The 57,671-nt window shown below is 38.6% G+C and carries 51 protein-coding genes (2 of these 51 cut by a window edge); 39 read left to right on the top strand and 12 right to left on the bottom strand.

Translation table 11 applies throughout. The features are described from left to right. Nucleotides 1–614, top strand: the 3' end of a protein-coding gene (locus AC1M9M_RS06580) for a M16 family metallopeptidase (RefSeq protein ID WP_481595929.1). The gene continues 2,176 nt to the left of window position 1, outside the view; only the last 614 of its 2,790 coding nucleotides appear in the window; the start codon falls outside the window, past its left edge; the stop codon is at nucleotides 612–614. Between the two features lie 55 nt (nucleotides 615–669). Here AC1M9M_RS06580 and AC1M9M_RS06585 read toward each other — a convergent pair whose 3' ends face one another. Further along, nucleotides 670–1,734, bottom strand: a complete 1,065-nt coding sequence (locus AC1M9M_RS06585) for an amidohydrolase family protein (protein ID WP_481588990.1) — start codon at nucleotides 1,732–1,734, stop codon at nucleotides 670–672. 143 nt (nucleotides 1,735–1,877) lie between these two features. After that, nucleotides 1,878–2,267 carry a DUF3144 domain-containing protein gene (locus AC1M9M_RS06590; protein ID WP_092767127.1) on the bottom strand — a complete coding sequence of 130 codons (390 nt, stop codon included), beginning with the start codon at nucleotides 2,265–2,267 and terminating at the stop codon, nucleotides 1,878–1,880. A gap of 115 nt (nucleotides 2,268–2,382) precedes the next feature. On the opposite strand from AC1M9M_RS06590, the gene AC1M9M_RS06595 reads away from it, so the two are divergent. Beyond that, nucleotides 2,383–3,015, top strand: a complete 633-nt coding sequence (locus tag AC1M9M_RS06595; protein ID WP_481595930.1) for a hypothetical protein — start codon at nucleotides 2,383–2,385, stop codon at nucleotides 3,013–3,015. Between the two features lie 178 nt (nucleotides 3,016–3,193). Next, on the top strand, nucleotides 3,194–4,867 hold the full coding sequence (locus tag AC1M9M_RS06600) for an ATP-binding cassette domain-containing protein (RefSeq protein ID WP_481595931.1): 1,674 nt from the start codon (nucleotides 3,194–3,196) through the stop codon (nucleotides 4,865–4,867). Nucleotides 4,868–5,037: 170 nt separating this feature from the next. Here the strand turns inward: AC1M9M_RS06600 and AC1M9M_RS06605 are convergent, their stop codons facing one another. Then, nucleotides 5,038–5,727 (bottom strand): aspartate/glutamate racemase family protein, encoded by a 690-nt coding sequence (locus tag AC1M9M_RS06605; protein WP_481586407.1) that lies wholly within the window; start codon nucleotides 5,725–5,727, stop codon nucleotides 5,038–5,040. A gap of 300 nt (nucleotides 5,728–6,027) precedes the next feature. After that, nucleotides 6,028–7,266, bottom strand: coding sequence for an MFS transporter (locus tag AC1M9M_RS06610; protein WP_481595932.1), 1,239 nt, complete (start codon nucleotides 7,264–7,266; stop codon nucleotides 6,028–6,030). A 117-nt stretch (nucleotides 7,267–7,383) separates the two neighbouring features. On the opposite strand from AC1M9M_RS06610, the gene AC1M9M_RS06615 reads away from it, so the two are divergent. After that, nucleotides 7,384–8,031, top strand: coding sequence for a TetR/AcrR family transcriptional regulator (locus tag AC1M9M_RS06615; RefSeq protein WP_481595933.1), 648 nt, complete (start codon nucleotides 7,384–7,386; stop codon nucleotides 8,029–8,031). A 39-nt stretch (nucleotides 8,032–8,070) separates the two neighbouring features. Here the strand turns inward: AC1M9M_RS06615 and AC1M9M_RS06620 are convergent, their stop codons facing one another. Beyond that, complete coding sequence (locus tag AC1M9M_RS06620; protein WP_481595934.1) at nucleotides 8,071–9,537, bottom strand: CYTH domain-containing protein; 1,467 nt, start codon at nucleotides 9,535–9,537, stop codon at nucleotides 8,071–8,073. 215 nt (nucleotides 9,538–9,752) lie between these two features. Here AC1M9M_RS06620 and AC1M9M_RS06625 point away from each other — a divergent pair, with 215 nt between their 5' ends. The 8 genes from AC1M9M_RS06625 (at nucleotide 9,753) to rapA (ending at nucleotide 18,845) form a co-directional block, all read left to right on the top strand. Continuing rightward, on the top strand, nucleotides 9,753–10,133 hold the full coding sequence (locus tag AC1M9M_RS06625; protein ID WP_481595935.1) for an Mpo1-like protein: 381 nt from the start codon (nucleotides 9,753–9,755) through the stop codon (nucleotides 10,131–10,133). A gap of 296 nt (nucleotides 10,134–10,429) precedes the next feature. Further along, complete coding sequence (locus tag AC1M9M_RS06630; RefSeq protein ID WP_481595936.1) at nucleotides 10,430–11,101, top strand: HAD family hydrolase; 672 nt, start codon at nucleotides 10,430–10,432, stop codon at nucleotides 11,099–11,101. A 724-nt stretch (nucleotides 11,102–11,825) separates the two neighbouring features. Beyond that, nucleotides 11,826–12,446, top strand: a complete 621-nt coding sequence (gene thiE, locus AC1M9M_RS06635; protein ID WP_481586403.1) for a thiamine phosphate synthase — start codon at nucleotides 11,826–11,828, stop codon at nucleotides 12,444–12,446. Between the two features lie 31 nt (nucleotides 12,447–12,477). Continuing rightward, the gene (gene hemL / locus AC1M9M_RS06640) at nucleotides 12,478–13,776 is read left to right on the top strand and encodes a glutamate-1-semialdehyde 2,1-aminomutase (protein ID WP_481586402.1); all 1,299 of its coding nucleotides are present in this window, start codon (nucleotides 12,478–12,480) and stop codon (nucleotides 13,774–13,776) included. An 89-nt stretch (nucleotides 13,777–13,865) separates the two neighbouring features. Further along, nucleotides 13,866–14,282 carry a GlcG/HbpS family heme-binding protein gene (locus AC1M9M_RS06645; RefSeq protein WP_035267160.1) on the top strand — a complete coding sequence of 139 codons (417 nt, stop codon included), beginning with the start codon at nucleotides 13,866–13,868 and terminating at the stop codon, nucleotides 14,280–14,282. 7 nt (nucleotides 14,283–14,289) lie between these two features. Continuing rightward, nucleotides 14,290–15,000, top strand: a complete 711-nt coding sequence (locus tag AC1M9M_RS06650) for a phosphopantetheine-binding protein (RefSeq protein WP_481595992.1) — start codon at nucleotides 14,290–14,292, stop codon at nucleotides 14,998–15,000. Nucleotides 15,001–15,160: 160 nt separating this feature from the next. After that, nucleotides 15,161–15,805: an RluA family pseudouridine synthase gene (locus AC1M9M_RS06655; RefSeq protein ID WP_481595937.1), complete on the top strand. Its 645-nt coding sequence runs from the start codon at nucleotides 15,161–15,163 to the stop codon at nucleotides 15,803–15,805. 202 nt (nucleotides 15,806–16,007) lie between these two features. Beyond that, nucleotides 16,008–18,845, top strand: a complete 2,838-nt coding sequence (rapA, locus tag AC1M9M_RS06660; RefSeq protein ID WP_481595938.1) for an RNA polymerase-associated protein RapA — start codon at nucleotides 16,008–16,010, stop codon at nucleotides 18,843–18,845. Between the two features lie 29 nt (nucleotides 18,846–18,874). Here the strand turns inward: rapA and AC1M9M_RS06665 are convergent, their stop codons facing one another. Continuing rightward, nucleotides 18,875–19,678, bottom strand: coding sequence for an enoyl-CoA hydratase-related protein (locus AC1M9M_RS06665; protein WP_481595939.1), 804 nt, complete (start codon nucleotides 19,676–19,678; stop codon nucleotides 18,875–18,877). Between the two features lie 79 nt (nucleotides 19,679–19,757). Continuing rightward, nucleotides 19,758–20,960, bottom strand: a complete 1,203-nt coding sequence (locus AC1M9M_RS06670) for an iron-containing alcohol dehydrogenase (protein ID WP_481595940.1) — start codon at nucleotides 20,958–20,960, stop codon at nucleotides 19,758–19,760. A 318-nt stretch (nucleotides 20,961–21,278) separates the two neighbouring features. Here AC1M9M_RS06670 and AC1M9M_RS06675 point away from each other — a divergent pair, with 318 nt between their 5' ends. Further along, a complete protein-coding gene (locus AC1M9M_RS06675; protein ID WP_481595941.1) occupies nucleotides 21,279–22,985 on the top strand; it encodes an AMP-binding protein in 1,707 nt (568 codons plus the stop codon). Nucleotides 22,986–23,027: 42 nt separating this feature from the next. On the opposite strand, the gene fabR is transcribed toward AC1M9M_RS06675, so the two are convergent. Then, entirely contained in the window at nucleotides 23,028–23,708 is a 681-nt protein-coding gene (gene fabR / locus AC1M9M_RS06680; protein WP_481595942.1) for an HTH-type transcriptional repressor FabR, read from the bottom strand. 139 nt (nucleotides 23,709–23,847) lie between these two features. On the opposite strand from fabR, the gene AC1M9M_RS06685 reads away from it, so the two are divergent. Continuing rightward, entirely contained in the window at nucleotides 23,848–24,918 is a 1,071-nt protein-coding gene (locus AC1M9M_RS06685) for a flavin reductase family protein (protein ID WP_481595943.1), read from the top strand. Between the two features lie 12 nt (nucleotides 24,919–24,930). Next, a complete protein-coding gene (locus AC1M9M_RS06690) occupies nucleotides 24,931–26,025 on the top strand; it encodes a fatty acid desaturase family protein (protein ID WP_481595944.1) in 1,095 nt (364 codons plus the stop codon). A gap of 50 nt (nucleotides 26,026–26,075) precedes the next feature. Here the strand turns inward: AC1M9M_RS06690 and AC1M9M_RS06695 are convergent, their stop codons facing one another. Continuing rightward, a complete protein-coding gene (locus AC1M9M_RS06695; RefSeq protein ID WP_180028835.1) occupies nucleotides 26,076–26,777 on the bottom strand; it encodes an SIMPL domain-containing protein in 702 nt (233 codons plus the stop codon). A gap of 543 nt (nucleotides 26,778–27,320) precedes the next feature. On the opposite strand from AC1M9M_RS06695, the gene AC1M9M_RS06700 reads away from it, so the two are divergent. From AC1M9M_RS06700 to AC1M9M_RS06720, 5 genes are all read left to right on the top strand, one after another. Continuing rightward, nucleotides 27,321–28,118: a 2-keto-4-pentenoate hydratase gene (locus AC1M9M_RS06700; RefSeq protein ID WP_180028836.1), complete on the top strand. Its 798-nt coding sequence runs from the start codon at nucleotides 27,321–27,323 to the stop codon at nucleotides 28,116–28,118. A 25-nt stretch (nucleotides 28,119–28,143) separates the two neighbouring features. Then, a complete protein-coding gene (locus AC1M9M_RS06705; protein ID WP_035267137.1) occupies nucleotides 28,144–29,040 on the top strand; it encodes an acetaldehyde dehydrogenase (acetylating) in 897 nt (298 codons plus the stop codon). A gap of 11 nt (nucleotides 29,041–29,051) precedes the next feature. Next, nucleotides 29,052–30,071 carry a 4-hydroxy-2-oxovalerate aldolase gene (dmpG, locus tag AC1M9M_RS06710; protein WP_092767099.1) on the top strand — a complete coding sequence of 340 codons (1,020 nt, stop codon included), beginning with the start codon at nucleotides 29,052–29,054 and terminating at the stop codon, nucleotides 30,069–30,071. A 397-nt stretch (nucleotides 30,072–30,468) separates the two neighbouring features. Further along, nucleotides 30,469–31,761 (top strand): OprD family outer membrane porin, encoded by a 1,293-nt coding sequence (locus tag AC1M9M_RS06715; protein ID WP_481593471.1) that lies wholly within the window; start codon nucleotides 30,469–30,471, stop codon nucleotides 31,759–31,761. Nucleotides 31,762–32,023: 262 nt separating this feature from the next. After that, nucleotides 32,024–32,884: an alpha/beta fold hydrolase gene (locus tag AC1M9M_RS06720; RefSeq protein WP_035267132.1), complete on the top strand. Its 861-nt coding sequence runs from the start codon at nucleotides 32,024–32,026 to the stop codon at nucleotides 32,882–32,884. A 334-nt stretch (nucleotides 32,885–33,218) separates the two neighbouring features. Here AC1M9M_RS06720 and hcaR read toward each other — a convergent pair whose 3' ends face one another. After that, a complete protein-coding gene (gene hcaR / locus AC1M9M_RS06725; RefSeq protein ID WP_481595945.1) occupies nucleotides 33,219–34,118 on the bottom strand; it encodes a DNA-binding transcriptional regulator HcaR in 900 nt (299 codons plus the stop codon). A gap of 282 nt (nucleotides 34,119–34,400) precedes the next feature. Between hcaR and hcaE the strand changes: the two genes are divergently transcribed. From hcaE to AC1M9M_RS06815, 18 genes are all read left to right on the top strand, one after another. Further along, nucleotides 34,401–35,768 (top strand): 3-phenylpropionate/cinnamic acid dioxygenase subunit alpha, encoded by a 1,368-nt coding sequence (hcaE, locus tag AC1M9M_RS06730; protein ID WP_092767097.1) that lies wholly within the window; start codon nucleotides 34,401–34,403, stop codon nucleotides 35,766–35,768. Further along, nucleotides 35,765–36,283, top strand: coding sequence for a 3-phenylpropionate/cinnamic acid dioxygenase subunit beta (gene hcaF / locus AC1M9M_RS06735; RefSeq protein ID WP_035267127.1), 519 nt, complete (start codon nucleotides 35,765–35,767; stop codon nucleotides 36,281–36,283). Before hcaE ends, hcaF begins: the two co-directional genes overlap by 4 nt. Further along, a complete protein-coding gene (gene hcaC, locus AC1M9M_RS06740; RefSeq protein ID WP_005181999.1) occupies nucleotides 36,283–36,609 on the top strand; it encodes a 3-phenylpropionate/cinnamic acid dioxygenase ferredoxin subunit in 327 nt (108 codons plus the stop codon). The genes hcaF and hcaC overlap by 1 nt, the downstream gene beginning before the upstream one ends. A gap of 2 nt (nucleotides 36,610–36,611) precedes the next feature. Then, nucleotides 36,612–37,427 carry a 3-phenylpropionate-dihydrodiol/cinnamic acid-dihydrodiol dehydrogenase gene (gene hcaB / locus AC1M9M_RS06745; RefSeq protein ID WP_035267124.1) on the top strand — a complete coding sequence of 272 codons (816 nt, stop codon included), beginning with the start codon at nucleotides 36,612–36,614 and terminating at the stop codon, nucleotides 37,425–37,427. Nucleotides 37,428–37,495: 68 nt separating this feature from the next. Further along, nucleotides 37,496–38,461, top strand: a complete 966-nt coding sequence (locus AC1M9M_RS06750) for a 3-carboxyethylcatechol 2,3-dioxygenase (RefSeq protein ID WP_481595946.1) — start codon at nucleotides 37,496–37,498, stop codon at nucleotides 38,459–38,461. Nucleotides 38,462–38,465: 4 nt separating this feature from the next. Next, nucleotides 38,466–39,695 (top strand): 3-phenylpropionate/cinnamic acid dioxygenase ferredoxin--NAD(+) reductase subunit, encoded by a 1,230-nt coding sequence (hcaD, locus tag AC1M9M_RS06755; RefSeq protein WP_481595947.1) that lies wholly within the window; start codon nucleotides 38,466–38,468, stop codon nucleotides 39,693–39,695. Nucleotides 39,696–39,783: 88 nt separating this feature from the next. After that, nucleotides 39,784–40,689: a DMT family transporter gene (locus AC1M9M_RS06760; protein WP_481595948.1), complete on the top strand. Its 906-nt coding sequence runs from the start codon at nucleotides 39,784–39,786 to the stop codon at nucleotides 40,687–40,689. Between the two features lie 432 nt (nucleotides 40,690–41,121). After that, complete coding sequence (locus tag AC1M9M_RS06765) at nucleotides 41,122–42,495, top strand: diaminobutyrate--2-oxoglutarate transaminase (protein WP_481591392.1); 1,374 nt, start codon at nucleotides 41,122–41,124, stop codon at nucleotides 42,493–42,495. 3 nt (nucleotides 42,496–42,498) lie between these two features. Next, nucleotides 42,499–44,031, top strand: coding sequence for a pyridoxal phosphate-dependent decarboxylase family protein (locus tag AC1M9M_RS06770; RefSeq protein ID WP_481595949.1), 1,533 nt, complete (start codon nucleotides 42,499–42,501; stop codon nucleotides 44,029–44,031). A 354-nt stretch (nucleotides 44,032–44,385) separates the two neighbouring features. After that, entirely contained in the window at nucleotides 44,386–45,411 is a 1,026-nt protein-coding gene (locus AC1M9M_RS06775) for a substrate-binding domain-containing protein (protein WP_179997953.1), read from the top strand. Nucleotides 45,412–45,510: 99 nt separating this feature from the next. Then, a complete protein-coding gene (pstC, locus tag AC1M9M_RS06780) occupies nucleotides 45,511–46,890 on the top strand; it encodes a phosphate ABC transporter permease subunit PstC (protein WP_481595950.1) in 1,380 nt (459 codons plus the stop codon). Beyond that, complete coding sequence (pstA, locus tag AC1M9M_RS06785; protein ID WP_481591394.1) at nucleotides 46,890–48,278, top strand: phosphate ABC transporter permease PstA; 1,389 nt, start codon at nucleotides 46,890–46,892, stop codon at nucleotides 48,276–48,278. Before pstC ends, pstA begins: the two co-directional genes overlap by 1 nt. A gap of 12 nt (nucleotides 48,279–48,290) precedes the next feature. Then, complete coding sequence (gene pstB, locus AC1M9M_RS06790; RefSeq protein ID WP_035267112.1) at nucleotides 48,291–49,214, top strand: phosphate ABC transporter ATP-binding protein PstB; 924 nt, start codon at nucleotides 48,291–48,293, stop codon at nucleotides 49,212–49,214. A gap of 116 nt (nucleotides 49,215–49,330) precedes the next feature. After that, nucleotides 49,331–50,377: a M20/M25/M40 family metallo-hydrolase gene (locus AC1M9M_RS06795; protein WP_481595951.1), complete on the top strand. Its 1,047-nt coding sequence runs from the start codon at nucleotides 49,331–49,333 to the stop codon at nucleotides 50,375–50,377. Nucleotides 50,378–50,607: 230 nt separating this feature from the next. Next, nucleotides 50,608–54,441, top strand: coding sequence for a phosphoribosylformylglycinamidine synthase (gene purL, locus AC1M9M_RS06800; protein ID WP_481595952.1), 3,834 nt, complete (start codon nucleotides 50,608–50,610; stop codon nucleotides 54,439–54,441). Nucleotides 54,442–54,719: 278 nt separating this feature from the next. After that, nucleotides 54,720–55,001, top strand: a complete 282-nt coding sequence (locus AC1M9M_RS06805) for a hypothetical protein (RefSeq protein ID WP_481595953.1) — start codon at nucleotides 54,720–54,722, stop codon at nucleotides 54,999–55,001. A gap of 24 nt (nucleotides 55,002–55,025) precedes the next feature. Continuing rightward, nucleotides 55,026–55,292, top strand: a complete 267-nt coding sequence (locus AC1M9M_RS06810) for an abortive infection family protein (protein WP_481595993.1) — start codon at nucleotides 55,026–55,028, stop codon at nucleotides 55,290–55,292. Between the two features lie 285 nt (nucleotides 55,293–55,577). Next, nucleotides 55,578–55,685: a KGW motif small protein gene (locus AC1M9M_RS06815; RefSeq protein ID WP_481595994.1), complete on the top strand. Its 108-nt coding sequence runs from the start codon at nucleotides 55,578–55,580 to the stop codon at nucleotides 55,683–55,685. Nucleotides 55,686–55,773: 88 nt separating this feature from the next. On the opposite strand, the gene AC1M9M_RS06820 is transcribed toward AC1M9M_RS06815, so the two are convergent. Next, nucleotides 55,774–56,250: a hypothetical protein gene (locus AC1M9M_RS06820; protein WP_481595954.1), complete on the bottom strand. Its 477-nt coding sequence runs from the start codon at nucleotides 56,248–56,250 to the stop codon at nucleotides 55,774–55,776. A gap of 699 nt (nucleotides 56,251–56,949) precedes the next feature. On the opposite strand from AC1M9M_RS06820, the gene AC1M9M_RS06825 reads away from it, so the two are divergent. After that, nucleotides 56,950–57,171, top strand: coding sequence for a hypothetical protein (locus AC1M9M_RS06825; protein WP_481587768.1), 222 nt, complete (start codon nucleotides 56,950–56,952; stop codon nucleotides 57,169–57,171). A gap of 122 nt (nucleotides 57,172–57,293) precedes the next feature. Here AC1M9M_RS06825 and AC1M9M_RS06830 read toward each other — a convergent pair whose 3' ends face one another. Further along, nucleotides 57,294–57,671, bottom strand: the final stretch of a protein-coding gene (locus AC1M9M_RS06830; protein WP_481595955.1) for an FAD-dependent oxidoreductase. Its footprint extends 1,365 nt past the window's final position; only the last 378 of its 1,743 coding nucleotides appear in the window; the start codon falls outside the window, past its right edge; it ends in the stop codon at nucleotides 57,294–57,296.

Raw genomic sequence — 57,671 nt, forward strand, 5'->3', positions numbered from 1 at the left:
ATTATCCTGCTCAAAAAGTTCATGCGCTGGCTGAACAGCGTCAATTTGGTAATTATCAAGCGGTTATTGCCATTCCATTGGGTAATAATCATCCTGATGCAGAAGCATTATATGTGTTGAGCCATATTCTAGGCGAGTCACAATTATCATCACGCCTTGCCATGGAGTTACGTGAAAAAAATGCGTTGGTTTACAGCTTTGGAAGTAGTTTGAGTTTGGATAATTTTATCAATGCTGGTGCTCTAGGTGTAAGTGCTAATTATGCAGCAGGAAAATCAGCTCAAGTTTCTCAAGGTGTGCATAAAGTATTCACTGACTTATTAAAGAATGGTGTGACGGAGCAAGAGCTTGAAGCGGCTAAAGCCAATATTATGAAACAGCGTGTCACGAATTTAGAGGATGAGCGCCGTATTCATCGTGGATTGAACAGTCAGCTTGAGCAAAATAAAACACAGCTTTCAAGACTAGAGCGAGATCAGGCATTTGCAAAACTGACGAAGCAAGATATAGATGCAGTGATCAAAAAATATATTAAGCCTGAGTTTTTGGTTGAAGTTATGGCAGATCAGTATGGTAAACCACAACCTGAAATGATTTTAAAGCCTAAAACTTAGAGCCACAATGTACGATTCAAAAAGGCTCATTCGATCGTGAATGAGCCTTTTTTTTTTAAAGCTTATAAAATTGCTGCGCATTTTTACAAAATATCTGTTCAACAACATCTGAATTATAGGTAGCGACAATGTCGCTAAAGGCATCAATGATATTTGTGAGTGATGTGCTCACTTTATCCATCGGGAAGTTGGATGCAAACATGACACGATAAGGCCCAAAACATTGTAAAGCATGAATAATCATAGGAGAGACCAATTCAATGATTTGTTGTTTAGATGCTAGTGTTCGTCGTGTATGAAATTGATGACCTAAAACAGGCATGAAGAGTCCAGACATTTTTGTATATACATTCGGACATTGAGCTAATTCTGCAAGATCTTCTTTCCAGTGGAAATAGATATTGTCTCGCGCAGTTTGGGTGATTCCTGTGTGTTTACCTACTGGGCCGAATAAACCTGCTGGTGTGCCCAAATGGTCTAAGACAATCGAAGTCTCAGGAAAACGTTTTGCCAAAGCAATAACATCTTTAAGCTGGCTAGAATAAACCCAAGCATCAAAGCTTAAATTGTACTGGGCTAAGGCTTCAAAACCTTTTAAAAATTTTCGATCAGTGTAGAGGTGGGGATCATCGTTCCATGCATGAATTCCAGGATCTTCATGATGAGCAGCCATTTTTCGAATACCACGAAAATGCGGAGATGCCTTTTTATGCATTTTAAGAATTTTTTTGAAATTACTTTCACGAGGATCAGCTGTTGCAACGATTCCAGCCAATTTGATGTTTTCTTGAGAAAAAGGAAGCTGCTGAATAAATTGCGTTTCTTCTACAACGCCAGTCCCTTTTTGATGATGCCAGCTGGCTTCGACATGTACAACACGGCTCACAGTATAGTGTCCAATGTCTTTGTGGTAATCCGCTGGTAAATAGGGTGCTGTGATGTAATCTGTAAGTCCTACTGTATCAATTAAATCTTTAGGTTTTACGAGACGAACGACTTTATCCAATATTTTTGGATGTTTTCCAAAAAGCTTAACAGCTAAAGCGGCAGCATGCGGTGTGTGATAAGGATCCCATTGATGGATATGAGCATCGACGATGGGAAAGTTGAGTTGATTCATCGCTATCCTTAGTTGAGTCATCAATAAGAATAACATACGAGAAATTGATCAATTTTTGAATTGCATTTTCGTTTGAATATTAGATTTTAAGCATTAAAAAAAGCCCCCCTAAAGGAGGCTCAATGCACACAATGCAAATCTATTTAATGTTCGTGGTCATGTTTATTTGCATGAAACTCTTCATTACGACGGAAGCGAAGATAGTTTTCAAACTGTTCGCAGTATTCGTCATAATTATCTTCAAGCATCATATGAAACTGTTGCATGATATAAGACATTACTTGTTCTTTAGCATCACGCATTTCATTGCCATCTTTAAAGTTATTGGCAGCAACCCATGTGTTAAAACGAGCAGTACCAAATAGCATCGCAGCACTGACTTGACCACGAGCATCGGCTGGTTTAACAGTAGAACCTTTTTCAACACGGCAAAATTCATTGGCTTGCTTAATAAATTCATCAGCACGTTCGAAGAAAATCGCATTCAATGCTTCTTCTTCAGTGACATCAGTCGCTTGAATCTTTTGAACCATGAATTGTTCCTAATAAATAACTTAATTCAAGCACTATTATAGGCAAAGGCTTGCATAAACTAAACCTTTCACTTAATCTAAAAATAGCCTAAGTAATTTTTTAATGAGCTTTTCTATGCAAGATGCTATCGCAGTTCAAAGTTTAAAAAGTGATATTGCGTTACTGAGACAGAATATTTGGCCACCTGTTGATCTTGCGAATGTCGAAGGTCTTCCCATTTATTATGGAAGCAAAGAGCAAGTAGCTGCTTATTACCAGCAGTGGACAGGTCTAATAGAAAGGGCACAAGATTTATTTCAACCTTTTATGGAAGATGAGGTTTTAGATGCCATTCATTTACCGAGTCATCTAAATTTACCGCTGTTTTATTTTCATGTAGACCGAATTCGCATTAACAAAACACGTGCAAAGGAATCAAAGACTTTTCGTGGTATTGCCAGTGTGTTAGAGAAGTGTGGGCAGTTTGAGCCTGAACAAGTTTTAGCAATGAGTCGCTGGTTGGATCATGATGACACTGCTGCATTAGTTGCGCATCGCGAATTTATAGATTTAAGAACTTATGTATTTCAGCATGGGCAAAGTGAATATACGAGAACACGTTTTTATGTAAATGGTATTGTCTTAAGTGTTGAGTCTCATTTCGAGTTGGTTGATGCTCGCGATAAACCACGTAAGCAACGAAATGACTCATATAGCGATCCATTGGCGGATAACAACACGTGGCGTATTTATGGAAAATATCGTTAGTTGGGCTGATTGAACTTAGTTTAGACATTAGAATCAATGATTAGCTACTTTATAAGTACAAAGCTTCTACGATCAATATCCAAACCTATTGATAAGTATTGTTTAAAATAGTCATCACAAAAAATAACTAATTTAAAGAATGATGACTGAAAAGATTAAACAATTTAAAAAGGCGTGGATGTTATTTCGTCAATATGATGAAAATGGATTAGGTGTATTCTTCGTTTTAGCCATACTTCAAATTTTAATTATTGGTACAAGTGTTGGTTTACCGTATTTGTTTAAGCTGCTGATTGACCAGACCAGTGAGCCTGATCATTACTATTCGATGCAAGACTTTTTTCAAATTCATCTACTCTATTTATTCGCCGTTGCTTATGCACTCGCTTGGTTTATCAATGAAGGGATGAAGAATGTAAATAATTTTGCCATGTCTATGATGATCAGAAATGTTGATGCATCCATGCTTAAAGCTGGTGTATTTAATTTTCTAGATTTGAAATTAAAAGATCAACGTCAACAAGATATCGGTGTATTTAATGCAAATCTAATTCGTGGCAGCGAAGCACTTGGTACAATTATTTTTACTATATTTTTTGTTATTGTACCTACGGTATTTAAAATCTTAGGTATGGTGTATGTGCTCGGAAATACGATCAATCTTGAATTTGGTGTGTATTTTTTCGTATTCTCAGCTTGTACAGTTGCTTTATCGCTCATCATTACCTTTAAGACACAAGATATCTTTACGATTATGTATGGTGCTCGAAATCAACTGAATCAATTTGTGATTGAAAAACTACAACAAAGTTATGATATCAAACTCAGTCATTCGAAATATTACGAATTTGAAGAGTTTAGCCGCAGAATCGATGACTATAAAATAAAGACTCAGGATACCTATAAAAAACTTCAGTATCTCATGATATATCAACTGTTATTTGTGTCATTTTTTCTTTTGGTATTCATGGTTTTATCAGTCTATATGTTTGAATATCAAAGTTTTAGTTCAGGTGATTTTGTTTTAGTCAGTACCTATATTATAGGTTTAACCATTCCTTTAATGATGATGTCTCAAAATATCATTCATTTGAAAGGTCATATTGTGGCTATTGATCAGTACCTAGAATATTTTGAATTGGAACATGAGTCATTCAGTACGAATGATCTAACAGCTGAGGAACAGAAAGAAAGTGAGGTGGCGTATTCATTTCAAAATGTGACATTTGATCTAGGTCAGCAGACGATTGAAAATTTTAATTTAGACATCGTGTGTGGAAAAATATATTTAATTCAAGGTCGAACAGGTATTGGAAAATCAAGTTTCCTCAATTATTTGGTGGGAATAGAAAAGATCAAATCTGGACGACTATTCTTTAGAAATTTAGAGATCACTTCAGTATTTTCAGAAAAGATATTTGATCAGATTGCTGTGGTCAGCCAAACTCCGATCGTTTATTCAACCTCATTAAGACAAAATTTGATTCAAAATACTGAGATCAAATATTCTGATGAGGAGCTTAAACATTGGCTAAAAGAGTTTGATTTACTCCATTTGCTGGAAAAAAATCAAATTGAGTTAGACGATGATATACAAGAAATTTATAAAAATTTTTCTGGTGGTGAAAAACAACGATTGAACATCATTCGTGCATTACTAAAACAACCAAAGTTCCTGATCTTAGATGAACCTACAGCAGCCTTAGATGAGAAAACAAGTTCGAAAATTTTAAAATTTATTCAAGAGCGAGTTGAAACAGTCATTATGATTTCTCATGAATGTATGGCGACAGAAATTGCTGATGAAATTATTGATTTCAACATCATTTTAAATTCTAAGAATGAGGATTAAATGATGATTGTTCTGGCATGAATATCATTCAAAAAAAAGCGATTTTTAAAAATATGTATTTATTTGATTAAATTTAGTCATGAGCAACGATTCAAGTACTTGATGATAGATTTTGATGTCAGTTAAATATTTTTTAGCGTGAGCTGAAAGATGTTTATGCTATGAAATATTTATGATAATACAAAATCTACAGCTGCTTGCGCATGAATAGAAGTTGTATCAAATAGTGGGACTGAGAATTTTAGATCTCCTATAAGCATACAAATCTCAGTGCATCCTAAAATGATTCCTTCAGCGCCAGAAGATATTAATTCTTCGGCAATATGAATATATTTCTTTTGCGAAGCTTCGCTAATTATGCCTAAACATAATTCGTTGTAAATAATATCATGAACAATTTTTCTACTCGCTTTATTAGGTGTTATTACTTTAAGTCCTTTTTCCTCCAATCTGCTTTTATAAAAACCTTGTTCCATCGTAAATGCAGTACCAAGCAGCCCAATTTTTGTAATTTTCTGGCTCATGATTTCCATGGCTGTCGCATCTGCTATATGAATAAATGGTATGTTGGTTGATTCCTCAATATAAGTTGCTACTTTGTGCATTGTATTTGTACAAAGTACTATGCCATCTGCACCTGCTTTTTCTAACTGTATGGCTTGATCTCGTAAATAGATTCCTGCATCTTCCCATAATCCTTTGCGTTGTAACTCCTCAATTTCAGCGAAATCAACGCTAATAAGAATAACCTTAGCAGAGTGTAACTTGCCAAGTTTCTTTTGAACCATCTTATTGATTTGTTGATAGTACAAATCAGTCGACTCCCAACTCATTCCACCTAATAAACCAATTGTCTTCAAGTTCGCACCTTTAAAAATTAAATATTTAATTTATCAATATAATGAAAATTATCGAGTATGAAATTGCTACTTTTTAAAATAATGACTTAATCAAAGTGAGAAAAGTTCAGCTTTTGATGTGTATTTTTAGGGATGAATGTATATAAGTTTAGCAGCAGAATTTACCAATCTTATGGTTGAGAATTTAGCGCGTTAATTTCTTAAATTGATTTCACTCAACGAAATGAGTTTATATTTCATAGAATTATTTAAGAATTGAGCGTAAAAAATTACACTCAACTCAACTCAACTCAACTCAACTCAATTAATTGATGTACATTGCTGAGCTTTAGGATTATTCAATCCTCGACTATGTGTAAATACAGCAATTACAGCTAAAGAGATAAAAATCAAAACACTGTAAATTAAGGTACTGGTATTGAAGTGATCTACCATAAAACCACCAAATAAAGCGCCTGCTGCAATCATGATTTGGAACATACTGACAAAAAGAGGCATCCCTTTTTCAACCGCAAGTGGCGCATGTAAAAACATCCAGATATTGGCTGTCGTAGGAAAGGCACCAAAAGCAAAACCCCATAATGCTGTAAGAATATATGCACCAGTTAAGAATTTGGCATAAACAGGGAATGTAAGGAATACGATTGCTAAACACAATGCAACAGCAAAAAGCGTATAGCGGACATTGATATTGCTGCTATAACCGGAGAATGCATTGCCTACGAAGCCTGCTGCTCCATAAATAAGAAGTAATGAACTGATGGTTGAACCATCAAATCCTGCTTCATTTTTATAGAATGGCGCCAAGTAACTGTACGTTGAAAAATGCGCTAATCCGATAAATAAAATAATGATTAAGCCTTTACGAGCTTTCGGATCTCGAAACAATGCGGGTAAATCACTATATTGAATAGCTGAAGTCGGCGGTAATTTCGGTAGGAATTTAATTTCAAATAACAGAATAATGGCACCAATAACTGAGGTGATCATAAAAGCATTACGCCAACCGTAAATTTCACTTAGCCATGTTCCAACCGGAACACCCAGCACAGTTGCCAGAGTCACGCCAGCCATAACGATAGCTGTTGCTTTGGCGATGGGTAGGTGAGGAGGTGCAACACGACCACTTAAGGCGATTGCAGTTGCCCAGAATCCGCCTATCGCGATACCCAAGAAAAAGCGACTCAATAGAATCCAAGTGAAACTTTCTGAATAGCTCGTAATGAAATTTGCAATGACCATGACCGCTGTGAGTGCGATTAATAAATAGCGTCGATCAAGTTGCTTCACCCAGACCGAGATAAGCGGTGCTGCGAAAGCACCCATCACGCCTGGAAGGGTAATGAACAGGCCAGCAGTACCGACTGAAATGTTGAGATCTAATGCGATTGCATTGAGCACACCAATAGGGAGAAACTCACTGGTCACTAATATAAAAGCGGTGATAGAAAGTGTAATAACAGCAAACCAATTACCTTGATTTTCTGTAGGAGATGGAGAATGAACAGCGGTTTCAGTCAGATGAGATTCAGATTTCATTGACCAACGCTCCTTGAAAATAATTTCATAATGATTGTTATAAAAATAAAATATTTGAATTTAAGATCTGGGTCAATTAATTTATTAATGATCATTATAAAATTAATTGGGTTGAATATGCAGGAAAGTTCAAAGCCAATAAATCAAATGGATAGTACCAAATCAATATCTAAGGGGCGTGGACGTCCTAAGTGTTTTAATGAAGAACAAGCACTTGAAAAAGCCATGACACTATTTTGGAAATACGGTTATGAAGCCACGTCAATGAGTGACTTAACATTCGCCATGGGAATCACTGCACCTAGTCTTTATAGTACGTATGGTGATAAATCTGAGCTCTTTAATCGTTGCATTGACTATTATCTCAAGCATGAATCATGCTCGATGGAAATGATTTTTAAACAGGCACATTCCATAAAATTAGCAATGGAACTTTATTTGATTGAAAATCTAAAACGACTGGTGCAGAAAGACAAACCAAAAGGATGTATGTTGGTCGTGTCGACAATGAACTGTTCGATTCAAAATCAACAAATACAACAATCAATTTCGGAAAAAAGACAGCTATCTAAATCGAATTTACTAGAAAAATTATTAGCTGCCCAAGCCTCAGGTGTAATTAGTGCACAAACTAATATTCAGGCAATGACAGATTATTATATGACGATTTTGCAAGGACTAAGCTTTCAAGCACGTGATGGTGCAACTTTTGAACAATTGGAAAGCGTTGTACACATGGCGATCCAAACTTGGGATCATTTTTAAGTCAGAACTTCTCACTGACGAAAAGTTCTGACTTGAATTTTATGACTTGATAAATTTTCGACTGACTAGGAATTGTTCAGTCGCTTCCAAAAGTTTTTCAGCGTAAATTTCTTGCTTTGCCGTCAACCAACCTAAGGCGAACCAGTCACTGGCTTCTAATTCTGTTTGCTGTAAGTAGGATGATGAGGAGGACAATACTTGATATTGTTCAGCTGCATAATGTGCATCATTAAGCGCCTTGCCGTATTTTTGTAAATTCTTCACATCAAAAATTTGTGTTAAGACTGGGAAACTGAATTTTAATTCACTTAAATGTATTGCCAATTGGTCAAGAATATCAAAGTTAGAAGGATCAGCTTCATTCAGACATTCCTGTAAAACTTTATACTGCTGTTGAAGCGTATTTTGAGCATAGGTTTTGAGGTCTTGGGTTTGCACCTTCTTGGAATTGCCTAAACTAAAACTCAAAAGTTCAAGATAGTGTTGAACGTTTTGGGTAGATTTGACTAAGTTATTTAATTTTTCTCGGGCGTAGAGCACATCTTTGCTGAGCATTTCAGCAGTTTTAGGGTTTTGAAGAATAGCGCCTAAGGTATGTTGCATATGCTCATAATGTTTTAGGTTTTCAAAATGACTTTTAAATGCAGATAACTGATGTGCCCATTTATCTGTGCCCTCTGATGTCCAGTCTTTAAAAATAGATAGACTTAAAAACAAATAGTTCAAAGCAATATGTGCTTGTTCGATGTGTTCCTGTTCAGCCACTTCCGCAGAAATCGCAGCAATATTCGGCAGTAAATGTTGCATATGATGACCGATCATCATCCGAATTGTTTTTTCTGCGCTTTCTTTTTTTGCAACGATCCATTCTTTTTCAGTTCGCGCTGGGCTTACAACTAAATTTGAAACCAATAAATTACCAAACTCAGCCTTACTTCGAACGTCTAGCCAAAGTTGATATTTTTTGACCCACTCAAAACTAAACGCTAGTAATGTTTCAACTTTTCCTTGTTTGAGTTCAAACTCTACTTCATGAATCTCATGTTCTCGATCACCTGATCGTACAACGCCAATATCTAGACTCACTTCAATCTCAGCATCTTCAAAGCTAATCACTCGAACTGTACGTTGAATGTCTGTTTCAAACTGCAAGACTAATTGGTCAAAATCACCTTTCAATGCGTCATTTAAGACCTCATAAGCTTCGGAATCATCCGAATAAATAGATAGATCTAAATTCGGTGCAGCCTCAAGATTACCTAAATCATGATTATGTTCGAAACGGTGTAAATGACTTTTACTTTTCGTCGCTTTTAAGGTTTGAACCCAATTGGTATTTTCAAGACGTTGTCGAATGGCTATCCCATGCTGAGAGAGTAGGCGATCAGGAGTGTCATAGTACTTTGCTTGCATTTGAATGAGTTCAGACTTTTTTGGATCGATTGCTTTTAAAATCGCATTCCGTCGAGCTTCTGGGATCTGAAACTTTAATTCAATTTCAAGCATGTGATTTTCCTAATTGATCAATCATTTTCATAGAAGTAAGACATTTGATTGCCTTTTAATTTAAAGGGGATTGTAACTGATTCAGTTAGAACCACAATCTTGAAAATTCACTTACATTTAATTGAATGAATGATTAATCACAATATTTGTAAGATAAGCTTTTCAAGTGCGATTTTTTGAATTATGGTGGTCAAAAAAAGGACAGGAATACAACAATGAATGCTTATGTAGAGCCGTCTTCATCGCAAGAAGAAGCTAAACTTCAATTACCCATCAAGAATTACTCAGAATTTTATCGTTTTTATTTGACTGAACACCGCAGCATTATGAGTCGTCGTTTACATGCAGCAGGTAGCTCAATCGGTATTTATTTTTTTACTCAAGCGATTCGTCAGCGTAAAGCTAAATATCTGGTCTACGGATTAGTTTCAGGCTACGCATGCGCGTGGGTGGGGCATTTTGTTTTTGAAAAAAATAAGCCAGCAAGCTTTAAACAACCGTTGTATAGCTTTATTTCAGTCTGGAGAATGTTATCGGATATTTTGCGCGGAAACTTAAGTTTGAAAGATCGTAAATTTGATAAAATTGATAGCTAAATTTATATATTGTTAAAAAAGCTCAGCAGATTCTGGGCTTTTTTTGTCATGAAATGTTTTAAGAAAGCTACACAAAAATATGATTATATGATAGCTGGAAAGGCTTAACATCCAATGAATAAATCCAAATTATAAATATTGGGATTAAATAAAAAAATTAACGTATTCAGTTAGATGAGTTAACGGTATTATTCTGATAAAACGCATATAATGTATATTATGTTAATTTAAATAATACTGAAAAAAAAGAAGATGAACTATATATAGAACTTTTATTATGAGAGTGAGTATTTTTAATGCGAAACATACTTCTGTTTGATTTGGATCAAACTATTTTGAATAGGAATGAGTCACTTATTCGTTTTATAAGTTGGCAAGTAAATTTTTTCCAATTAGTACCACAAGAACTAAAAGATGCATTTATAAAAAAATTTATTGAATTGGATGATAATGGAAATGTTTGGAAAGATATCGTTTACAGTCAATTAATCAAAGATTTTAATATAAAAAAATTTACTGTTGATGAATTACTTAATTCTTACATTACTGATTTCAATAAATTTTCAATTGGTTTTGATGACGTCCAAAAAGTCATTTCAGATCTTTATCAAAAGGGATATAAGATTGGGTTAGTCTCCAATGGAAAAAGCCCATTTCAGGAACATAATTTTTATGCTTTAGGTCTTACCGAATATTTCTCGACTATCATAGTTTCAGAAGCGATTGGCTTGAGAAAGCCCGATAAAAAAATATTTGCTTACGCTTGTAACCAGTTAAATTGTACACCTTCTGATTGTATTTTTATTGGTGATAATCCTAAAGCAGATATAGAAGGTGCAAAAAATGTTGGTATGAAAACTATTTTTTTTCACCCAAATAAAATACTAAAAAAAGCAATTACAGATGAGAGTATTCATCATTATGATGAATTAGAGCGAGCCATCAATAGAATAAATAATGGGGGCTAATGATGAATGATAAAATTAATTTATATGAAAACGTTTTATATAGTTGAATGAGTTAAGAAAATGTATTGATAATATTGGTGCTTCACTCATTTTGATACTATCCGAGCGCTTTAAGTAAACAAATAAAAATAGGAAAATTAAAGGCTTAATCTGAGTTACCCTCAGTAGATCTCTGAAAGAGAAAACAATCAAATTGTTAATTTTAAAAAACTTTCTGACGAAGCTATTTATGTCCATTAGTTGCCGGCAAGTTTTACGATTGATTATTGATGAAGTTATCAAACATTATGAATTAAGTACTGAATCAAATAATTAAACGCATCTATTTAACATAATTGAGATTATACAAAATTATTGACTGTACTTTAATGGAAGAGGGAATCCCTTAAGCATTTGCTGTGCATGACATGCTAAAAGGTGTTTTCATACTGATTCGTTTATAACTAATGCCAGGTATAGGCTCCTTCGCAGGCAACATATCTCTTTTTTCGCAAATTTCCTTTATGTACTTAAGTATGTCTTTCGAAGAACTAGATGGAATATATTCAAGCGTATTGGAGCCAATTTTTCTTGGATTAAATTTCTCAAATTCATTTCAATCAATATCTTGAACACGCTTAGTCAACAATAGAGCCTGTTAATTTCTACATTTTATCAATGTGTTCTTCCAAGGCTTTGTCCTATAATGTTTTAAATTTTTAGTATTTGCCTAGAGTTATTCTTTATGCGCGGTTTGTATTTAATCACCAACGATGATCCTATTGAACTTCTATTAGCAAAGCTTGAAGGAGCGATGGCAACTTATGAAGTTGCAGTACTTCAGTATCGTCGTAAAAACGTTGCGAAAGAAGATCAAGCTTATGAAATTGAATACATGAAGAATATGTGTAATCAATATAAGGTTCCTTTTGTCATCAATGATGATTTAGAGGCCGCAGTCAAATATGGCGTGGGTGTGCATCTTGGTCAAGATGATGGTTCAATCCAAGAGGCTGTGGAAAGATTGCCAAAAAACGTCTTAATTGGACGTAGTTGTAATAATTCTATTGAACTAGCTGAGCAAGCGATCGCAGACGGCGCAAACTATGTAGCATTTGGCGCAATTTATGCGACACAAAGCAAACCTGAAGCAGGTAATATTGGTTTAGAAACATTAAAAGCTGCAAAAGCAAAATTAAATGTACCTATTTGCGCGATTGGAGGTTTGACGGTTGAAAATGGCGCTGAAGTGATTGCTGCCGGAGCAGATCTTTGTGCTGTCATTAGCGATGTATTGGGTCGGTCTATGTCAACTGTTGGTCAACGTGTTTACGACTGGTCAGAGCTATTTGCTAAACAAGCTTAAATTTTTTACTTTTTTGAGTTGAGTGATTTTCATGAGTTTATCTCCTAAGCAAGAACAACTATTTAAACAAGCCAGCAAACATATTCCTGGTGGTGTGAATTCACCAGTACGTGCTTTTAATGGTGTAGGCGGTACGCCGGTATTTATTGAAAAAGCTCAAGGTGCCTACCTGTATGATGTAGATGGCAAACGCTATGTAGATTATGTGGGTTCATGGGGACCAATGATTTTAGGACATGCACACCCTGCGATTATTAAAGCTGTTCAAGACGCCGCTGTTGATGGTCTAAGTTTTGGTGCACCTACAGTGCATGAAACGACATTGGCAGATATTATCTGTGAAATTATGCCGTCGATTGAATTGGTACGTATGACCAACTCAGGGACAGAAGCAACAATGACTGCGATTCGTCTTGCACGTGGGTATACAGGTCGTGACAAGATTGTTAAGTTTGAGGGCTGTTACCATGGTCACTCAGATTCACTTTTAGTGAAAGCAGGTTCTGGTCTACTCACAAGTGGTGAAGGCGAGGCGACATCTGCGGGTGTTCCTGCTGATTTTGCAAAACATACATTAACGCTTCCATACAATGATATTGCGACTTTAAAAGAATGTTTTGCTAAGTTTGGTTCCGAAATTGCGGGTGTTATTGTTGAACCTGTTGCAGGTAACATGAACTTGGTCAAACCAATTGATGGATTCTTGCAAGCCATTCGAGATGTGTGTGATGAGCATGGTTCAGTATTCATTATTGATGAAGTGATGACTGGATTCCGTGTGGGATTAGGTGGAGCTCAAGCACACTACGGCGTTACACCTGATTTAACTACGCTAGGTAAAATTATTGGTGCAGGTCTTCCTGTAGGCGCATTTGGTGGTAAGCGCGAAGTGATGGAATGTATTGCACCTCTAGGTAAAGTTTATCAAGCGGGAACTTTGTCAGGTAATCCGCTGGCAATGAGAGCTGGGATTGAGATGTTTAAACATCTTCGTCAACCAGGTTTCTATGAAAATCTAACCGCACAGCTCGAAAAGTTATTGACTGGTTTACAGACTGCCGCTGATGAAGCAGGTATACCATTTAAGACTCAACAGGTTGGAGGTATGTTTGGATTGTATTTCACTGATCAAGAAGACATCACAAGCTTTGATTCAATGTTGAAATGCGATGTTGAAATGTTCCGTAAATTCTTCCATGGCATGTTGGATGAAGGTGTAAATTTAGCGCCTTCTGCTTTTGAAGCCGGCTTTATCTCAAGTGCGCATTCCGATGAAGATATTGCGTTCACTATTCAAGCAGCTAAGAATGTATTTGCGCGTTTAAAATAGAATTTTTTTGAAAATCTATTAACATAAGCCTACAGTGTAAATACTGTAGGCTTTTTTGCACGTATAAAATTCACGGACTTAAAATAGAAATGAAATTAAAACATTATTTAACTTTAGAAGACGCGGAGTTCTTACTGACGCGTGCGCAACAATATGCGATTGATAAAAAGTTGAATGTCAGTATTTCTGTTGTAGATGAAACTGGAAGTTTACTTGCAATGAAACGCATGGATGGTGCATCTCCGATGACTGCGAATTTGTCAGCTGAAAAAGCAAAATGTTCAGCTTTGAGCCGCCACCCATCTCAAATTTTTGAAGAGCTGATCAAAGATGGGCAATTGGGTTTTCTGACTGTTCACTCATTGTCGGGAATGTTAGAAGGTGCGGAACCCATTATTTATCAAGGGCAATTAGTGGGAGCCGTGGGAGTTTCAGGTGCTAAATCTTTTGAAGATGCTGAAATTGCGCTGCATGCCATAGAAGTTTTCTTGGCTTTAGCTGATTAAAGTGGCAATGTCATATTTTTATACACCACCCAAAAAAATTGAACTCAGCGCGAGTTTGGCAAAGTGGTCCATTCAAGCTGAACAATGCGTCTTGGTGGTTTTTGGATTTCAACGTTTAGCTGAATATAGCAATGACCAACATCAAGAATTATTAATTCATTTAAATCGCTTAATTAAAAAAGCTCAGGCTTTAGATATTGAAGTGATTGAAATTGAAGAGCAGCAATCATTTTCTAAAGTAGCGCAGTTGGGTGAATTGCTCGCAGAAAAGAAACAACTCATTGTCTCTGGCATGATCAATTCACCTATAAAGCAACTTTTACAGCATATCATTTCGATTACTCCTCAAATTTGTGTGGTGAACGATGCTGTTCATGTAGAAACGAAGAGCCAACATTTACAGTGGATAGAGAACTGTGTAGAACAAGGTATTCATCATATGAATACCTCTGCCATGATTCGAATGTTGGAATTAAGTGCGCCGACTTCATTTATTCTTTCTGAAAAGGGCATATTACTGTCTATTGCTGAATACCTCGAATTCGATATTTTAGAAATTGATCCATTTCAAGATTTACGGAACTATGGCTTAGATTCAGTCGCAATGGTGAGTTTGATTGGCTTGTGGAGAGCCAATGGCGCACATATAGATTTTGAATCATTTGTGCAAAATTGTACACTTTCTCAATTGCTTCCTATCCTGAGAAAAGACTGCTAGATGTCACAAACAAAACTTAATTCATTTGAATCGTTAGATTGATTTAATTTCTATCAGATATCGGAAAAATCATCACTGTTTGTCCATTTCAAGATTGTAATTTATCGCTAAGCTTTCTATTATTGCCGCCTTGTTTTCACGATCTGCTAGGAATAGAAATTTGAGTCATTTTCTTCAGGAACATCTCATTCATCGTGATCAAGATTTTATGGTGATTCACAAACCAGCTGGATTACTTTCTGTTCCGGGCAAAACGCCTGACCTTCAAGATTGCGTTATCAATCGTCTTCTTCAAGAAGAACCGCGTACGCTTTTGATTCATCGTTTAGATCGTGATACATCAGGCTTATTGGTGTTTGGACTCAGCAAAGCAGGTCAAAAATCGATCTCGCGCCAATTTCAAGAACGTGAAACGGATAAAACTTATCAAGCACTAGTCGCGGGATGTGTAAAAGGTCAAGGAACTGTAGACATCCCCGTGATTTACGACCCATCGCGTCCGCCATTGCATATCGTAGATGCGCATCACAATAAAGCAGCGTTAACGCATTGGGAAGCAGTTGAACAATTTCAAATTCAAGATCAGTGGGTTACACGCGTAAAATTAACGCCAATCACAGGTCGAGCACATCAACTTCGCGTTCATATGCAGCATTTAGGGCATCCCATCGTAGGGGATACTTTGTATGCAACACCAGCGCAACAAGCTTTGAAAGATCGACTCTGTTTGCATGCAGAGCAGTTAAGTTTCAATCATCCTGTTACCGGTGAACGATTGAACTTTCATTGTCCAGTGCCGTTCTAAATACACATTTTTAAATCAGCATACGAATATTTTATGATCTGATCATGATGAAATCTTGGATATGATCAATTAAATAGATCGGTGCTAAATATTGCTCACTTTTTGGTGGGCTTTATGTCAAAATATATTGCTTATAGACGTTAAATTTTGCTCAAATCATCTCCTGTTTGAGCATAAGTTTTCAGTCCTAACTTGAGATAAGGTGGAAAAATTGCAGCAGTTTGCTATTGGTCAACGTTGGTTATCAGACACAGAGACAGAGTTAGGTTTAGGGGTTTTGATTGATGTAAATGAACGATCAATTAGTATCCTCTTTCCTAAAAGTGACGAAACCCGTGTCTATGCACGTAGTAACGCACCTTTATCTCGAATTGTGTTCAATGTGAATGATGAGCTTCAAGACCAAGAGGGCATCGTCTGGAAAGTCGAATCATTAGAAGAGCGTGGTGGCGTTATTCGTTACAACGTCATTCGTCAGTTACAAGATGGTACTGATGAACGTAAATCATTAAATGAAACTCGTGTTGGTGCGACGATTCAATTGTCTAAACCACTTGATCGTTTACTGGCAAGCCAAATTGATTATAAAGAATGGTATGACCTGCGTATTGAAGCATTACAAATGCAAGCTAATATGCAAAATAGTCCATTACGTGGCATGGTGGGTGCTCGTGTTGGATTGATACCTCACCAATTTTATATCGCGCATGAAGTAGGTAAGCGCTTTGCTCCACGTGTCTTATTGGCGGATGAAGTTGGTCTAGGTAAAACTATTGAAGCAGGTTTAATCATACACCAGCAACTTAAAACAGGACGTTCTGAACGCATCCTCGTTTTAGTTCCTGATTCGCTGCAATATCAGTGGATGATTGAAATGCGTCGCCGTTTCAATTTGAATTTCTCGCTATTTGATTTAACGCGTACTGCTTCGATCAAAGAACATGATCCAGAATTGAATCCGTTCTTAACTGAACAGTGCATCATTGCGTCTGTTGATCTTATGATCGACCATGAAGATTTACGTGTGCAAGCGCTCGAAGCAGGTTTTGATTTGCTTGTGGTGGATGAAGCACATCACTTGATGTGGTCAGAAGAAGAAGGGGGTAATGACCGCTATGACCTTGTTGAAGAATTTGCTGAAAAAACAGCAGGGGTACTTTTGCTGACTGCAACGCCGGAACAGTTAGGTGTTGAGTCCCATTTTGCTCGTTTACGTTTACTCGATCCGCAACGTTTCAGTTCACTTGATCGTTTCTTAGATGAAGAAGAAAAATATCAGCAAACTGCTCAAATTGCGGAAGTGCTGATGTCGGATCAACCCCTTGAAGCTGATCATTTCCAAGCAATTGAGCAGTTACTGGGTCACAAGATTGAAGATGAGCCAGAACAGCGTTTCCGTGCAATTCATGAATTGTTAGATCGTCACGGTACGGGACGTGTACTATTCCGTAATACACGTGAAGCGATTCAAGGCTTCCCTGGTCGTGATTGTCAGCCTGCACCATTACCTGCGCCAGAAGGATGGTCGATGGATGGTAAACTTCGTGAACAAATGTGGCCAGAAGAAGCGCAATTGGACGGGGCTTGGATGGAAACTGATCCGCGTGTAACGTGGATTATGGAAATGCTCCGTACTCAGTTAAAGCATAAAAAAGTCTTACTCATTGCGCGTAGTGGGCCTGTGGTTGAAGCTTTAGAAAATGCATTACGTATCCATGCAGGGATTCGTACAGCAATGTTCCATGAAGGCATGAGTCTATTAGAGCGTGACCAAGCAGCTGCTTATTTTGCAGAAGATTCCTATGGTGCTCAGATTTTATTGTGTTCAGAAATTGGTTCAGAAGGTCGTAACTTCCAGTTTGCTTCAGATTTAATTCTATTTGATTTGCCAGCGAACCCTGATGTTCTTGAACAGCGTATTGGTCGACTTGATCGTATTGGTCAAGAAAACCGTATTCAGATTCATGTGCCATATTTAGTGGGCACTGCACAAGAGCGTATGTTCCGTTGGTACAATGAAGCATTAAATATTTTCAGCAATATTTCTCCGACCGCGCAAACCTTACAAGAAAACTTTATTATTGATCTTAAAGATTGCTTGTTGGCTGATAAAGGTCAAGCCTTTGAAGATTTGCTTGAAGCTGTAAGTGTGCAACGAGAAGCTTTAGAGCAAGAGCTACAAGCAGGACGTGATCGTTTATTGGAATACAATTCTTGTCGCCCAATGGTTGCGCAAGAAATTGTGCAAGCGCTTGAAGAGTATGATGACAATACGACTTTGCCAATGTTTATGAAACGCTTCATGGCGTCAACCAATATTGATTTTGATGAGCAAAGTAATGGCACGGTGATTATTAAGCCTACTGATCAAATGCAAGTCCAAGGTCTGACTTTGGATGAGGAAGGCATGACCGTGACGTTCTATCGTGATCAGGCTCAGATCCGTGAAGATGCGCAATACATAACGCTAGAGCATCCTTTCACTGAAAGTGTCATGGAAATGATCAATACGCAATCGTTTGGTAGTACCAATGTGGCGTTATTGAAATCTGCAGCTTTACCACAAGGTTCAGTTTTAGTTGAGGTGTGGTTCAAAGTGGATGTGATTGCACCGAAAGCATTGAACTTGCCAGCGAGTTTACCAACACAATTGATTCGTGTGTTATTAAGTGAAAAGGGCCAAGATTTATCAGCTAAAATTGCACCAGATATTTTGAAACCATACTTACATCATCTTGACGGTAATAGTTGTCGCCAAGTGGTGAAAGCACGTCGTGATGTCGTTGAACAACGTTATGCACAAGCTTTAGACATTGCAAAAGGTGCTTTGCCTGAATTAAAACAGCAAGCGAAAGAAATCTATAGCAATAAATGGCAATATGAAATTGATCGTTTAAGTTATTTGAAACAATTTAACCCAAGTATTCGCGAAGATGAAATTGCACGTTTGCAGAAGCTTCAAAAAGAAGGCTTAAGCCTTTTAGAAGGTTTAGCTGTAACGCCTGAAGCGATTCGAGTCTTGGTGGTGGTAAAGCCATAAAATAAAAAAAGCACCCTAGGGTGCTTTTTTTAGGACTGCAGAAATTGATTGAAGTCAGGTTTTCTTTTTTGTAAGAAAGCCATCACGGCTTCAATCATTTCAGGTGATGTTAAACGTTCTGCAACAACCTCAGCTTCCTGAACAATACAATTCAGAATTTGATCTTGCTCGGGTCGAATTTGTTTTTTAATAATTTTTAGCGTGGTCATTGGCAGTTGACTCATCTGTTGAGCTCGCTGCAAAGCTAATTGTTCAGGTTGCTCGCAAATCTGATTGATGATTCGACATTTTAGCGCTTCTTCCGCTGAAAATTTTCGACCTGTGAGCAATAATTCGGCAGCCATATGATAACCAGCCAACTCAGTGAAAAGAAGGCTGGTGCCACCCTCTACAGATAATCCCAAACTTACAAATGGAATTTGAAATTCTGTATCGGGGTGGGCGTATACCATGTCACAGTGAAATAGCATAGTGACGCCAACGCCTATAGTGCAGCCACGTACCGCAGCAATAATAGGTTTAGAAAATCTTGCGATCGCTTTTAGGAAGACAAAGGGTGGTGTAGCATCAGCGGCTAAACCAACATATTTTTGAGCGGCAGACATAAAATCTTTCAGATCATTTCCTGCGGTAAAATCATGTTCGTTACCCTGTAAAATCACAACATTCACTTGTTGAGATTGATCTGCCGCATCCAATATTTTTGCAATGTCATTGTACATTTCCCCAGTTAAAGCATTTTTTTGCTCGGGGTGATCAATTTTGATGGTCAGGATTCTATTCTCAATCGTGACATGAATAAAAGAGTTTAGTGAATCTAAATTTTTTAACATGGCGGCATTCCTTGTCGCAAATTAAAAAAGCTCAGTAGACACGATTGTATACTGAGCTTTTATTCGTGCCTTATTGGCATTAAAGTCGATTTAAAATTTGCTCAGCATCTGAATAATTCATGTATTTTGGTACGGCATAAATTCCATGGGCTTCAGTAAAAGCAGATTTAATCATCTCTGGGAAATCTTGCTTTTTTAAATTCGGAATCTCAGTATTGATTTTCAAATTTTTGAGTAATTGCTTTACGCTTTGAATGAAAATATTTGCGGCTTGTTCATCCGAAGTGTGTGACGAGCTTAAACCAATTTTCTTCGCTGCTAGTGCTAAGCGTTTTTCTGATGCTTTACGATTAAATTCTAGAACATGAGGCAAGATAATAGCATTAGCGCGTCCGTGTGGGATTTGATATTGAGTCCCTAATTGATGCGCCAAAGCATGTACATAGCCAATTCCAGCACTATTCATTGCCAAACCAGCATAATGAGAACCTAGCGCCATTGCTTCACGTGCTGCAATATTCTGACCATCTTCAAATGCAGTTTTTAAATTTTCCATGATCAATTTCATGGCTGCACTGGCGTAATAATCTGATTGTTTGTTGGCGAATCCGCTTACCCACGATTCAATTGCATGAGTAAGGGCATCAATACCAGTGTCAGCAGTGATAGCAGGTGGCATGCCTTTCATGATGACGGGATCTAAAGCAGTTGCTAATGGAACGACTTTGGGATCAATAACTAAGCCTTTGATATGAGTTTCACTGTCTGAAATAACTGCGGCAATGGTAACTTCAGAACCTGTACCGGCGGTGGTCGGAATCACGAACAATGGATATGCAGGTTTACGGCTTTTTAAAATTCCAAAAAGTTGTTTAGGTGATTTATGGTTTGCGGCTGCGAGCGCTAATACTTTTGCTGTATCAATCGTCGAACCACCCCCTATACCCAATACGCTATCGCATCCGGTATTTTTAAACAGTGCTAGAGATTTTTCGACAATTTCACAAGTTGGATCAGGTTTTACATCAGAGAAAATAACAACTTCAATCCCATTGTGCTGTAATTGATCTTGAATGGGTTGTATGACACCTAATTTGACTAATACTGCATCAGTCACAATCATCACTTTTTTCATGCCGAGCTGAGCAATATTGCCACACAATTGCATTGATGAATCTTCACCCGCAAATACGAGAGGATGTGATACTGGAATTGCAAGGGTGAGGGCTTTGACAGCCATGAGTTGAGTTTTTGCACGTAAAATAGTGGCAATCTGAGCCATAATGATCAATCTCTATCCATGAGTTTGATTTAGTTATAGGATAATCATTGTCCAAGTACATTGGCGATAATCATCAACACATTGGTCTTAAATTACAATTTTATCAAAAATATAGCGCAATTAAACTGAGCAAAATAATGGTTGGATTTTGATCAGAATTCATGATAGAAAATAGAAAATAATTCGAAAATTTAAATCGTAAAGCTGTAGTTTTTACTCGGCAATCAGGAACTCAGGACGAGTTTAAAACGATTAAATCAGCTTTCGGTTATGAGTCATTACATAACAACAATGATGCGTTATTGGGAGTCATTTCACATGGAAGTAAATCAGCACAACAACCAATTTGAGTTTTTACCAACTCATATTCACTACTTAATGTATTGGGAAAATAAATCGCCAGACCAAGATTTCTTGGTTCAGCCTTTACCAAATGGTCAGGTGATTAAATACACCTGGGGAGAAGTGGCCAGTCAAGTCAAAAAAATGGCTGCTTATTTACAATCTCTGAATTTGCCAGGCCACTCACAGATTGCAATTTTTGGTAAAAATAGTGCGCACTGGATCATGGCAGATCTTGCCATTTGGATGGCAGGGCACGTGTCGGTTCCCTTATATACGACTCTCAATGGTGAAGGCACCAAATATGTTCTAGATCATAGTGAAACTAAGGCTCTGTTTATCGGTAAGTTGGATGGCATTGGAGATAGTTGGAACGATGTAAAACAAATCATCCCGCAAGATATGCATTGTATTAAATTGCCATTGGCGCCTGACTATAATGCGCCGACATGGGATGAAATCACTGCAAAAACAGCACCAACCAGTGAGCCTTATTTTCCAAACGAGGATGAGCTTGCGACCATTATTTATACCTCGGGCAGTACAGGTCTACCTAAGGGCGTTATGCAAAGTTATAAGACCTTACTCTCACCTGCGAGTGAGCTGAAATCTACGTTTGGTGTTTCAGAAAAAGATCGTGCTTTATCTTATTTGCCGCTAGCTCATGTTGCAGAGCGTGTATTTATTCAATCATCGGTGATGATTTGTGGTTTTACCGTTTATTTTGCCAATTCATTAGATACATTTATTGAAGATCTTAATCGTGCAAAACCAACGATCTTCTTTTCTGTGCCACGTTTATGGACTAAATTTTATTTGGGGATTAATGAAAAAATTCCACTTAATGTACAAAACGTGTTGTTTAAAATCCCATTCTTGGGCAATAAGATTAAGCAAAAACTCTTGGCAAAATTGGGTTTGAATCATGTTCGTTATGCTTTAACGGGTTCTGCACCTTTACCCGTAGATATTATTAAATGGTATCGTAATTTGGGCTTAGAGTTGCTTGAAGTTTATGGAATGACAGAAAACTGTGGATACTCGCATATCACACGTATGGGTGAATATATGAGTGGATATGTCGGACATGTTCAAGCACGAGTAGACTGCAAGATTGATGAGAATGGTGAGATTTTAGTCAAAAGCCCAGGAACAATGTTGGGTTATTACAAAAACCCAGAAAAAACAGCTGAAGATTTGACTGAGGATGGTTATTTAAGAACAGGTGACATGGGTGAAATTGATGCGACTGGCCGTCTAAAAATTACTGGACGTGTAAAGGACATCTTTAAAACTCAGAAAGGTAAGTATGTAATGCCTGTACCAATTGAACAAAAGATTGGTAATAACCAAATGATTGAATCTGTCTGTGTTGGTGGTGCAAGCCATAAACAGCCGATCGCCTTTGTGATGTTGGCAGAAGAAATTCGCAATAAATTACAGCAAGATAATAAACGTGATGATATCGAAGCAAAATTAATTGAGTTGAAGAATGAAATTAATGAAAAGCTTGAACCGCATGAAAAAATTGCATTCTTTGTGGTCATCATGGATTTGTGGACGATGGATAATGATATGTTGACGCCGACTATGAAGATTAAGCGTAATAAAATTGAGGCGAAGTACGAAGCATTTATTCCAACTTGGGTTGCTCAAAATAAAGAAGTAATTTGGGAAAAGTAATAAAAAAGCCCTTCAACTGAAGGGCTTTTTTACATTCAATATTCATTCTTTCAGATGACGTGCGCCTTCTAAAATCATTCGGATCATCGTCATCGTTTGTTCAGCTACAACTTTTCTTTCATCGTGTGGCATGTTGATTAATTTAGCACCCATAGTGAATACCAATTGAGTAATCGCTTTTGCAGCTAATTCTGGATGCTTGATTTTATGAGGGTTATTTTGCTCAAGGCGAACAAGATCATCCATGAGTTCTTGCTGAAAGTAATTGAGCTGTTTTTCAACCGCCTCTTTATAAGAGGCAGAACCAGTATAACCTTCACGTAACAACAAGCTCAGATTACCTTCGTCAGCATCTAACTGTTCAATAAATACTTCAACTGAACTACGCACAATACTTGAATTACGAACTGCTTTTAAGCGGGCTTGATGCAAGATTTGACGTAAAACAATACCTGAGCGATCAATCAATTCAATGGCAAGTTCATCGATATCTTTGAAATGTCTATAAAAGCTGTTGGGGGCGATTCCTGCTTCACGAGCAACTTCGCGTAAGCTTAAAGATGCGATGCTTTTTTGAGGTCCGATAAGGTTGAGAGCAGCTTGGAATAATTCTTCTTTCGTGATTGTGGCTTTTCTTCCGACTGTACGTGCAGTTGGATGCTCCAAAATGGATGCGGATTCACTGGCATGCAGAGGAGAAAGGGGAATCGTAGAGCTGCTCATAAATATCAGATGTTTACAGTTAGAGTTGCATTATATCGCTCTGTGTCAGGATATGGAAATCAATAGATGATATACAAGTGTCTATACAAATATATATACATGTGTATAATAATTCTAAACCCACTGTGATGAGCCCATAATGCAAGCAGTTAAGCAACCTAAAAATTTGATTAGATCCGCAGTAAATGCTGTATTTGATCCGAATGCTGCCAATTTTTGGTTGCAAAAGATCGATCCAATTTGGTCGGTGAATCAATCATTAGGCAAAATTGTTGAACGTACACAAGTTGCAAATGATACGGTCAGCTTAAAAATTGCGGTTAATCGAAAATTTCAGTTTGGTGAAGCAGGGCAACATCATCCAGTTATTGTCACGACACGAGGTCGTTGTTTTGAACGTACCTATAGTTTGACCAAAATCGACACTCAACATGTATTGTTGACTGCTAAGAAAGTCGATCAGGGTGTAGTCAGTTCTTGGATTAACGATATGGCTGAGGTAGGCGATATTGTTGAGTTTGGTGCACCCTATGGAGATATGACACTTGGAAGTGTAAATACACCTCTATTAATGCTGGCCGCAGGGAGTGGTATTACTCCAATGTACAGCTTAATCAAGGCATTATTGCAGCAACAAAAAAAATTAGTTCAGCCAGTTAAATTGATGTACTGGGCAAAAAAAACAGAAGATTTAGCATTTCAAACAGAGTTGATTGCTTTGGCGAATCAACACTCAAATTTTAATGTTGAATTTTTTACCACTCAAGATGAAGTGGCTGATTCCCGTTTAGAAGATTCTCATTTAACTGCTATCGAATCCTTAGATCAATATACGGTTTATGCATGCGGTCCAGCAGGATTTGTGCAAGTTGCTGAACAACTAACTGATACTCGTGTTCATAAATTTAAAGGTGAAGCATTCAGTGTTGAACCATTCATTAGTGATGAAACTGGTTTTGTTCAGGTCACACTTACGAAATCAAATAAGGTCGTCACGATTCCAAAGGGACAATCAATACTTGCAAGTTTAGAGCAACAAAATATTCGCCCACAGCACGGTTGCCGCATGGGGGTATGTAATAAATGTGCATGCCATAAAGCGCAAGGTGCAACTAAAAACCTCGTCAATGGTGCAGAAAATACTGAGCCTGGAAATCTGCTCAAAATCTGTATCAATTCAGCTCAGTCTGATCTCACTATCGACCTATAAGCGAGAATAATCATGAATATGCCAGTTCAAGCACAATATTTCAAAAACCCAAAAAATTGTGAACTCACTGATGCACAACTTGATGAACTCGCACGTGAACTTGATGCAATTAAGCAGGAAGTTCTTGATGATTTAGGTGAAAAAGACGAAAAGTATATTAAGCGAGTGTATGCAGCGATTCGCTACAGTTCAATCCTTGGACGTGCATGCTTATTTGCTGGCTGGTTTCCTCCAGCATGGCTTTTAGGCACAGGCTTGCTTGGTTTTGCCAAAATCATGGAAAACATGGAGTTGGGCCATAATGTGATGCATGGTCAATATGATTGGATGAACGACCCTAAATTTAAAGGGACAACTTACGAATGGGATATCGTCGGCACATCTGATGATTGGCGCCAAACCCACAACTACAAACACCATACCTATACCAATATTAAAGGTATGGATGATGATATTGGTTATGGAATTCTTCGTTTGTTCCCAGAGCAACGCTGGAAAAAAGGATATTTATTACAACCACTTTACAGTATTCCATTCTGTTTGTTATTCCAGTGGGGTGTAGCGATTCAGAACTTAGAAATTGGTAAGCGCTTAAAAGGGCGCATGACCAAAGAAGAATTTCAACAACGTTTGAACCCGATGAAAAAGAAAATGGGGAAACAGTTATTTAAAGATTATGTTTTCTTCCCACTCATTGCAGGTCCTGCAGCATTACCCGTTTTCACAGGTAATTTAGTCGCTAATGGTATTCGTAATATTTGGACATTCAGTATCATTTTCTGCGGTCACTTCACCAAAGATGTGGAAGTTTTTCCGAAGTCAGTTTTAGAAAATGAAAGCCGTGGCCATTGGTATATGCGTCAAATTCGTGGGTCTTCTAACCTGACAGGTTCTGAAGGATTCCATATTTTGACGGGGCATTTGAGTCATCAGATTGAGCATCATCTTTATCCAGATATTCCTGCTCGACGTTACCGTCAAATGGGGCCTAAAGTGAAAGCGGTGTGTGAAAAATACGGCTTGAATTACAATAATGCGAGTTTATTTAAACAATATGGTCAGGTTTTGGGACGTATTGTGAAATATGCCTTCCCATTTAAAAAGTAAGAAACAAAAAAAGCCACTTATTGAGTGGCTTTTTGAACTTTAATAGCGAACTATTTTAATTGAATTGATCCATTTGCATTGACTGTGATTGTTGATTCTCCAGCAGCCATATTTTGTGAGTCTGCAGCGGGTGCACTCTCTACAACCATTGCGGCACGTGCCATGGCTAATGGTCTTGGTGAATAATTATTGGTGTTCATATTCAAGTTAACCAAGTTATAACTAGAACGATTCCAAGCTTTAGTGAGAACCTGAGCGCGCTGTTGGAAATTTTGCGTGGCTTCTGTCAATAACTCATTTTCAACCTGCTTTCGTTTTTCAGTGGAAACAGTGAAATTAATCGATTGTGTTTGAAAATCTTGTTGTAACTCGCTAATTAACTGGCTCGCTGCTTTAAAATCTTTGCTTTCAATATTCACTTCAGCGCGGCCGCGCCATTCCTTCAGTTTTGTTGAATTGTTGTTGTCATAGACAGGGTAAGTGGTCTGAGAACCTGTTTCGACCTTAACTTGGGGGTATTTTTTACTGATGTTGATGGCCTGATTCATCAATTGGGTCATTTGTGTTGAAAGTTGTGCAGGCTGTTTATTACTTTTTTCAATAAATAGAATGGCGTGCATTTCATCATTAGAGACTTGTTTAGAAGCGTCTGCTTGAAGATTAATAATATTAGTTTTAGGTTCTGTGTCAGCAAGTACCGAAAAGCTAATCCCGGTAGCTAAGATCAATAGTGGCAGTTTTAATAATTTCATTGTTATCTCTGTATCTTCACCTGATGAATATTCTACAGAATATTCTAATCTTTTTTGATGGAGAGAAAATGTGATTATTTGGTGATGAGATAGTAGCAATTGTAATATTCAACACCGATTTTACGACTTAAGTCGCCTTAACAAGGCTTTTAAAATGTATTTTAATTGAATTGTAGTTGAACAATAAAAGAATATAACTTGTCTTTGGATTAGTGCATTAATAATTTGTAATTGATGGATAATTCTATTATCAATGGTCTAATAAGTAGTATTAGAAATAGATTAAACATTCTGTATATTTAAATAATAAAATTTTAAAAACATGTAAAACAATAAGATAGTGTCTTGATTTGATAAATTATTTATAGTCTGAAACTATTGTCATAAAGAAAATAAGTATTGGCATATAGGTCAAGATTTTTCCATTCTAGCTCTCATCAGAGATGCAGGTATCTCTCTAAAAGAATTTGTCCTTTAGAAGGTTGTTTTCAAGCAATTTCCTAAGGTCAAATAGATCATCGAATGAAGTTGAAGGAAGTCTTGATGTCTAATTCTGCTGTAGTTGAATCAGTAGCACAAGCGTTACGAACTGCTGAATTATCACAAAGTGCAATCGCACCAATTCGCCCAACGTTGGGTGGTGAAGCTGCTGATGTAGATATCGCTTACGCTGTACAAGAAGTGAATACAGCGCGTGCCTTATCAGAAGGTCGTCGTTTAGTTGGGCGTAAAATCGGTTTGACATCAAAAGTGGTTCAAGCACAACTCGGTGTAGATCAACCTGACTTCGGTATGCTGTTTGCAGACATGGCTTATGGTGATGGAGAGGCGATTCCTGCAGGTCTATTGATCCAACCTAAAGTAGAAGCGGAAATCGCTTTGGTGATCAAACAAGATTTAACGAAAGAAAAACACACTTATGCTGACATTATCAGCGCGACTGATTATGCACTTCCTGCTGTTGAGGTGGTGGATAGTCGAATTGAAAACTGGAAGATCAGTTTGATTGACACTGTCGCAGATAATGCATCTTCAGCTGCATTTGTATTGGGTTCACGTCCTGTAAAACTCGATAACCTTGATCTAGTGAATTGTAAAATGATCATGACACGTGGTGAAGAAGTCGTGTCTCAAGGTGTTGGTAAGGCTTGCTTAGCAAACCCTTTAAATGCAGCTGTCTGGCTTGCTGATGAAATGGTACGTCGTGGTCGTCCATTGTTAGCTGGTGACATTATTTTAACAGGTGCATTAGGCCCTATGGTTGTAGCAAACCCAGGTGATGAATTCAAAGTTGAGATTGAAGGCTTTGGTTCAGTGACTGCTGCTTTCGCTGCTGAATAAGTCGGAATTTTGAGAGAGTACGTTAATGAAAAAGATTAAATGTGCAATGATCGGACCAGGTAACATTGGTACTGATTTGCTTTACAAACTTCAACGTAGCGAATGGTTAGAGCCAGTTTGGATGGTGGGTATCGATCCTACTTCTGAAGGTCTTGCTCGTGCTGCGAAAATGGGTTTAAAAACCACTGCAGAAGGGGTTGATGGTCTTCTTCCTCACGTCATTGAAGATGATATCAAAATTGCTTTTGATGCAACGTCTGCATATGTACATGCTGAAAACAGCCGCAAGTTAAATGAACTTGGTGTACTGATGATTGACTTAACACCTGCTGCAATTGGTCCTTTCTGTGTTCCACCTGTGAACTTAGAAGCTTTACTTGCAGAAGGTGAAGTGCCTAACGTGAATATGGTAACGTGTGGTGGTCAGGCGACAATTCCTATGGTTGCAGCAGTTTCACGTGTTCAACCTGTTGAATATGGTGAGATCATCGCGACTGTGTCTACAAAATCTGTAGGTCCTGGTACACGTAAAAACATCGACGAATTCACACGTACAACTGCGGGTGCTATTGAGAAAGTTGGTGGTGCGAAAAAAGGTAAAGCGATCATCATCATTAACCCTGCTGAGCCACCACTTATGATGCGTGACACAGTACACTGTCTTGTTGAAGGTGAGCCAGATCAAGCTGCGATCACTGAATCAGTTCACGCGATGATTAAAGAAGTGCAAAAATATGTACCAGGTTACAAACTTGTAAATGGTCCAATTTTTGATGGTAACCGTGTTTCTATCTTCTTGGAAGTAGAAGGTTTGGGTGATTTCTTGCCGAAATATGCAGGTAACCTCGACATTATGACAGCTGCAGCTGCTCGTACAGCAGAAATGTTTGCTGAACACGTATTCAACAAAGAAGAAGCTTAAGGAGCAACCGCATGTCTAAGATTATTGTTCATGATATGACTTTACGTGATGGTATGCATCCGCAGCGCCATCAAACGACTGTTGAGCAAATGATTGCAATTTCAACAGCACTTGATGATGCAGGCGTACCATTAATTGAAGTCACTCACGGTGACGGCCTTGGTGGTTCATCAGTAAACTACGGTTTTGCTGCAGCGACTGACGAAGAATACTTGTCTGCTGTTGTACCGCGTATGAAGAATGCAAAAGTTTCTGCACTTCTTCTTCCTGGTATCGGTACGGTTGACCACTTGAAAATGGCACATGAAATCGGTGTATCAACGATTCGTGTTGCAACTCACTGTACTGAAGCTGACTGTTCTGAACAGCACATCACCGCTGCGCGTAAATTAGAAATGGACACAGTGGGCTTCTTAATGTTGGCTCACATGGCATCTCCAGAGCGTCTTTTAGAAGAAGCGAAGAAGATGGTGTCTTACGGTGCAAACTGTATTTATGTGACTGACTCAGCAGGTTACATGCTTCCTCAAGATGTAATTGATCGCGTTGGACACTTACGTCAACACTTGGACCCAAGCATTGAGTTGGGTTTCCACGGTCACCACAACTTAGGTATGGGTGTATCAAATACTGTTGCTGCTGTTGAAGCAGGCGCGGTACGTGTTGACTTGGCATCTGCAGGTCTCGGTGCGGGTGCAGGTAACACACCACTTGAATTGTTCATCGCTGTTGCAAATCGTATGGGTATGGACACAGGCGTTGACTTGTTCAAAGTACAAGATGTTGCTGAAGATCTCGTGATTCCAATGATGCACAACCCAATTCGTGCAGACCGTGATGCAGCTACTTTAGGTTATGCGGGTGTTTACTCTTCATTCCTATTGTTCGCTAAACGTGCTGAAGCGAAATATGGCGTATCTGCGCGTGAAATCTTAATGGAGCTTGGTCGCCGTGGTACTGTTGGTGGTCAGGAAGACATGATTGAAGATCTAGCTTTGACTATGGCTAAAGCAAAAGAACTTAACGCATAATTTAAAAGTGATTTGAAAGAGCACTCTTAGGAGTGCTTTTTTTATGAATTTAGAAAAGATACATATAAAAAAACAATTGCGTGAGATGTTTGGGTGCTTATATTGAGTGATTTGGTATAGAGCGTATCGTGATTGTTAAACTTAAAAACTATTAAATAAAATGGCAAAATGCTTCTGGGTTAATTTGTAAGATATTAAAATATAATAAATTATCCATAGTAAAAGTTAATTTGCTTAGTTGCTGAGCTATTATTAATTGTTTATAACAATGAGAGTTTTTAAAGTATTGTTTTTCATCGGAAAAGTCTAAATTTTTTTTAGACTCTAGTCTGATTTCTTCAGAGTGCACAATTTAGCAATATGCTCATCAACGCTGATTTGAGTATAGGATGAAGCCATGCGTCATCAAAAATTATGGCTAGCAATGATTGCTGCAACAACTCTAGGGACAACTGCTGCTCACGCGAATTTTGTGGCTGATTCAAATGTTCAGCTTAAATTTAAAAATTTCTATTTAGAACGTAATTACGATACAGCACCAAATCTAGATTATGGTAACTGGACGCAAGCAATCACTTTAGATGCTAAATCGGGTTATCACGATATTGGTGCAGGCATTCAAGTTGGTGCAGATCTCTTGGCTCAATATGCAATTGGATTGAAATCGCGTGATTCTGTAAATGACATTCATATGCCATATGATAACAGTCAAGGTCGTACAGAACGCGATAATGCTAAATTCGGTGCGACTTTAAAAGTTAAAGTTTCTGAAACTGAACTTAAAGTAGGTGATTTATTGCCGATGTCACCAGTTATTTTCTTCGATCCATCACGCCAATTATTAACTACTTATAGTGGTGCATGGTTAGAGTCGAAAGATATTCAGGATACTAAATTAACCTTAGCTTATATTGATGGTATTAATGCGCGTTACGATAATCAGTATCAAGATTTGACCTTATTCCCAAACAATGATTTTGCGAAGGCAGAAGCTCAAGGTCTCACAACTGATGATGGAATGTATATTGTTGGTGTTGATCACCAGTTTACATCAAAGATTGGTGGTAGTTATTGGTTCGCTGATTTAACTGACATCTTCAAGCAACATTATGTTGCTGCAAGCTATAAAACTAAACTTGATGAAAAAACGAATTTAGATGCACATATTCGTTACTTCGATAACAGTGAAACTGGCGATAAACTTTTTGGTGAAATTGATAGCCAAGCAATTTCTATGGGGGCGAAAGTCAATCATGGTATGCATACCGTTCAGTTGGGTTATCAAGAGATGTTTGGGGAGCATGGAGATAAAGCGACACTATTCCCAACATTGGGTGGTTGGGTGCCACAACCTTATTTAGATAATTGGTCCGTCGCGAGTTTTATCCGTAAGGATGAGAAATCTTGGAGCGTTGGTTATACCTATAATTTTAAAGAAATGGGTGTACCAGGATTATCTGCCACTGTACGTCATTTCCAAGGTTGGAATATTGATACGGCAACACCAGGTCGAGGTCGCGAGAATGAAAATAACATCATCGTGAACTATGTTGTGCCAGAAGGTAAGTATAAAGGTCTTGGTTTCAACTATATGTTCATTGATACTAATTATAACAACATCAATGTTCCAGGTACCTTGAGTGATTTAGAAGAGCATCGTGTGGCGTTAAGTTATAGTTATAAATTCTAAAAAATGAAATTGATCTCGATATGATGAGCAAGGATCATATCGAGATCTTATCAAGTCATATTAGAGGGTGAATATTGATTTTAAAAAAATAAGAAAAAACAGTAATTTATTTAATTGGTAAAAAGATGGATGCAATCGTAAATTTGTATCAGTTGAAAGGTACAGAGCAGTTAATATAAGACTGTAAAACTATCATTTGTAAACATCAACTGATGATTGTTTCACAAATATATGATCAGTTATAGACAGTTAGAGGACTATGATGAGCACTGTTCAAATTCCAGAATATAAAACGGATTCATTCTTTGGTTTAGAAGATAAATGGATCGAAACTGCTGAAGGTGAGTTAACCCATTATCATGAAATTGGTGAAGGCACGCCTATTTTATTCCTTCATGGTTCTGGTACTGGTGTATCAGCAGCTGCTAACTGGTGGTTGAATTTACCTGCAATTGGTGAGCAAGCGCGTTGTATCGCAATTGATACCATTGGTTATGGTCAAACTGTCGTTGCACCAGGAACTCAATACGGTATCCGTGCATGGGTTGATCATGCAATTCGTACTCTTGATGCACTTGGTATTGAAAAAACATGGTTAGTAGGTAATTCGCTAGGTGGTTGGTTAGCATTCCAATTGGCACTTGATTATCCAGAGCGTGTACTCGGTATTGTTTCAATGGGTACAGGTGGTGCAAAACAAACTGCAGCCCTAAAAGCGCATGCAAACCCAGTTTTAACAGAAGAAGGTATTCGTAAGACACTTTCAATGTTCGTTGTAAATAAAGACTTAATTACAGATGAGCTGGTAAAAGTACGTTTTGATTCTGCGGCGAATGACTATGCATCTGATCGTTTAATGGATGTTGTGGGTGCGCGTGACCGTGATCGTTTCGAGTTCCCATTAGACTTTGAAAAAATGAAAGATATTACAGTTCCTGTATTATTGATTCATGGTACTCAAGATGTGGTGATTCCTGTGTCTCGTACTTGGGACATTTTAAATATCGTTCCTAATGCTGATGCACATATTTTCAGTCAGTGCGGTCACTGGTCACAAGTTGAAAAAGCAGAAGAATTTAATACGGTGATCAAAAATTATCTAGCAGTTCATGGTGTTAAATAATTTCAGATCCTAAAAAACTAAAAAAGAGGATGATTTAATCATCCTCTTTTTTAAAACTGAAAATACAGAACATGTGTTTAATACGTTTAAATCTGCATATTGATAATCAATATTGAGCATTGATCTGTTTTAATTCATTAGACTTAAGTGGTAGAGCAAGTCTAATTAGTTAATGGGTTGTTTAAAAATTAGTCTATTCTAAAGCCTGAATTCATACAATTTATGATGATATTCGTAAAACTTTATTAGACTAAAGTCTAAGACTGATGGTTGAAATAAAAAATAAAAATCACCGCTATGTTTAACGGTGATCATTAATTTGAAAAAAAATTAATTAATGACGATTAATATCAAGGTAAAAAACAGAGCTCAGTAAGTCCATAAATTTTTTGACGCCTTCTGAGTTAGTACTTTTTCTATAGCTTGCAAATAAATCGATTGAAGGTAATTCCACGTCTAGCGGGCGAATCACGGTGTTGTTCATCGTCAGTGGTGCGATATATCCAGGTAGAAAAGTACAGCCCAGGTTCATGCCAATAGAATTAATGTTAAAGAGGATATTGTCTGCAGTTTGAACAATATTTAAATTGATTTGATGGTATTTTGCAAAATCTAGAATGATCTTATTTAGGGTTTGAGATTGCTGTTCAGAAGGAATAATGAAATCGATTCCATCGAGCTCTTTTACTGGAATGCGATCGTATTTAGCGAGTGGATGATCTTTGGGGAGTAAGAAAATCAAAGGTTCTCGTAAAACAAATTGACTTTCGATTTCATCACTAAATAGATTTTGACGAGTAAAAGCGATATCAATTTCGCCTTTTTTTAACATTTTTGACTGATCGGAGTTGTTTAAGCTTAACAATTCAATCTTTAAATCCCGGTTTTGAACACGAAGATTAGGGAGAACGTAAGGAAAAATTTTCATTTCAACTACAGGAACAAAGCCGATACGTAACAATTGCTGTTTAGATTTGGCAATCTGACGAGTCATTGCGACTGCTTTGTCTGCTTGGGCTATCGTGAGGCGAGCTTGTTCAAGGAAGACTTGACCCTCCTCAGTGAGTTCTACCTTACGTTTTGTACGATAAAGCAAAGGGACGCCAATTTCATCTTCAAGATCTTTAATCTGCTGGCTCAATGATGGCTGAGCAGTATAAAGGCGCAAGGCTGCTTTGGTGAAGTTGAGTTCTTCTGCCACAGCAATGAAATATCGTAGGTGTCGTAGTTCCATAAAAAAATCATCCAAAGATTGATTCATATAATGTCTAAATATGATCAAGTGCGAGTATAGTTCACAAATGGATATTCGGTGAAGTGGGGCTGAGCATATTGAAATATCAACGTTATTATTAAAATGTGGTAAAATTCACGTATTGAGCGATTGATTAATTTATCGATAAAACATCTTGATTCAAACAAAAAAAATATTTCCCCAAAACTCGTTCAAAACTCATTATCTCTGCAAAGTTGAGTCTATTAGTTTGTGTCTAATTTAGTCACAGGAGAGCTTTTCATGAGTGGGAAAATTGATGTGCGCGAAATCGATGCTTTAGTCGATGCACAAAATGGACGTATCACGCCATCTATTTATACAGATCCAGATATCTATGAACTAGAACTTGAACGTGTGTTCGGTCGTACATGGTTATTCCTTTGCCATGAAAGCCAAATTCCAAAGGCTGGTGATTTCTTCAATACCTATATGGGTGAAGATCCGATCATCGTGGTACGTCAAAAAGACGGTTCAATCAAAGCATTGTTAAACCAATGTCGTCACCGTTCAATGCGCGTGAGCTTTGCTGACTGCGGTAACACTCGTGCATTTACATGTCCATACCACGGTTGGTCTTATGGCGTAGACGGCTCTCTTAAAGATATTCCTCTTGAAGATCGTGCATTCCCTCAAGGCGCATGTAAAGAGAAGTGGAGTTTGATCGAAGTAAACCGTGTGAAGTCTTATAAAGGCTTAATCTTCGGTTGTTGGGATGAAACAACTCCAGACCTTGAAGAATACATGGGTGATATCGCTTGGTACTTAGATGGCGTATTAGATCGTCGTCCAGGTGGTACTGAGATCATCGGTGGTGTTCATAAGTGGGAAATCGAATGTAACTGGAAATTTGCGGCTGAACAGTTTGCATCTGACCAATATCATGCATTGTTCTCTCACGCATCTGCGATTCAAGTATTAGGTGCTAAACCTGATGACGAATCTACTAAGAAATTAGGTGCTGCGCAAACTGCACGTCCTGTATGGGAAACTGCGAAAGACGCAATCCAATATGGTTCACGTGGTCACGGTTCAGGCTTCTTCTTTACAGAGAAACCAGATGCAAACGTATGGGTTGATGGTGAAGTAGCAAACTATTTCCGCGAAACTTACGAAGAAGTTAAAGAGCGTCTTGGTGAAATCCGTGCGTTACGTCTTGCGGGTCATAACACTATGTTCCCAACATTGTCTTGGTTAAACGGTACAGCAACACTTCGCGTATGGCATCCACGTGGTCCAAACAAAACTGAAGTATGGGCGTTCTGTATTGCGGATGCTGAAGCGTCACAAGAAGTGAAAGAAGCGTTTGAACGTTCTGCGACACGTGCATTTGGTCCAGCTGGTTTCTTAGAGCAAGATGACTCTGAAAACTGGATCGAAATTCAAAAAGTCTTACGTGGTTACAAAGCGCGTCAAAACAAACTCATTATGGAAATGGGTCTTGGTAACGAGAAAATTCGTGAAGATGGTATCCCTGGTATCACTAACTATATTTTCTCAGAAACTGCGGCACGCGGCATGTACCGTCGTTGGGCAGACTTGCTAATCCATGAAAAATGGGAAGATGTTGAGAAAGCAGCTGACGAATATGAGAAGGAGCTTATGAAATGAGTCAAGTGAGTTTAGAACTTCACCATCAAATTAGCCAATTCCTCTATCGTGAAGCGAAATTGCTTGACGATTGGAAATTCCGCGACTGGTTAGATACGTTAGCTGAAGATATTTCTTACACGCTACGTACAACACCAAATGCTCAAACACGTGACCGTCGTCGTTCAATTGAACCACCTACAACTTGGGTGTTCAATGATACGAAAGATCTTTTAGAGCGTCGTGTTGCTCGTCTTGAAACAGGTATGGCTTGGGCTGAAGAGCCTCCATCACGTACAACTCATATGGTGAGTAACGTGATCGTAGAAGCTACTGAAGTGGAAGGCGAATACGATGTATACGTTACATATCTTTTGTACCGTACACAAAAAGAGAAAGATGTCACGATTTACTGTGGTAAACGTCATGACAAGATCCGTAAAGTTGAAGGTGGCTTAGGCTTCCAAATTTTCAACCGTAAGATCACGCTTGATCAAGTTACCTATAACTCTCACAACCTGAGTGTGTTCTTCTAATGAATAAGATTTTTGTTTGCCAAGTTGACGAATTAGACGAAGGCGAAGCGTTGAAAGTAGATTGCGGCGTTAACGGTATCGATGCGCTTGCAGTGTTTAACAATGGTGGTGAGTTCTTCGCAATGAATGACCGTTGTTCTCATGGTAATGCTTCAATGTCAGAAGGTTATCTTGAAGATGATGGCACTGTCGAATGTCCATTGCATTCAGCTCGCTTCTGTTTAAAAACCGGTCAAGCATTATGTTTACCAGCGACAGATCCAATTCAAACTTTCCCAGTGATTGTTGAAGATGGTGCGTTATACGTTGAGATGGCAGGAGAGTAATCATGGGTTGGCTTAAAGGCGAAGTTGCACTGATCACAGGTGGTGGTTCTGGTTTAGGTTGGGCTTTAGTTGAACGCTTCCTTGAAGAAGGTGCGCACGTTGGGGTGTTACAACGTTCACAATCTAAAGTCGATGCTTTAAAAGAACGCTTTGGTGATCAAATTGTTGCAATCGCTGGTGATGTTGCCAACTATGAAGACAATGTCCGTGCTGTAAAAGCAACTGTTGAGCGTTTTGGTAAGCTTGATTGCTTTATTGGTAATGCAGGAATCTGGGATCACTACGCAGATATCGTCAATACTTCAGGTGAGCAACTTGATAAAGCGTTTGACGAAATCATGGGAATTAATACGAAAGCATTAATTCTAGGTGCTAAAGCTGCACTTGATGAGTTAGTAAAATCTGAAGGTTCGATAATCTTCACACTATCTAACTCAGCATTATATTCTGCGGGTGGTGGTCCAGTTTACACAGCATCTAAGCATGCTGGCGTAGGCATCATGAAGGAATTGGCGTACGAGCTTGCACCCAAAGTTCGTGTGAATGCTGTTGCGCCGTCAGGTATGAATGTAAACATTAAAGGTGCTGCATCATTAGGCCAAGAAAATCTAGGTCTTTTAGATGCGCGTGATCCTGAGAAAATCGCGCGTGGTATGCCGTTGAACTTCTTACCTGAGCCTGAAGAAATGACAGGTTCTTATGTGCTCTTGGCATCTCGTCAAAATAACCGACCTTTAACTGGTGTTCTGATCAATGCAGAATGTGGTTTGGGTATTCGTGGTCTACGTCAACCACGTGCTGGTTTCTTTGACGAATAAAATCTAGTCTAAAAAATGGACTTATCGGCAGCCTGTTCTAAGGCTGCCTTCCTTTTAAGGAGTCTCTCATGGCCGTTAAACTTATTTGTGCTTCGCACAGTCCTTTAATGGAATTTGCTTCACCTCAAGATCAGTCAAAAGAGCAAAAAGTACGTGCTGCTTTTGAACAATTATCTGCTGAAGTAAAAGCTTACGATCCAACACTGATCATTACTTTTGGTCCAGACCATTTTAACGGTTTTTTCTACGACCTTATGCCAAGTTTCTGTGTCGGTATCCGTGCTACGGCTGCTGGTGACTGGGATTACGGTAAAATTGACAATAAAATCGATGTTCCTGAAGACAAGGCTTTGGCACTTGTGCGTCAAGTTCTAGATGAAGGTATTGATGTTGCATACTCATATCGTATGCAGGCTGACCATGGTGTGACTCAACCATTACACTTCCTTTGTGATGGAAAACTTGATCGTTATAAAACGATTCCAATATTTATTAATGGCGCTGCCGCACCAATGCCAACCACAAAGCGTACCATTGCTTTAGGCCGTGCGGTTGGACAATATATTAAGTCACTTAATCTTGAAAATGAGCGTGTACTTGTATTGGGTACAGGTGGTTTGTCTCATGATCCACCAACACCTCAAATGGGTTCAGTGCCACCAGAAGTTGAAGAGTTTTTAATTGCTGGCCGTAATCCAACTGAAGAAGCACGTAATGCGCGTCAAGCGAAAATTATTGCAGTTGGTCAGAAACTTGCTGCTGGAGATACATCAGTTGCAGTACCGCTGAGCCCTGAGTGGGATATCGCATTGCTTGAGAAATTTAAACAAGCAGATTTTGCTGCAATGGAAGCGATGACTGAGGCAGAAATTCGTGTCGAAGGTGGTCGTGGTGGTCAAGAAGTGCGTTGCTGGATGGCAGCATTTGCTGCACTGAGCGAAGTTGGTGAGTATGAAATGACAACTCACTGCTATGAAGATATTAGTGAGTGGATTGCGGGCTTCGGTATCGTATCTGCGGAATTAAAAGGTTAATCCCATGAGCAATGTAAACAACATCGTCATCGTTGGTGCGGGTCAAGCAGGCGCAAGTGCGATCCTTGAGCTTCGTGCAAACAAATATGAAGGTAAAATCACATTAATTGGTGATGAAACGCATCTTCCTTATGAGCGTCCACCACTGTCTAAAGACGTGATTTTAAAACCTGAAGAAACCAAGATTGAAATTTTATCTGAAGAAAAATTAGCAGATCTTGGTGTGACAGCAATTCGCGGTAATGGTGTCGTGAAAATCAACGCTGAAGCCAAAACTGTCGAACTTCAAAATGGTGATGTTGTTGCTTATGACAAATTGCTGATTGCAACTGGCGGTGCAGCACGTCGTCTTCCAAACTTCGATGCACTTGGCAAACATGTTTACACGCTGCGTAATCTTGAAGATTCACAAGCCCTTGTACCAGTGTTACAAAAAGGTCAACGTATTATCCTGATTGGTGGTGGTGTAATCGGTCTTGAGCTTGCATCATCTGCGCGTTTCAAAGAGTGTGAAGTCACTGTCATTGAAATGGGTCCAATGGTGATGGGTCGTTCATCGCCACGTATCTTGAGTGAATTCTTGCTTGAACAGCAAAAATTGGCAGGTGTGGATGTCCGTCTTTCAACCTCAATTGCAGACTGCAAGCTTGATGGTGAAGAAATCGTGGTGACTTTAGCCGATGGCCAAGAACTTCGTGCGGATGCTGTGGTTTATGGTATCGGTATTGTGCCAAATGCGCAGTTGGCAGTTGACGCTGGTCTTGACGTTGATCTCGCGATCAAAGTAAACGAAAATTGCCAAACCTCAAATGCTGATATTTATGCGGCAGGTGATGTGGCAACTCAACTTCGTGACTGTGGTAACCACCGTCGTGTTGAGACTTGGGAAAATGCCAATCTTCAAGCAGGTATCTTTGCACGCCATGTGATGGGTGTAGAACATCCTACTCCTAATCCAGCATGGTTTTGGACAGACCAGTTGGACATTAACTACCAATTCGTAGGTGATATGGCAGCAGCTGAGTGGTTAGTACGTGGTGAAATCAATCCTGAGCTACGCGCAGAATCTTCATTTGTATTGTTCGGTGTGACTGACGGTATTATTGTTGGTGGTATTACGGTAAATGCGGCTAAAGAAATGCGTCATCTTAAAAAATTGATTAGCAAACAAGCTGCATTTGAAGCAGATAAATATTTAGATCTTAGCCAAGACCTTCGTAAACTTGTGAAGTAAACTTGGTAAGATTGTGCAACAGACCTAGGGTAACTTAGGTCTGTTTTTTATGTGCCTAAGAAAATATTGATTTAATTTTGAGCAAATTATGAATTCTAGTTCCTCAAATATAATGGTCGTTGCGAGTATATATGCCTTATTGGTATTGATATGGGCTGCAACACCACTTGCCATTGTATGGAGTGTTGCAGAAATTCATCCAATGTGGGTGCTCATCATTCGATACTTTGGTGCATCTATAATTGCTTTGGCGTTACTCAAAATGATGCGTGATCCACTCCCGTTTGATCATGTATCGCTGAAAAGTTATGTAGCTGGTAGCCTAAATTTAATAGGTGCGCAGTTATTTATCTATTTGGCAGCGAATTATTTAACGTCAGGCTTAATGGCACTGATCTTCGGATTTTCGCCATTGATTGCAGGTCTCATTGGACATCTCATTCTAAAAACACATAAGTTGTCTATTTTGCAATGGAGTGGAATGGTCATTGCCGTATTAGGTCTCACATTTGTTTTTGCAGAATCTGCAGATGAGCGAGTCAATCCTTGGGGTGTGGTTTTGATGCTGATCAGTATGGTGTCGTATATCAGTTCGATTTTTTGGGTCAAACAAATTAATGCACCTTTAAGCCCCATGAGTCAGGCGACTGGTTCATTAATCGTTTCAGCTCTAGGATCACTCTTAATCATTCCATTTATTTGGAAACAAATCCCAACCGTGCTACCAAGTACACAAGCGATGGTGGGTTTTTTATTCACAATGATCATGTCATCAATTGTTGCGATGCTGTGCTATTTTTGGTTAATTCGCCGCTTAGCAGCGTCGACAGTGTCTTTGAGTAATGTCATGACGCCAGTCATCGCCCTAGTTTTGGGGGCATCCTTAAATAATGAAATTATTCATAATGACGCCTTGTGGGGGATTGTCGTTGTGATGATGGGGTTGCTGATGTATTTTAATCGAGAGCTCTTGAAACTATTCTTAAAAAAATGAGTGAAAAAAGTGGTTTTAATCACACACGTACAACTACATGAATATATAAGATTCATAATGTTACAAAACTATGCTTTAGCCCAAGCTCGAATTTAGGAATACTGAAAAAGTCAGTTCAAATCAGCAAAAAAAATTGAACATTTTTTGCATAATTTGGACTGTTTTACTTTAGCTCAAGTTCAAACTTATCTAAAATAGAAGTGGTACAGTTTGAAATCTATACAAGTTATCAATTTGTCACATTAATATTTTAGAATCTGCTGGTGAAAACGATAGAAATCTATTTATTTTATTTCAAAATTCGTTATCATCGCGCCCTCTAGTTATAACTCTACACAATAGGCTAACTAGAACTCTATAAAGCACCGAGTCAAAGGACCGCAAGTCACCCGACTTATTTCTATTAACCCATATCAGAGATGGTAATTCGATATGAGCGTTTCTTCTGTAAATCCTGCACCTAATTCTACTAACGAATACTATTTGACTCGCCAAAGTCAGATGGAATCTAATGTTCGTAGCTATCCACGTAAATTGCCGTTAGCGATAGCAAAAGCACAAGGTTGCTGGGTTACTGATGTTGAAGGTACAGAGTACCTCGATTGTTTAGCTGGGGCAGGAACATTGGCTTTGGGCCATAATCATCCTGCGGTCATTCAAAGTATTCAAGACACTTTAGCGAGTGGTCTTCCATTACATACTTTGGATTTAACGACACCTTTAAAAGATGCTTTTACTGAAGCTTTACTTGCTGAATTACCGGGTGGTAAAGAAGAGTACTGCCTACAGTTCTGTGGTCCATCTGGTGCAGATGGTACAGAAGCAGCAATTAAACTTGCAAAAACATATACTGGCCGTGGCACTGTGATCAGCTTCTCTGGTGGCTACCATGGTATGACTCACGGCTCATTAGCAATGACAGGTAATTTGTCTGCTAAAAACGCTGTTAATGGTTTAATGCCAGGCGTTCAATTCATGCCGTATCCACATGAATACCGTTGCCCACTAGGTTTAGGCGGTGAAGCGGGTGTTGACGCGCTTACTTATTTCTTTGAAAACTTCATCGAAGATGTTGAAAGCGGTGTGACTAAGCCTGCTGCAGTTATCCTTGAAGCGATTCAAGGCGAGGGCGGTGTGGTTACAGCACCTGTGAAATGGTTGAAAAAAATTCGTGAAGTGACTGAAAAGCACAACATCGTTTTAATTCTTGATGAAGTACAAGCTGGTTTCGCGCGTTCAGGAAAAATGTTTGCCTTTGAACATGCGGGTATCGAACCTGATGTTGTAGTGATGTCGAAAGCAGTAGGTGGAAGCTTACCACTTGCAGTACTTGGTATTAAGCGTAAGTTTGATGCTTGGCAGCCTGCAGGTCACACGGGTACTTTCCGTGGTAACCAATTGGCTATGGGTACTGGTCTTGCTACGATCAAAACGATTAAAGAGCAAAATCTTGCGCAAAACGCACAAGAGCGCGGTGATTTCCTTCAAGCTGAATTGAAGAAATTAGCTGTAGAATTCCCATGTATCGGTAATGTACGTGGCCGCGGTTTAATGATCGGTATCGAAATCGTTGATGAGCGTAAACCTGCTGACCATATGGGTTCACTTCCTGCAGATGGTCAATTGGCTGCTGCAATCCAAGCAGCGTGTTTCAACAACAAATTGTTGTTAGAAAAGGGTGGGCGTAACGGTACAGTGATTCGTCTACTTTGCCCATTAATTATTAACCAAGCTGAATGTGAAGAAGTAATTGTGCGCTTTAAGAAAGCAATTTCTGAAGCATTAGTTGCGGTACGAGGCGCTTAATTCATGGTAGATTTTGCAGAACACCGTAAAGCTTTGCTCTGTAATGATGCTGCATCCATTGCTGACTATACGTCAGCAATGGATCAGGCAACTCAAGCAGTAGCAGCTTGGTTACAAAATGACAAAATGTACACAGGCGGTAGCATTAAAGAGCTACGCAGTGCAATTGCATTTAATCCTTCTAAAGAAGGATTGGGTGTGGAAAAGTCATTACAGCGTATGGTTGAGCTATTCCTTAATAAGAGCTTAAAAGTACATCATCCTCATTCTTTAGCGCATTTGCATTGTCCTACTATGGTGACTAGCCAAATCGCAGAAGTACTCATTAACGCAACTAACCAATCGATGGACTCATGGGATCAAAGCCCTGCAGGTTCATTGATGGAAGTTCAGTTGATCGATTGGCTTCGTCAAAAAGTTGGTTATGGTGCAGGTCAAGCAGGTGTGTTCACCTCTGGCGGTACGCAGTCAAACTTGATGGGTGTATTGCTTGCACGTGATGCATGTATCGCGAAAAACTGGAAAGACGAAAACGGCAATCCGTGGTCTGTTCAGCGTGATGGCGTACCTGCGGAAGCGATGCGAAACGTTAAAGTCATTTGTTCTGAAAATGCTCACTTCTCTGTGCAAAAGAACATGGCGATGATGGGAATGGGCTTCCAATCTGTAGTGACTGTGCCTGTCGACGAAAATGCGCGTATGGACATGGATGCACTAGAGAAAACCATGGCACACCTTCAAAATGAAGGCAAAATTGTGGCATGTGTGGTTGCAACTGCAGGTACTACCGATGCGGGTGCAATTGATCCTTTAAAGAAAGTCCGTGAAATCACCAACAAGTACGGCGCGTGGATGCATATCGATGCAGCATGGGGCGGTGCTTTAATCCTATCTAATAATCACCGTGATTTGTTAGATGGTATCGAGCTTTCTGATTCAATCACACTTGATTTCCATAAGCATTACTTCCAAACGATTTCTTGTGGTGCATTCTTACTTAAAGATGAAGCGAACTATCGCTTTATGCATTATGAAGCGGAATACTTAAACTCTGCTTATGATGAAGAGCATGGTGTACCAAACTTAGTGTCTAAATCGCTACAAACAACACGTCGTTTTGATGCGTTGAAATTGTGGATGACGATTGAAGCACTCGGTGAAGAGCTTTACGGCTCTATGATTGACCATGGTGTTACTTTAACGCGTGATGTTGCAGATTATATTAAAGCAACAGATGGTTTAGAGTTATTGGTTGAGCCACAATTTGCATCAGTCTTATTCCGTGTAATTCCTGAAGGTTACCCAACAGAATTACTCGATACACTGAACCAAAACGTTGCGGATGAATTGTTTGCACGTGGTGAAGCGAATATTGGTGTGACTAAAGTCGGTCAGGTTCAATCATTGAAAATGACAACTTTAAGTCCAGTAGCAACTTTAGACAATGTGAAGAACTTGCTTGCGCTTGTACTGGCTGAGTCTGATCGCATCAAAGCTTCAATTGCTGATGGTACATATACGCCACCAATCGATTAATAGATTGTTTTTTGAAAAAAGCGCTCAATTGAGCGCTTTTTTGATATTCAAAATTCATAACTTTGACATATTTTTAGATCATGATTGAAGAAATCTTTATGCGGAATTAGGGGGGATAATTATTAAAGAATAAGTAGGTAATAAAAATATAAGTATTTAACCATAATTATTATAAATTGTTGAAATATAATTAAAAAATAAATAAGCAGGTTGGTGTAATAAAAATAATAAAATCGTAATAAAGCTGTAACCTTATTGTCATATTATCAAATCAAAATGCATGTATCGAAATAAGTACAATACTTCAATAAAAAGTAGCGTACTCCAAATTTGCATAAATTGAGAGATAACATGATGCGCTTTACAAATATTGCAATTGCATTAGCACTTTCTGGGGCAGCTGTAGCAACAACCGCAAATGCAGCACGTGACACAATTCAAATTGCGGGTTCTTCTACAGTATTGCCATATGCAAGTATTGTGGCTGAAGAATTCGGTAATAACTTCCCTCAATTTAAAACACCAGTAGTTGGTTCAGGCGGTTCGTCGGGTGGTTTAAAACAATTTTGTAATGGTGTTGGCGACAATACGATCGATATTGCTAACTCATCTCGTGCAATTAAATCGAGCGAATTGGCTGAATGTAAGAAAAATGGCGTTAACCAAGTATTAGAAATTAAAATCGGTTACGACGGTATCGTATTTGCTTCAAATGCTAACAAAGCAGCTTATAAATTACGTCCACAACATGTATTTGCAGCTTTGGCAGCTGAATTGCCTTCAAACGGTAAAATGGTAAAAAACCCATATACACGTTGGAATCAAATTGATAAATCATTACCAAATGAGCCAATCACGCTTGTAATCCCAGCTTCGAATCATGGTACACGTGAAGTCTTCCAGGAGAAAATGGTGGACGCTGGTTGTGAATCGTATGCTGCTATTAAAGCTTTAGATAAAGATGCCAAAAAGAAAGCTTGCACAACGTTCCGTAAAGATGGTCGTGTTGTGGAAATTGCGGGTGACTATACAGAAACACTTGCACGCTTAAAGACTTCTCCAAGTGCTGTTGGTGTGTTTGGTTTAGGTTTCTATGATCAAAACCGTGACCGTTTACGCGTTGCAACTGTGAACAATGTGGCACCGTCTGAAAACACGATTTTAAATGGTTCTTACCCTGTATCACGCCCATTATTCTTCTATGTAAAAGGTGAACACTTGAAATCAATCAAAGGTTTACCACAGTTTACTGAATATTTCTTAAACAAGCGTGTTTCAGGTAAAGGTTCTAAGTTAGAAAAAGCGGGCTTAATTTCACTCTCTGACAAAGAACGCGCATCAATTTTGGCAAACTTTAAAGCAGGTAAAGCTGTTAAGTAATCAAACGACAAACTAATGGCAGGAATTATCCTGCCATTGGTTTTTTCATTGAAAAAAGTTTTTTCAAACCATGAAAATTGAAAAGACAGTGGAGAATACATGAATCTGCTACTTATAGGTGTGTTACTGGCGATCATCGCCATTGCCTATCAAATCGGATTACGCAAAAGCCGTAACTTAGCAGGTCAGGGAAATAACTCTGCCGCTTTGCATTCACGTCCTGGTTACTATGGGGCATTAGTTGCGTTGTGGTGTGGTATCCCTGCATTTTTAATTTTGATTGTTTGGAACTTGGTTGAGCCAACGATCTTGGAGCAGGTGGTGCTTAATCATTTGCCACAGGATATTAAAGCAAGTCTAGATCCAGCAAGCCTAAACGTAGTTGTTGACCGTGTTCAAGCGATTGCATCCGGATTTGGTGTCAGTGATACAGCAACGTCCTATGAAGTTGCAGCTGCAGAGCAACTGAGTAAATTTTCAACTATTGCCTCTTTTGCAAAATTAGCAGTTGTCATTTGCGCTGCATTGGCAGGTTTAGTATGGGCAAAAAAAAGAATTAGCCAAGATTTTAGAGCGCGTAATCAGGTCGAGAAAGTCATCAATGTTGGCTTAGCTTTATGTTCTGGTGTAGCAATTCTTACAACACTTGGAATTGTAATGTCGATGTTTGGAGAAGCGATGCGCTTCTTCAGCTTTGTTAATCCTTTTGATTTCTTCTTTGGAACAGAGTGGAACCCGGGTTTCAGTACTTCGGGAAGTGCAGAAGGAAGCTATGGTTTACTTCCATTGTTGTGGGGTACGCTCATGGTCAGTGGGATCGCACTATTGGTTGCTGTACCAGTAGGTTTAATGATCGCGATTTATTTGGCTGAATATGCTTCTCCTCGCTTCCGTTCTTGGGCAAAACCGACCATTGAAGTTTTAGCTGGTATTCCAACGATCGTTTATGGTGTATTTGCACTCATGATTATTGGCCCATTTATTAAAACTGTAGGGGCAATGGTTGGAATTGATATCAACGCAACGAGTGCGCTCACTGCAGGTTTTGTCATGGGAATCATGATCATTCCTTTTGTGTCTTCTTTATCTGATGACATTATTACTCAAGTGCCTCGAGCATTACGTGATGGATCTTTAGGATTAGGGGCGACCAAATCTGAAACGATTCGTAAAGTGGTCATTCCAGCAGCGTTGCCTGGCATTATTGGTGCATTTTTATTGGCTGCTTCCCGTGCAATTGGCGAAACTATGATCGTAGTTCTAGCAGCTGGTAACAGTCCTCTTTTACACGCAAATCCATTAGAAGCTGTTTCGACCGTAACGATTACGATTGTTAATCAATTAACAGGTGATACTGACTTTGCAAGTCCGCAAGCATTAGTAGCTTTCGCACTAGGACTTACATTGTTTGTGATTACTTTAGGTTTGAACATTGTTGCACTTTACATCGTGCGTAAATACCGTGAGCAATACGACTAATGAGTACTTCTAATCCTAATACTCTCGAGACAGTTGATTCAGCAACAGCTGAGCAGCTTAGAGAAAAGCGTAAGAAGACTATTCAGAATTCTTTAGCTAAACGTCATCGTAAAGAAAAGACGTTCCGTTTCTTCGGTTTTTCAGCAGTGATTGCTGGCTTATTCTTCGTAGTATTGCTATTCGGTAGTATTTTAGCGAAAGGCTTGCCTGCTTTTTGGCAAAGTAGCATGAATTTGCCAATCTATTTCGATCCAAAAATTATTGAAGTTGGTCCAAAACCTGTACTGGCTGAAGGTGAGAATCCAGCTCAGTATGAAGAACGCTTTATTGAGTGGCAGACTGAAGTTGGCATGGTGGATTGGGATGCATTGATCATCAATGCAATGATCAAACAAGATCCTCAACTTGAAGCACAACGTGATGATTTAAGCTATATCTATACGAGCTCTGAAGCATATCGTATCCGTGATATGGTGATGAATGATCCAAGCTTGGTTGGTAAAACAGTCGATGTAAAAGTCCTTGCTGATGCAAATATTGATGTGTGGCTTGCAGGTAATATTGATCGTTCTTTGCCAGATGAACAGCAACAACTTAGTCCTGAGATTCGTCAAATTGCTGATGAACTCAAGGCTAAAGGTGTCATCGAAAATTCATTTAACACGAATATTTTCACGAGTCCTGACTCTCGTAGTTCACCAGCGACATCTGGTTTAGCTGGTGCATTCATGGGCTCATTGTTCATGATGTTGATTGTAATCTTTATTTCGATTCCAATCGGCGTTGCATCTGCGATCTATCTTGAAGAGTTCGCACCAAAGAACTGGATTACAGATATTGTAGAAGTCAACATCAATAATTTAGCTGCTGTTCCATCGATTGTATTTGGTTTGCTTGGTGCTGCAATTTTTATTGGTTGGATGCATTTACCATTATCTGCTCCTTTGGTGGGTGGTCTTGTGTTAAGTTTAATGACATTGCCAACGGTGATTATTACGACACGGGCTTCTTTAAAAGCCGTTCCACCTTCGATTCGCCAAGCTGCATTAGGATTGGGTGCATCAAGACTGCAAACTGTTTTTCATCACGTTCTACCTTTGGCATTACCAGGTATTTTAACAGGTGCAATTATTGGTGTGGCTCAAGCATTGGGTGAGACTGCGCCGTTGTTGTTGATTGGTATGAGTGCTTTTGTAGCCAGTGTTCCAGCAAGTCCATTTGATCAATCTACAGCGCTGCCTGTACAGATTTTCTTGTGGCAGGGTAATGAACTTCGTAACTTCTTTGAAGGTCGTACTGCTGCAGCCATTATTGTTCTCCTTGCGATGATGATTAGCTTAAATAGTTTAGCGATCTGGTTACGTAAGAAATTTGAAGTCCGTTGGTAGTCGGAGCAAAATATGAATACAGTAACTTCGCAAGTAACTCAAAATTCCTTAAAAAAGGATCAATCAGTGAATTCAGATCAAACACAATTTACATCTCAAGATGCAAATCAAAAAACGTCAACTTCGTTTGTTTCACAATTTGACACGCAAAGCGAAAATAAAAAAGAAGCAAAATCGGATGTTGTAAAACTGAGTACAACTGATGTTCATGTTTATTATGGTGAATCTGAAGCGATTAAAGGCATTGATCTTAATATTTATCAAAATGAAGTGATTGCTTTTATTGGTCCATCTGGATGTGGTAAGTCAACATTCCTACGTACTTTAAATCGTATGAACGACACGATAGATAGTTGTCGGGTAACGGGTAAAGTCATGTTGGATAATCAAGACATTTATGATCCTAATCTCGACGTAGTACTACTTCGTGCGCAAGTTGGTATGGTGTTCCAAAAGCCAAACCCATTCCCAAAATCAATTTTTGAAAACGTTGCATACGGACCTAAACTCCATGGTTTAGCACGTGACAAATATGATTTAGAAGAGATCGTTGAAAATAGTTTACGTAAAGCGGGCTTGTGGGATGAAGTTAAGGATCGTTTGAATCAGCCTGGAACTGGTTTATCAGGCGGTCAACAGCAACGTCTATGTATTGCTCGAACTATTGCAGTTTCGCCAGAAGTGATTTTAATGGACGAACCTTGTTCAGCACTTGACCCAATTGCTACGGCTAAAGTTGAAGAGTTAATCGCTGAGCTTTCAACACAATATACTATTGCAATTGTTACGCACTCAATGCAACAAGCTGCACGTGTATCAGACCGTACTGCCTATTTCCATTTAGGTGATTTGATTGAAGTGAATTCGACAGAAAAAGTATTTACTCAACCTGATCATCAATTGACTGAGGCATATATTACGGGTCGATTTGGTTAATTAAAAATTTAGAAACATAAATAAAAAGAGTCTTCGGGCTCTTTTTTTATTACAAAAATCTGTGGATGAAATAAGGTTATTCCCTAAAATGGAATTCTTAATAAACTGATATCCAGATGACAATGAAAAAAATACCTTGTTTAACAGCATTAATGACCAGTATTTTTATGTTGAGTGCTTGCTCACATACACCAAATCAAAATCAACAAGTAACCACGCAAATCAATAGTTCGAATTTGATCGAACAACGTCTCATGAGTCATCTTAGTGCCTTAGAAGATATTGCATCAGCTCATGGCGGTAATCGCGCAGTTGGAACGGATGGTGGTAAGACAACTGCAACCTATATTATTGAAGAGGCAAAAAAAGCTGGTTTGCACGCTCAGATGTTACCGTTTGAAAATCGCAATAAGATTGTAGGTCAGAATATTATTATCGAAATCAAAGGTAAAAATCCTGATTTAGCTACGATAATCGGTGCGCATTATGATTCTGTGACCACAGGGCCTGGGATCAATGATAATGGTACAGGTGTAGCCGTTCTATTAGAGCTATTACAACATTATTCAAAATCTGAAAATCATCCTCAAAATACAATTTACCTTGCATTTTGGGATTCTGAAGAAGATGGTATCGGAGGTTCGCAAGATTTTGTTGCTAAAATGACACCTGAACAGCTGAAGGGAATAAAGGCTTATATCAATGTTGATATGGTCGGTACAAAAAATCCGAATATTTTGGTTGCTGATGTAGATAAATCTTCATTAAAAGATTTAGAAGCCCAATTTAAGTCTGCTGGATTATCTGAATCTGACTATAAACCAATGATTGATGGCTTAAAGTCTTTACCTAGTCATCCAGAAGATACTGCGCTTGAAGAACATTTAAAATCATTCTTTAAAGCAAAGAACTTAACGATCAAAGAAGACATCACCACTTTAACAGCAAGCGACACAGCACCATTTCTAGGAAAAGTGCCGGTCACATCGATCATTTTATTTAATGAACAAGAACGTCCAGGTGCAAACGAGGGGGAGATAATTTTAGATTTTGCGCCATGTTATCACCAAGCTTGTGATACCAAGGATTTAGTTGATCCAAAATCTATGATTATGGCTCTAGAGGCGATTCAACATCTGTTAAAAGTCACCAACACTCAATAGTTGAGATGACTGAAGAATTATTTAGGCGTATCTCATTTGAATTGCATCATAGGGTGCAATTCAATTTTTTTTACTGAATAAAAAAGATTTATTCGTAAACTCGATCGAAAATATGTCTTAAAGCAGTTTTGCTATCTAGCTGAATTTTGCAATACACAGTAGAATATGCGCTCTCTTCAAGTCACATTGTGGCATGGTTCAAAAGACCATCCCGTGGAGCCAAAATCAGCATGTTTATCGTGGCCGGTGCACCAGCACACTCTTCTTTTAAGCAAACGCAACTATTAACTCGTTTACAGTCAATTAGTTCGGTTCAATCAATAGAAAGTCAATGGGTTTATTTATTCGACCAAGCGCTCAACGAGCAACAACAGCAATCCGCTTTACAGCTTCTAAATGATGGTGCGTCATTTGAATTACGCCAAGCAGCCACAGATGAGATTCAAATCTTAGTCACTCCACGCGTAGGCACAATTTCGCCGTGGTCTTCAAAAGCGACCGATATTTTCGCGAACTGCAACACACCGGTTCATCGTCTTGAACGCGGTGTTTTGTTTACTTTGAAGGGTGTAAAAGACGTTTCAAATGAAATTAAGCAAATTCTGCATGACCGAATGACAGAAAGTGTTTTCAATCAAATTGACGATGCTGCTGCTTTATTCACTGAAACTGAGCCAAAACCGCTGAACTCGATTGATATTCTAGGTCACGGTAAAGAAGCGCTCGTAAAAGCAAACTCTGAATTTGGTTTTGCTTTATCGGATGAAGAAATTGATTACTTAACTGATGCATTTATCAAGTTAGGTCGCAATCCGCATGACATTGAACTCATGATGTTTGCACAAGCGAACTCTGAGCATTGTCGTCATAAAATCTTTGGTTCAGAATGGACAATCGATGGTGAAGTTCAACCATTGTCATTGTTCCAAATGATTAAAAATACCTATAAAGAATCGCCTACAGATGTATTGTCAGCATATAAAGACAATGCTTCAGTGATTGTTGGTTTTGATACGCAACGTTTTTACCCGAAAAAAGATGAAAACGGCCATTATGTTTATAAATATAAGAGCCAAGCTGCCCACATCTTAATGAAAGTGGAAACCCACAACCATCCTACAGCGATTGCACCATTTGCAGGTGCGGCAACAGGTTCGGGCGGTGAAATCCGTGATGAAGGTGCAACAGGTCGTGGTGGTAAGCCAAAAGCAGGCTTAACAGGTTTCACTACATCTAACTTGAATATTCCAGGCTTCGAACAGCCATGGGAAGAAAACTACGGTAAACCATCTCGTATGGCATCTCCACTTCAAATTATGATTGAAGGTCCATTGGGTGGTGCTGCATTTAACAACGAATTTGGTCGTCCTGCGTTAAATGGTTACTTCCGTACATTTGAGCAAAATGTAAATGGTGATGTAAAAGGTTTCCATAAGCCAATTATGATTGCTGGTGGTTACGGTAACATCCGTCCTGACCACGTTGAAAAAGATGCGATCCAACCGGGCGATTTATTGATCGTGCTTGGTGGTCCTGCAATGCTCATCGGTCTTGGTGGTGGCGCTGCTTCTTCTGTAGATAGCGGTACAATGGGCGAAAGCTTAGACTTTGCTTCTGTACAACGTGAAAACCCAGAAATGGAACGCCGTTGCCAAGAAGTCATTGATACTTGCTGGCGTATGGAAGACCACAACCCAATCGTGTCTGTACATGACGTAGGTGCTGGTGGTATTTCAAATGCGATGCCTGAACTGGTAAATGACCACGAATTAGGTGCAAAACTTGATCTTCGTAAAGTACCATCATTGGAGCCAGGTATGGCGCCAATGGAAATTTGGTCAAATGAAGCGCAAGAGCGTTATGTATTGGCGATCCGTCCATCTTCATTAGAATTATTTGAATCAATCTGTGCGCGTGAACGTTGTCCGTTTGCCGTATTAGGTGAAGCGACTGAAGCGCGTCATTTAACGGTTGAAGATCCATTGTTTGGTAACAACCCAGTTGATGTACCAATGCAAGTGATCTTAGGTGGTACGCCACGTATGAGCCGCGCGTATGACTGTATCGAACGTCACGGTGATGACTTTGATGCTGCACAAGTGACTGATCTTAAAGATGCGATTTACCGTGTGATTAAGAACCCAACAGTTGCGTCTAAATCATTCTTAATTACCATTGGTGACCGTTCAATTACAGGTATGGTTGCACGTGACCAAATGGTTGGTCCATGGCAAGTGCCTGTAGCAGATGCTGCGGTAACAACAACAAGTTTAGTGGGCTACACAGGCGAAGCAATGGCAATGGGTGAACGTCCACCTGTAGCATTGTTAAATCCTGCGGCATCTGCACGTTTAGCAGTGGCTGAGTCAATCACCAACATCATGTCTGCAAAAATCGAGAAAATCAGTGACATTAAATTGTCTGCGAATTGGATGGCTGCAGCAGGTCAAGTAGGCGAAGATCAAGCATTATTCGAAGGTGTAAAAGCCATCGGTATGGAAATGTGTCCTGCGCTTGGTATCGCAATTCCTGTAGGTAAAGATTCTTTATCGATGCGTACGACTTGGAATGACGAAGGTGAAGATAAGTCTGTAACTTCTCCAATGTCAGGTGTGATCACAGCATTTGCACCAGTGACTGATGTGCGTAAGACATTGACACCAGAATTGAAAAACTTAGATTCAGTACTTGTACGTATTGATTTGTCTAAAGGTCAATTCCGTCTAGGTGGTTCGATCCTTGCGCAAGTGTATAAAGCAATTGGTTCTGTAACGCCTGACGTAGATAGCTTCGATGACTTCAAAGCATTCTTTGCATTGGTGCAAGATTGGAACAACCGTGGCTTAATCAAGGCTTACCATGACATCGGTGATGGTGGTTTAATCGCAACTGTTGCAGAGATGATGTTCGCTTCACGCTTAGGTGTGGCTTTAGAAGATCAATCTGTAGCAAGCTTATTTGCTGAAGAAATTGGTGCAGTTTTACAAATTGCTAAAGCTGATTGGGATACACTACAGGCTGAAGTTTCAGCATCAAGCTTAAAAGATGCGATCAGTGTCGTTGGTACAGTGAATACTACTGATACGCTAACGATCAATGGTTTAACGCTTGATCGTGTTGAACTGCAACAAGCGTGGACTGAAGTGTCACATCAGATTCAACGTTTACGTGACAACGTGGAAACTGCAGATCAAGAATATAGTCTAATTGCGAATAAAGATCATAAAGGTCTTATTGCAAAAGCGACATTCGATTTGAATGAAGAAATTGAAGCACCGTATATCAATACACGTCGTCCGAATATGGCAATCTTGCGTGAGCAGGGTGTAAATGGTCATGTGGAGATGGCAGCTGCATTCGACAAAGTTGGTTTCAATACGATTGATGTCCATATGAGTGACCTACTCGCTGGTCGTGTAAGCCTTGATGAATTTGAAGGTTTAGTGGCATGTGGTGGTTTCTCTTACGGTGACGTTTTAGGCGCTGGTGGTGGTTGGGCGAAGTCAGTATTGTTCAATCCTAAACTTCGTGATCAATTTGAGAAATTCTTTAACCGTCAAGAAACATTCTCACTCGGTATCTGTAACGGTTGCCAAATGTTGTCTCAATTGGCTCCACTCATTCCAGGTGCTGAAAACTGGCCACGTTTCCATCGTAACGTATCAGAAATGTTTGAAGCGCGAGCTGTAAACGTTCGTGTTGAAAAATCTAAATCTGTACTGTTAGAAGGTATGGAAGGTTCGATTTTACCAATTGCTGTGGCGCATGGTGAAGGTCGCGTTGTTGCAGCGGACAGCTCTATTGCTGCATTGAATGCGGGTAATCAAGTGACTTTACGTTATGTTGATAGCCAAGGTAATCCAACTCAACATTACCCATTGAACCCGAACGGCTCACCTGAAGCAATTACAGGTGTGACTTCAACTGATGGCCGTGCAACGATTATGATGCCTCATCCAGAGCGTAACTTCCGTGCGATTCAGCACTCTTGGAAACCTGAAGATTGGGATCAAGATGGTGCATGGTTACGTATGTTCCGTAATGCTCGTAAGTTTATTGGTTGATTAAATCAATAGATTGAAAAAGCCACCATAAGGTGGCTTTTTCATAGGTAAATTATTGTTTTGAAGATGTAGAATTGAGTTGAAAAAAAATAAAGAGTTCTCAAATGTCTGGTCTAATTTAAAAAGTATTACACTTGCGTGAATTGCTAATAGCTAGGGCTACAGATAGTTATGAAAAAGGTACATCAGAGGCATTTCAAGAGCTTAGAAAAGAATTGCTGATAAAAAAACATTTTATGGATATATTCCATTTATTGTTAAAGATACAAATACCTTAGATGAGTTTGAAGCGAGAATTAAAATGGGATTTTAAATCTTATGTGGAACGTGATAATTATATTTATTCAGAATTTAAAGAGTTATTGAATGTTTTAGAAAGTAGAAATACTTCTCCCTTAGATCAAGTAGTGGAGTTGAGAATTAACGAATTAAGTTCTGATTATATTCATCAAATATGGCAGAAAGCATTAGAGCGGAGAGTAACTGATCCTGATGGTGCTATTACATTAGCAAGGACACTTTTAGAGTCGACTTGTAAATATATTCTTGATGAACATTAAATTGACTACGGAAATGCGCCTGATATTAATCAACTATATAGATTAGTCAGTAAAGAATTAAATTTAGCACCTTCTCAACACACAGAACAAACTTTTAAACAGATTCTTGGAGGATGTAGTTCAGTGATTGGAGGCTTAGGATCATTGAGAAACAAAGTAGGGGATGCACATGGTCAGGGCAAAAAGAATTTTAAGCCTGCATCGCGTCATGCTGAATTGGCAGTCAATTTAGCTGGAACAATGTCAGTTTTTTTATTTTCAACGTGGAGCTTAAAAGAAAATAGTGAATAAATTTATTAATAAAAAGCATTGTTAAATAGTATCTTAAATTTACCTTATGGAAAAATAAATTTAGATTCGCTAACATGAGCTTATTCAGCCACCATTTTGGTGGTTTTTTGTTTTTATAGATTTGGTTTCAAAATCTTTCTCCCACTGGACTTGGTTTGGTTTTTGCTTTTATATAGAGGTTAGGACAAGTGTGTTTATTGGACATATAGCTAACCATAATAAGTAAGAATTTAATGCGGTTCGTTTTTAACTCAGGTATGAGGTGACGATATGACCAAAACAATGATGATACTGAACAAAAACGAGTTGAGGCAAAAAGGCTGGAAGCTATTCGCTTTTGTGGCCAGTCTTCAAATCCTATTTTTAATTGCAGGTTATTTCTTAACTGCGTAAAAAAAAGCCACCTTAAGGTGGCTTTTTTTAAATTCGAATTTAAAGCTCAGTTAATGAATCTTTAAGTTGATGCTGATCGAATAAATGATTACAAGCTACGACATTGTCCTTCTTTGTCCCCCTTAACGCGGTTTTGTCCGCCTTTTGGAGTTTGGCTATTTGACTCACATTTTAAATTACCATCGACCTGATTTGCAGTAACCTGAATGCTTGAACGATTTTCTTTAAGTTCAATATTGCCATCTACACGGTTATTGTGCAGTTGGATCGTTTTACCTTTTTCAAGTTGAATATTGCCGTAAATGCTATTGTTTTTAGCCGTCACTTGACCAAAATTTCCTTTAGATTCGAGGTTACCATCAATCGTGCTATTTAAAATAGTTGCTTGCGCATTTGAATAGAGCATTACATTGCCTTTGACCGTAACTTGATCAAGCGTACATGGTTGTTTCACTTTTATATTGTCATCAATGGTTTTATTCTTAATTACACCGTTACAATTAAAGTCAGCGAGCGCTGGAACAGACAAACCTAAAAGTAGGGATGATAAAATTAACTTATTCATTTTAAACTCCTTTCATTATAATATGTTCATAATTGAACCATGTCATGATATGAAAGAAATGTGACAATCCTTTGAATACTCAGCTAATTTTTTTGCTTTAATGATAATTTGTATAAATAAAACTTAATAATGACTATTTTGTTCAATAACGGAATATATCCAAACAGTCACTCACAAGTAGTGAGGCAGATTTTTATCAAAAGCCCTCTATAAGTTAATTCTACTATTTCAATAAACAATTAAATAAAGCATTTTTTAGAGTAAAATTTTTTTTAAATTGTAGAATTTATATGAATAATATATTTGGAGCTAAAAAATACCTAATTAAACTGAGTAACTATTGTTTAACTTTAAAACTCAATCGAGTCATCAGATTGTTCGTGGTTTTAATATTTTATAAATTTTAGATTTTAGAATAGTCACTATGAAAAAAATATTGATCTTAACAGGCTTGGCACTTATGTGCAGTCATGCTTATCCAACAAATATTACAGTTGATAAACTGATGAATTTAAATTCTTTAAACTGTCAAGCGTCAGCGCAAATCTTTCAAATTTCAAATGATCTTAATGAACAAAAAAGCGTGGAATTAAGGTAAATTAGACGAAACAGGAAGTTAAATTAGCCCATGATGTTTATCAGGGAATCTATGCTTATCAAAATTATAAAACCAAACATATGGTTCAAGATGATTTTGCTGTGAACTTTAAAAAGTATGGTGTGCGAGTCATCAAAATTGCATTTCAAGCAATTAAAACTTCAGAGAGTGAATCAGGCGCTTATTATTTTATTTTTCAAGGTCACCCATCGACTGTACTTTATCAACTGAAAAAATACTTTGGCGAGAAGTGGATTAGTGAGCTGAGCTTGGATGAAACACCTCAGGGAAATACCAAGTTAAGCTGTGTGTATATAGGATGAAGGAAGTCAAATAAACATATCTAACAAATTTCGACCATGATCATAAGACACTTTGTTTATTAATCCTGACGTTAGCCAAAAAATTCAGCAGAATAAAGCCACCTAACGGTGGCTTTATTCGTTTAAACAGTAAGTTGGATCTGTTTCAGAACTGCTCTCAAAGTATTTTCAAAATCAAAAGATTCATTGGTACTGTCTTGATAACGCCAAGCAACATAGCCATCTGGACGTACTAAAACAGCACCAGATTCATGAATTTCAGACTTCGCATTCCATGTACCATAGACATCACGATAATCTCTTGAACCGATTTGAATGACATCTAAGTACTCAAGATTAAGCTGTTCAGCAGCTTGTTTCCAGCCTTTGCCTGAGAGGCCTGTGAGTAAGGTAAAACGACCTTTGCCCGTAATATCCAGAGTTGAAACTTTTTGACCTTTAGCATTGATGAGCCAAGTATGCGGTACTTTTGCTCCAGGGCGTGTAGTGGCTTGTAGGTA

Source organism: Acinetobacter sp. ANC_7503, assembly GCF_056780035.1.

Coding starts and splice junctions, on each gene's coding strand:
- AC1M9M_RS06585 (WP_481588990.1), bottom strand. CDS start 1,734: ATGAATCAACTCAACTTTCCCATCGTCGATGCTCATATCCATCAATGG.
- AC1M9M_RS06590 (WP_092767127.1), bottom strand. CDS start 2,267: ATGGTTCAAAAGATTCAAGCGACTGATGTCACTGAAGAAGAAGCATTG.
- AC1M9M_RS06595 (WP_481595930.1), top strand. CDS start 2,383: ATGCAAGATGCTATCGCAGTTCAAAGTTTAAAAAGTGATATTGCGTTA.
- AC1M9M_RS06600 (WP_481595931.1), top strand. CDS start 3,194: ATGTTATTTCGTCAATATGATGAAAATGGATTAGGTGTATTCTTCGTT.
- AC1M9M_RS06610 (WP_481595932.1), bottom strand. CDS start 7,266: ATGAAATCTGAATCTCATCTGACTGAAACCGCTGTTCATTCTCCATCT.
- AC1M9M_RS06615 (WP_481595933.1), top strand. CDS start 7,384: ATGCAGGAAAGTTCAAAGCCAATAAATCAAATGGATAGTACCAAATCA.
- AC1M9M_RS06620 (WP_481595934.1), bottom strand. CDS start 9,537: ATGCTTGAAATTGAATTAAAGTTTCAGATCCCAGAAGCTCGACGGAAT.
- AC1M9M_RS06625 (WP_481595935.1), top strand. CDS start 9,753: ATGAATGCTTATGTAGAGCCGTCTTCATCGCAAGAAGAAGCTAAACTT.
- AC1M9M_RS06630 (WP_481595936.1), top strand. CDS start 10,430: ATGCGAAACATACTTCTGTTTGATTTGGATCAAACTATTTTGAATAGG.
- thiE (WP_481586403.1), top strand. CDS start 11,826: ATGCGCGGTTTGTATTTAATCACCAACGATGATCCTATTGAACTTCTA.
- hemL (WP_481586402.1), top strand. CDS start 12,478: ATGAGTTTATCTCCTAAGCAAGAACAACTATTTAAACAAGCCAGCAAA.
- AC1M9M_RS06645 (WP_035267160.1), top strand. CDS start 13,866: ATGAAATTAAAACATTATTTAACTTTAGAAGACGCGGAGTTCTTACTG.
- AC1M9M_RS06650 (WP_481595992.1), top strand. CDS start 14,290: ATGTCATATTTTTATACACCACCCAAAAAAATTGAACTCAGCGCGAGT.
- AC1M9M_RS06665 (WP_481595939.1), bottom strand. CDS start 19,678: ATGTTAAAAAATTTAGATTCACTAAACTCTTTTATTCATGTCACGATT.
- AC1M9M_RS06670 (WP_481595940.1), bottom strand. CDS start 20,960: ATGGCTCAGATTGCCACTATTTTACGTGCAAAAACTCAACTCATGGCT.
- AC1M9M_RS06675 (WP_481595941.1), top strand. CDS start 21,279: ATGGAAGTAAATCAGCACAACAACCAATTTGAGTTTTTACCAACTCAT.
- fabR (WP_481595942.1), bottom strand. CDS start 23,708: ATGAGCAGCTCTACGATTCCCCTTTCTCCTCTGCATGCCAGTGAATCC.
- AC1M9M_RS06685 (WP_481595943.1), top strand. CDS start 23,848: ATGCAAGCAGTTAAGCAACCTAAAAATTTGATTAGATCCGCAGTAAAT.
- AC1M9M_RS06690 (WP_481595944.1), top strand. CDS start 24,931: ATGAATATGCCAGTTCAAGCACAATATTTCAAAAACCCAAAAAATTGT.
- AC1M9M_RS06695 (WP_180028835.1), bottom strand. CDS start 26,777: ATGAAATTATTAAAACTGCCACTATTGATCTTAGCTACCGGGATTAGC.
- AC1M9M_RS06700 (WP_180028836.1), top strand. CDS start 27,321: ATGTCTAATTCTGCTGTAGTTGAATCAGTAGCACAAGCGTTACGAACT.
- AC1M9M_RS06705 (WP_035267137.1), top strand. CDS start 28,144: ATGAAAAAGATTAAATGTGCAATGATCGGACCAGGTAACATTGGTACT.
- dmpG (WP_092767099.1), top strand. CDS start 29,052: ATGTCTAAGATTATTGTTCATGATATGACTTTACGTGATGGTATGCAT.
- AC1M9M_RS06715 (WP_481593471.1), top strand. CDS start 30,469: ATGCGTCATCAAAAATTATGGCTAGCAATGATTGCTGCAACAACTCTA.
- AC1M9M_RS06720 (WP_035267132.1), top strand. CDS start 32,024: ATGAGCACTGTTCAAATTCCAGAATATAAAACGGATTCATTCTTTGGT.
- hcaR (WP_481595945.1), bottom strand. CDS start 34,118: ATGGAACTACGACACCTACGATATTTCATTGCTGTGGCAGAAGAACTC.
- hcaE (WP_092767097.1), top strand. CDS start 34,401: ATGAGTGGGAAAATTGATGTGCGCGAAATCGATGCTTTAGTCGATGCA.
- hcaF (WP_035267127.1), top strand. CDS start 35,765: ATGAGTCAAGTGAGTTTAGAACTTCACCATCAAATTAGCCAATTCCTC.
- hcaC (WP_005181999.1), top strand. CDS start 36,283: ATGAATAAGATTTTTGTTTGCCAAGTTGACGAATTAGACGAAGGCGAA.
- hcaB (WP_035267124.1), top strand. CDS start 36,612: ATGGGTTGGCTTAAAGGCGAAGTTGCACTGATCACAGGTGGTGGTTCT.
- AC1M9M_RS06750 (WP_481595946.1), top strand. CDS start 37,496: ATGGCCGTTAAACTTATTTGTGCTTCGCACAGTCCTTTAATGGAATTT.
- hcaD (WP_481595947.1), top strand. CDS start 38,466: ATGAGCAATGTAAACAACATCGTCATCGTTGGTGCGGGTCAAGCAGGC.
- AC1M9M_RS06760 (WP_481595948.1), top strand. CDS start 39,784: ATGAATTCTAGTTCCTCAAATATAATGGTCGTTGCGAGTATATATGCC.
- AC1M9M_RS06765 (WP_481591392.1), top strand. CDS start 41,122: ATGAGCGTTTCTTCTGTAAATCCTGCACCTAATTCTACTAACGAATAC.
- AC1M9M_RS06770 (WP_481595949.1), top strand. CDS start 42,499: ATGGTAGATTTTGCAGAACACCGTAAAGCTTTGCTCTGTAATGATGCT.
- AC1M9M_RS06775 (WP_179997953.1), top strand. CDS start 44,386: ATGCGCTTTACAAATATTGCAATTGCATTAGCACTTTCTGGGGCAGCT.
- pstC (WP_481595950.1), top strand. CDS start 45,511: ATGAATCTGCTACTTATAGGTGTGTTACTGGCGATCATCGCCATTGCC.
- pstA (WP_481591394.1), top strand. CDS start 46,890: ATGAGTACTTCTAATCCTAATACTCTCGAGACAGTTGATTCAGCAACA.
- pstB (WP_035267112.1), top strand. CDS start 48,291: ATGAATACAGTAACTTCGCAAGTAACTCAAAATTCCTTAAAAAAGGAT.
- AC1M9M_RS06795 (WP_481595951.1), top strand. CDS start 49,331: ATGACAATGAAAAAAATACCTTGTTTAACAGCATTAATGACCAGTATT.
- purL (WP_481595952.1), top strand. CDS start 50,608: ATGTTTATCGTGGCCGGTGCACCAGCACACTCTTCTTTTAAGCAAACG.
- AC1M9M_RS06805 (WP_481595953.1), top strand. CDS start 54,720: ATGAGTTTGAAGCGAGAATTAAAATGGGATTTTAAATCTTATGTGGAA.
- AC1M9M_RS06815 (WP_481595994.1), top strand. CDS start 55,578: ATGATACTGAACAAAAACGAGTTGAGGCAAAAAGGCTGGAAGCTATTC.
- AC1M9M_RS06820 (WP_481595954.1), bottom strand. CDS start 56,250: ATGAATAAGTTAATTTTATCATCCCTACTTTTAGGTTTGTCTGTTCCA.